This window comes from Acaricomes phytoseiuli DSM 14247, from assembly GCF_000376245.1.
GTDB lineage: Bacteria > Actinomycetota > Actinomycetes > Actinomycetales > Micrococcaceae > Renibacterium > Renibacterium phytoseiuli.
In genome coordinates this window covers 1-49492 of the sequence record NZ_AQXM01000048.1, presented here as the reverse complement: position 1 = coordinate 49492, position 49492 = coordinate 1, and the positions used below count along the sequence as shown (strand labels likewise).

The 49492-nt window shown below is 63.2% G+C and carries 50 protein-coding genes, 1 tRNA gene and 1 pseudogene; 15 read left to right on the top strand and 37 right to left on the bottom strand.

All coding sequences use genetic code 11. From position 1 onward, the window contains the following. The 3 genes and pseudogenes from C501_RS0103845 to istB form a co-directional block, all read left to right on the top strand. The coding region (locus tag C501_RS0103845; protein ID WP_018134313.1) for an integrase core domain-containing protein at positions 1-247 on the top strand (247 nt) is incomplete at its 5' end. A gap of 42 nt (positions 248-289) precedes the next feature. Continuing rightward, positions 290-658 (top strand): annotated as a pseudogene (locus tag C501_RS0103840) (hypothetical protein); the annotation flags it as partial. Further along, a complete protein-coding gene (gene istB, locus C501_RS0103835) occupies positions 655-1476 on the top strand; it encodes an IS21-like element helper ATPase IstB (protein ID WP_026174582.1) in 822 nt (273 codons plus the stop codon). The pseudogene C501_RS0103840 and the gene istB, both read left to right, overlap by 4 nt. A gap of 47 nt (positions 1477-1523) precedes the next feature. Here istB and C501_RS13910 read toward each other — a convergent pair whose 3' ends face one another. Together C501_RS13910 and C501_RS12420 are read right to left on the bottom strand one after the other, a co-directional pair. Continuing rightward, entirely contained in the window at positions 1524-2390 is an 867-nt protein-coding gene (locus tag C501_RS13910; RefSeq protein WP_245532395.1) for a S1 family peptidase, read from the bottom strand. A gap of 299 nt (positions 2391-2689) precedes the next feature. Further along, complete coding sequence (locus tag C501_RS12420) at positions 2690-3214, bottom strand: SDR family NAD(P)-dependent oxidoreductase (protein ID WP_281098852.1); 525 nt, start codon at positions 3212-3214, stop codon at positions 2690-2692. A gap of 155 nt (positions 3215-3369) precedes the next feature. Between C501_RS12420 and C501_RS0103820 the strand changes: the two genes are divergently transcribed. Then, positions 3370-3861 (top strand): HAD family hydrolase, encoded by a 492-nt coding sequence (locus tag C501_RS0103820; RefSeq protein ID WP_156807611.1) that lies wholly within the window; start codon positions 3370-3372, stop codon positions 3859-3861. Here the strand turns inward: C501_RS0103820 and C501_RS12415 are convergent. Next, complete coding sequence (locus C501_RS12415; protein WP_018134307.1) at positions 3854-5635, bottom strand: BCCT family transporter; 1782 nt, start codon at positions 5633-5635, stop codon at positions 3854-3856. The genes C501_RS0103820 and C501_RS12415 overlap by 8 nt on opposite strands. Before the next feature lie 364 nt (positions 5636-5999). Beyond that, positions 6000-6072: transfer RNA gene (locus C501_RS0103810), tRNA-Lys, on the bottom strand. A 104-nt stretch (positions 6073-6176) separates the two neighbouring features. On the opposite strand from C501_RS0103810, the gene C501_RS0103805 reads away from it, so the two are divergent. The 3 genes from C501_RS0103805 to C501_RS0103795 all read left to right on the top strand — a co-directional run bounded on the left by C501_RS0103805 (position 6177) and on the right by C501_RS0103795 (position 8828). Further along, positions 6177-6806 (top strand): hypothetical protein, encoded by a 630-nt coding sequence (locus tag C501_RS0103805; protein WP_018134306.1) that lies wholly within the window; start codon positions 6177-6179, stop codon positions 6804-6806. A 317-nt stretch (positions 6807-7123) separates the two neighbouring features. Then, complete coding sequence (locus C501_RS0103800; protein ID WP_018134305.1) at positions 7124-7738, top strand: DUF47 domain-containing protein; 615 nt, start codon at positions 7124-7126, stop codon at positions 7736-7738. 67 nt (positions 7739-7805) lie between these two features. Further along, complete coding sequence (locus tag C501_RS0103795; protein ID WP_018134304.1) at positions 7806-8828, top strand: inorganic phosphate transporter; 1023 nt, start codon at positions 7806-7808, stop codon at positions 8826-8828. Here C501_RS0103795 and pstB read toward each other — a convergent pair whose 3' ends face one another. From pstB to pstS, 4 genes are all read right to left on the bottom strand, one after another. Beyond that, a complete protein-coding gene (pstB, locus tag C501_RS0103790) occupies positions 8829-9608 on the bottom strand; it encodes a phosphate ABC transporter ATP-binding protein PstB (RefSeq protein WP_018134303.1) in 780 nt (259 codons plus the stop codon). It lies immediately after the preceding gene. Positions 9609-9649: 41 nt separating this feature from the next. Further along, positions 9650-10771 carry a phosphate ABC transporter permease PstA gene (pstA, locus tag C501_RS0103785; protein ID WP_018134302.1) on the bottom strand — a complete coding sequence of 374 codons (1122 nt, stop codon included), beginning with the start codon at positions 10769-10771 and terminating at the stop codon, positions 9650-9652. Continuing rightward, positions 10772-11704, bottom strand: a complete 933-nt coding sequence (pstC, locus tag C501_RS0103780) for a phosphate ABC transporter permease subunit PstC (protein WP_026174581.1) — start codon at positions 11702-11704, stop codon at positions 10772-10774. A gap of 211 nt (positions 11705-11915) precedes the next feature. After that, positions 11916-13022 (bottom strand): phosphate ABC transporter substrate-binding protein PstS, encoded by a 1107-nt coding sequence (gene pstS / locus C501_RS0103775; RefSeq protein ID WP_018134300.1) that lies wholly within the window; start codon positions 13020-13022, stop codon positions 11916-11918. Between the two features lie 288 nt (positions 13023-13310). On the opposite strand from pstS, the gene C501_RS0103770 reads away from it, so the two are divergent. From C501_RS0103770 to disA, 3 genes are all read left to right on the top strand, one after another. Further along, the gene (locus C501_RS0103770; RefSeq protein ID WP_018134299.1) at positions 13311-14459 is read left to right on the top strand and encodes an FUSC family protein; all 1149 of its coding nucleotides are present in this window, start codon (positions 13311-13313) and stop codon (positions 14457-14459) included. Positions 14460-14526: 67 nt separating this feature from the next. Continuing rightward, positions 14527-16011: a DNA repair protein RadA gene (gene radA / locus C501_RS0103765; RefSeq protein WP_018134298.1), complete on the top strand. Its 1485-nt coding sequence runs from the start codon at positions 14527-14529 to the stop codon at positions 16009-16011. Between the two features lie 253 nt (positions 16012-16264). After that, the gene (gene disA / locus C501_RS0103755) at positions 16265-17341 is read left to right on the top strand and encodes a DNA integrity scanning diadenylate cyclase DisA (protein WP_018134296.1); all 1077 of its coding nucleotides are present in this window, start codon (positions 16265-16267) and stop codon (positions 17339-17341) included. 45 nt (positions 17342-17386) lie between these two features. Here the strand turns inward: disA and C501_RS12410 are convergent, their stop codons facing one another. Beyond that, entirely contained in the window at positions 17387-18040 is a 654-nt protein-coding gene (locus tag C501_RS12410) for a DUF4232 domain-containing protein (RefSeq protein ID WP_018134295.1), read from the bottom strand. Between the two features lie 106 nt (positions 18041-18146). On the opposite strand from C501_RS12410, the gene C501_RS0103745 reads away from it, so the two are divergent. Together C501_RS0103745 and C501_RS0103740 are read left to right on the top strand one after the other, a co-directional pair. Continuing rightward, positions 18147-19124: an HhH-GPD family protein gene (locus C501_RS0103745; RefSeq protein WP_018134294.1), complete on the top strand. Its 978-nt coding sequence runs from the start codon at positions 18147-18149 to the stop codon at positions 19122-19124. An 18-nt stretch (positions 19125-19142) separates the two neighbouring features. Then, positions 19143-19532, top strand: coding sequence for a VOC family protein (locus C501_RS0103740; protein WP_026174578.1), 390 nt, complete (start codon positions 19143-19145; stop codon positions 19530-19532). Positions 19533-19559: 27 nt separating this feature from the next. Here C501_RS0103740 and C501_RS0103735 read toward each other — a convergent pair whose 3' ends face one another. From C501_RS0103735 to lysS, 8 genes are all read right to left on the bottom strand, one after another. Beyond that, a complete protein-coding gene (locus C501_RS0103735) occupies positions 19560-20255 on the bottom strand; it encodes an HPr family phosphocarrier protein (RefSeq protein WP_018134292.1) in 696 nt (231 codons plus the stop codon). A gap of 8 nt (positions 20256-20263) precedes the next feature. Then, positions 20264-20857, bottom strand: coding sequence for an amino-acid N-acetyltransferase (locus C501_RS0103730; protein WP_018134291.1), 594 nt, complete (start codon positions 20855-20857; stop codon positions 20264-20266). Continuing rightward, positions 20854-22923 (bottom strand): S9 family peptidase, encoded by a 2070-nt coding sequence (locus C501_RS0103725; RefSeq protein ID WP_018134290.1) that lies wholly within the window; start codon positions 22921-22923, stop codon positions 20854-20856. Before C501_RS0103725 ends, C501_RS0103730 begins: the two co-directional genes overlap by 4 nt. Before the next feature lie 76 nt (positions 22924-22999). Continuing rightward, positions 23000-24298, bottom strand: coding sequence for an alpha/beta hydrolase (locus C501_RS0103720; protein WP_018134289.1), 1299 nt, complete (start codon positions 24296-24298; stop codon positions 23000-23002). A 163-nt stretch (positions 24299-24461) separates the two neighbouring features. Beyond that, positions 24462-26954: an ATP-dependent Clp protease ATP-binding subunit gene (locus tag C501_RS0103715; RefSeq protein ID WP_026174576.1), complete on the bottom strand. Its 2493-nt coding sequence runs from the start codon at positions 26952-26954 to the stop codon at positions 24462-24464. 153 nt (positions 26955-27107) lie between these two features. Further along, a complete protein-coding gene (locus C501_RS0103710) occupies positions 27108-27446 on the bottom strand; it encodes a histone-like nucleoid-structuring protein Lsr2 (protein ID WP_018134287.1) in 339 nt (112 codons plus the stop codon). Between the two features lie 160 nt (positions 27447-27606). Further along, entirely contained in the window at positions 27607-27756 is a 150-nt protein-coding gene (locus C501_RS14400; protein ID WP_018134286.1) for a hypothetical protein, read from the bottom strand. 8 nt (positions 27757-27764) lie between these two features. Further along, positions 27765-29240 (bottom strand): lysine--tRNA ligase, encoded by a 1476-nt coding sequence (gene lysS, locus C501_RS0103700; protein ID WP_406566335.1) that lies wholly within the window; start codon positions 29238-29240, stop codon positions 27765-27767. 182 nt (positions 29241-29422) lie between these two features. On the opposite strand from lysS, the gene C501_RS0103695 reads away from it, so the two are divergent. Next, positions 29423-30382 (top strand): ribokinase, encoded by a 960-nt coding sequence (locus C501_RS0103695; RefSeq protein WP_018134284.1) that lies wholly within the window; start codon positions 29423-29425, stop codon positions 30380-30382. Here the strand turns inward: C501_RS0103695 and C501_RS0103690 are convergent. The 19 genes from C501_RS0103690 to dacB form a co-directional block, all read right to left on the bottom strand. After that, complete coding sequence (locus tag C501_RS0103690) at positions 30371-30829, bottom strand: hypothetical protein (protein ID WP_026174575.1); 459 nt, start codon at positions 30827-30829, stop codon at positions 30371-30373. The two genes, C501_RS0103695 and C501_RS0103690, sit on opposite strands and share 12 nt — an antisense overlap. 81 nt (positions 30830-30910) lie before the next feature. Then, positions 30911-31480, bottom strand: a complete 570-nt coding sequence (locus C501_RS0103685) for a hypothetical protein (protein WP_018134282.1) — start codon at positions 31478-31480, stop codon at positions 30911-30913. After that, positions 31477-33483 (bottom strand): alpha/beta hydrolase, encoded by a 2007-nt coding sequence (locus C501_RS0103680; RefSeq protein ID WP_169332111.1) that lies wholly within the window; start codon positions 33481-33483, stop codon positions 31477-31479. Before C501_RS0103680 ends, C501_RS0103685 begins: the two co-directional genes overlap by 4 nt. A gap of 9 nt (positions 33484-33492) precedes the next feature. Further along, positions 33493-33750 carry a hypothetical protein gene (locus C501_RS0103675; protein ID WP_018134280.1) on the bottom strand — a complete coding sequence of 86 codons (258 nt, stop codon included), beginning with the start codon at positions 33748-33750 and terminating at the stop codon, positions 33493-33495. 118 nt (positions 33751-33868) lie between these two features. Next, complete coding sequence (locus C501_RS0103670) at positions 33869-34165, bottom strand: WXG100 family type VII secretion target (protein WP_018134279.1); 297 nt, start codon at positions 34163-34165, stop codon at positions 33869-33871. 157 nt (positions 34166-34322) lie between these two features. After that, positions 34323-35234: a pantoate--beta-alanine ligase gene (gene panC, locus C501_RS0103665; protein WP_018134278.1), complete on the bottom strand. Its 912-nt coding sequence runs from the start codon at positions 35232-35234 to the stop codon at positions 34323-34325. Between the two features lie 7 nt (positions 35235-35241). Next, the gene (locus tag C501_RS12405) at positions 35242-36273 is read right to left on the bottom strand and encodes a Rossmann-like and DUF2520 domain-containing protein (protein ID WP_018134277.1); all 1032 of its coding nucleotides are present in this window, start codon (positions 36271-36273) and stop codon (positions 35242-35244) included. Beyond that, positions 36257-37810 carry a PH domain-containing protein gene (locus tag C501_RS0103655; protein ID WP_018134276.1) on the bottom strand — a complete coding sequence of 518 codons (1554 nt, stop codon included), beginning with the start codon at positions 37808-37810 and terminating at the stop codon, positions 36257-36259. The genes C501_RS12405 and C501_RS0103655 overlap by 17 nt, the downstream gene beginning before the upstream one ends. Next, the gene (locus C501_RS0103650) at positions 37807-38316 is read right to left on the bottom strand and encodes a PH domain-containing protein (RefSeq protein WP_018134275.1); all 510 of its coding nucleotides are present in this window, start codon (positions 38314-38316) and stop codon (positions 37807-37809) included. Before C501_RS0103650 ends, C501_RS0103655 begins: the two co-directional genes overlap by 4 nt. Before the next feature lie 124 nt (positions 38317-38440). Next, positions 38441-38950: a DUF3180 domain-containing protein gene (locus C501_RS12400; RefSeq protein ID WP_018134274.1), complete on the bottom strand. Its 510-nt coding sequence runs from the start codon at positions 38948-38950 to the stop codon at positions 38441-38443. An 80-nt stretch (positions 38951-39030) separates the two neighbouring features. Next, positions 39031-39543 (bottom strand): 2-amino-4-hydroxy-6-hydroxymethyldihydropteridine diphosphokinase, encoded by a 513-nt coding sequence (folK, locus tag C501_RS0103640; protein WP_018134273.1) that lies wholly within the window; start codon positions 39541-39543, stop codon positions 39031-39033. Beyond that, positions 39540-39911 carry a dihydroneopterin aldolase gene (gene folB / locus C501_RS0103635; protein WP_043568136.1) on the bottom strand — a complete coding sequence of 124 codons (372 nt, stop codon included), beginning with the start codon at positions 39909-39911 and terminating at the stop codon, positions 39540-39542. The genes folK and folB overlap by 4 nt, the downstream gene beginning before the upstream one ends. An 11-nt stretch (positions 39912-39922) precedes the next feature. After that, positions 39923-40855, bottom strand: coding sequence for a dihydropteroate synthase (gene folP / locus C501_RS0103630; protein WP_018134271.1), 933 nt, complete (start codon positions 40853-40855; stop codon positions 39923-39925). Between the two features lie 46 nt (positions 40856-40901). Then, positions 40902-41456, bottom strand: a complete 555-nt coding sequence (gene folE, locus C501_RS0103625) for a GTP cyclohydrolase I FolE (RefSeq protein WP_211206340.1) — start codon at positions 41454-41456, stop codon at positions 40902-40904. 69 nt (positions 41457-41525) lie between these two features. Then, positions 41526-43640 (bottom strand): ATP-dependent zinc metalloprotease FtsH, encoded by a 2115-nt coding sequence (gene ftsH, locus C501_RS0103620; RefSeq protein WP_018134269.1) that lies wholly within the window; start codon positions 43638-43640, stop codon positions 41526-41528. A 215-nt stretch (positions 43641-43855) separates the two neighbouring features. Next, complete coding sequence (gene hpt / locus C501_RS0103615; protein WP_026174573.1) at positions 43856-44407, bottom strand: hypoxanthine phosphoribosyltransferase; 552 nt, start codon at positions 44405-44407, stop codon at positions 43856-43858. A gap of 18 nt (positions 44408-44425) precedes the next feature. Continuing rightward, positions 44426-45520, bottom strand: a complete 1095-nt coding sequence (gene tilS / locus C501_RS0103610) for a tRNA lysidine(34) synthetase TilS (RefSeq protein ID WP_018134267.1) — start codon at positions 45518-45520, stop codon at positions 44426-44428. Then, positions 45517-46683, bottom strand: a complete 1167-nt coding sequence (locus C501_RS0103605) for a zinc-dependent metalloprotease (protein ID WP_156807608.1) — start codon at positions 46681-46683, stop codon at positions 45517-45519. Before C501_RS0103605 ends, tilS begins: the two co-directional genes overlap by 4 nt. A 90-nt stretch (positions 46684-46773) precedes the next feature. After that, positions 46774-48186 (bottom strand): D-alanyl-D-alanine carboxypeptidase/D-alanyl-D-alanine endopeptidase, encoded by a 1413-nt coding sequence (dacB, locus tag C501_RS0103600; protein ID WP_018134265.1) that lies wholly within the window; start codon positions 48184-48186, stop codon positions 46774-46776. Positions 48187-48408: 222 nt separating this feature from the next. Here dacB and C501_RS0103595 point away from each other — a divergent pair, with 222 nt between their 5' ends. Continuing rightward, entirely contained in the window at positions 48409-48894 is a 486-nt protein-coding gene (locus C501_RS0103595) for an inorganic diphosphatase (RefSeq protein WP_018134264.1), read from the top strand. Between the two features lie 94 nt (positions 48895-48988). Here C501_RS0103595 and C501_RS0103590 read toward each other — a convergent pair whose 3' ends face one another. Then, on the bottom strand, positions 48989-49183 hold the full coding sequence (locus C501_RS0103590; protein WP_018134263.1) for a hypothetical protein: 195 nt from the start codon (positions 49181-49183) through the stop codon (positions 48989-48991). Positions 49184-49274: 91 nt separating this feature from the next. Here C501_RS0103590 and C501_RS14555 point away from each other — a divergent pair. After that, positions 49275-49492 (top strand): transposase (locus tag C501_RS14555; RefSeq protein ID WP_026174449.1); only part of this gene is annotated, 218 nt, incomplete at its 3' end.

Below are 49492 nucleotides of genomic sequence, written 5' to 3'. Positions count from 1 at the left end.
CAACGGCCTTATCGGCTCCATGGGCCGGTCCTACGGAGCTGGCGATAACGCGAGCATGGAGAGTTTCTTCAGCCTGCTTCAGAAGAACGTGCTCAACACGAGATGCTGGAACACTCGCGCTGACCTCCGCCTCGCGATCGTTTCCTGGATCGAAACGAAGTACAACCGAAGACGCCGGCAACGCGGCCTCGGCAAACTCACTCCCGTAGAGTTTGAGACGATCTACACGGACGCGAAAGCGGCCTGATCACCCCAAACCCCAACTGTCAACCAAACCCGGGGCAGACCCCTCTTGCTCCACCGCTCCATGACGGCAGCCGATGTTGAAGCCGGAATCCGTGCAGCATTAATCGTCAGCGCTATCAACGCTGACGTAGTCGCGGTAGAAGCACGAAGACACGCCGCAGCCCACCCCATAGCCGTGGCTGAGAGTGGGGCCGATGTGGATTGCCATCTGGTTACTCACGAAAAAGTAAACGTGCAGCGGGTTATCAGTCTCACTCAACGCCGTCTCACTGACCCGGCAGCAGTCATCGCCGGGTTACCGGCTGATAAGCGGCCGCTTCCTTCGGTTAACGCTTACGACGAGCTGCTCACCAAACGCCGACAAATCACCCAATCCACGCTAGAGATTCTTCGGAAGGACGACGCTTCATGACCGCAGCACCGACTACCACAGTCACCCCGCCGCTACGCAGACGTAGAGGACTCACAGACCAGGCAGCTATCGCCGCAGTTGACCAAGCCTGCCGACGCCTCCGGTTACCCACAATCAGGGCCGTGTTCGATGAAGCCATCGCTACCGCTAGCAAAGAACAGCTCTCCTACCAAGGTTTCCTAGCCGAACTGTTGTTGACAGAGTGCGATGACCGGGACCGGCGCTCCAGCATCCGTAGGGTCAAAGCAGCCGGCTTCCCTCGCGATAAATGGTTAGGCGATTTCGATTTCGAAGCGAACCCGAACATTCCCGAAGCCACGATCAACACTTTGGCGGCCGGTGACTGGATCCGTAAAGGCCAGCCCCTGTGCTTGATCGGGGATTCCGGAACCGGCAAATCCCATCTGCTCATCGGACTCGGCACAGCCGCAGCGGAAAAAGGATTCAGGGTCAAATACGTTCACGCCACCCGGCTAGTGAACGAACTCGTTGAAGCCGCCGACGAGCTTATCCTCGCAAAAACTATCGCCCGTTACGGGCGAGTAGACCTTCTATGCATTGACGAACTTGGTTACATGGAACTTGACCGCCGCGGAGCCGAGCTCCTCTTCCAAGTCCTCTCCGAACGCGAAGAGAAAGCCTCCGTCGCTATCGCTTCCAACGAAGCCTTCAGCGGGTGGACGAAAACCTTCACCGACCCCCGCCTATGCGCGGCGATCATCGACCGGCTCACCTTCAACGCCACCATCATCGAAACCGGAACCAACTCCTACCGCCTCGCTACTAGTAGAGGTAGGAAAGCCCCAACATCTTCGTAATGGTTGGGGCTTTCCTGCCTCTATGGCATCTACTGATGCATAGTTTTCTAGCGGTTCAATGAATTCTTGATTCGCTGACCATCACGGCTTTCGGCCAGGGTATCCCAAAGCTTGGCAGAACTCAGCGAGACATAGACACCGGGGGCACCCTGATCGCCGCAGCCAGCACCATATGAAACAACACCGGTCTGGTAGGCAGTATCACGACCGGGAATCTGTCGGAAGATCGGCCCCCCGCTATCACCTTGACAGGAGTCTTTCCCTTGAACCCCAGCACAGAAATTAACATCCGGATTGAAGGAATCGTAACTGATCTTGCACTCATCCTGGGAAAGAATCGGGACCTGAACCTGACGGAGCCGATCCGGGAAGTTCGATAATTCAGTATCGGTATTACCCCAACCAATCACTGTGGCTTTCTGGCCAGGCCGAAGCAACGCATCAGTTCCCTTGGTCGGCAACTTCACCGGAACAATCCCGGACACCGACCGATCAAGATACACGAAAGCAACATCGTAGGCAGCATCACCTTGTAGATACCTCGGATGAACAACTACCAGATCTTTCCCCAGCAGGCTAAGAACCCCCCGTTCAACGCCTTGATTCATATTGGAAAGCGCTGTGCGACCGACGACCACCGAAACACCAGCAGTATTCGGCACAGGCAGACCCGTCAACTCGTCCTGTGATGTCACGCAATGCGCAGCGGTCATCACCACACGCGGGGCTACCAGACTAGCCCCACAGAACGAACGACCCGAGAACTGTAAAGAAGCCATAAAAGGGTAAGCATCATTCGCCACAGCCTTACCACCAATAATCTTCGTCTGACTCAAAGCCTCAACATCATCCGGGGCAGCAGAAGCACCAGGAGCCCCGACCACACCTCCTAGAACAAGCAAAACACCCAGCATTAAAGCCACCTGGATCCTCACCCAACGAGACATCCTCACCGTCCTCTTCACGGGACTACAAGCAACCATGACGACCTCCTTCTATCACGAGACAATCCACAAGCCCCCGACACAACAGTCGGAAGTAAAACCCACTAAACCGGCTACCAGCCACAAATATCAACTCTTTCCGCAAAATGACCACACCAGAAGCCAAAAATAGCTACCCAACACGGCAGCACTACCGGGACTATCTGACTCACACCGAAAAGTGGGGCCAGAAAAAGTTGCCCTCCCGGGGCCAAAAACAGTTGACATATTCACCCCGGGCACAGCGCCAGCACCTTCACTCCTCTAGCCCCGTAGTGCAGATTCGCCCAGCGACTGAAGCTGACCGTCCAGGCCTTCGCCGCACCATAACTGGCACGAGGAAGAAAAGCGGCCACGCTCGCTACGTTGATGATACGGCCCGCACCTCTTTCCAGCATTCCCGGCAGCACCGCATGCATCAGGAGCATAGGTGTTCTGACATGCAGCTGCAGGTGGTCGGATTCAGACTGGACCGGATTGCGCTCAAAGGACTTGATCAGCCCGAAGCCGGCATTATTGACGAGCAGGGAGATTGGATCAGCCGTACGGCTGATCCGGTCCGTCACTACGGCGATTCCCTCTTCCGCGACCAGGTCGGCGGCAATCGCCTCCACCCGTACGCCGTATTCATCTTGTAGACGCTCCGCCAAGGCCCACAGGCGTTCTGCATCCCGGGCGACGAGCGCCGGGTCATATTTCGCGGCGGCAAGCTGACGGGCGAACTCGGCCCCCAGCCCCTCAGTAGCATCCGTGATCAGTGCGCGTTCATTCGTGACCCCATGCTAGGTACCGTGACCCGGTAAGACCAGGGCCAACCGGGCAGCCATCAGACCTGGGTCGGAGAAGAAAACGGAAATTCCCCTCCCCGGGCCTGATCCCGGTGCCGCGGCCAGTGCCTAGGCTGACAAGCATGAAGAAAATGATCCTCACCGCGCCAGTAATAGCCCTCTCCCTCACCGTCACCGGCTGTGGGGCTTTTGAGAACAACGCCGATAAAACGGAGACCAAAACCTACGATCGCGGGAGCGATGCCAATAACGGCCAGGAGCTGGCGAGCTGGATTCCCGATGACGCCAGAGATATCCGCTTACTCCTGCGCACCACCGGAAACGAACGCATTCTCGCCATGCGCAACACGGAGATCCCCAATAGCTGCACGCCCGTCGCCGCCGGACAGCAGCCGCGATCGGGAGACGACACGGATAGCCAGTGGAAAGCCGACGAATTCGTCACTACCCCGCCTACCCTGAGCGCGGATTGGTGGCCTCAGGGCATCGAGCAGAAAGCCAGCGCGATCTGCGGCAAGTGGTGGGTCACCGTGCAGGACGGGGCCACCTATGCCTATTCGCCCGAACGGACCCGGGTGGTGGAAAATCTGAACATCAAACAGCCGACTAAGTAGTTCCCGAACCGCTTGGCCCACCCCCTGGCTTCCGCTCCGTTGGAGCCGAACCCTCGGCTTCCGTAAGAGATGGGACCAGGGGAAGCTCAGACGTGGCGAAGCGCTCCGTGAACTGAGCCTCTACAGCCTCCGCCACCTGCTCGTTGATCCGATCTTCCAGGTGCTCCTCGTAATGCTCTTGCACTGAGTCCTGGAGCTGATCGTTCACGTGTTCGGTGACCTGCTCGGTGACATGGGCCGCGATCTCCTTGCGGACCAGCCGGCGCTGCACCCAGAGCAGATGCTGATGCTCATGGTGGAACGCCCGAACCGTGGCCACGCACATCAGGATGATCACGACGCTGAAGGGCAACGCCGTAAGAATCGCGGCTGTCTGAATCGCTTGCAGCCCATTGGCTACCAGTAAGGCGATCGCCACAGCTGCTGCCGCGAGCGCCCAGAAGATCCGCAGCCAGCGGCGAGGCTCGGTGTCACCACCGGTGGAGATCATACCCATCACGAGGGCACCAGAATCAGCGGAGGTGATGAAGAAGATGCCGATCAGCAACACCGCGCCGATCGTGAGGAAAGCTCCGCCGGGCAGGTCGGCCAGGAGCGCGAAGAGCGCTCCTTCGGTATCCACCGAGCCATCCGGGCCGACCAGACCGCCCCGTCCGAAGAGTTCTCGGAACAGCGCTGCACCGCCCAGTACGGCGAACCAGAGGAAGCCAAGAGCCGTGGGAACCAGCAGGACGCCTGCCACGAATTCGCGAACGCTACGGCCCTTGGAGATCCGCGCGATGAAGATACCGACGAAGGGCGCCCAGGAGATCCACCAGCCCCAGTAGAACGTGGTCCATGCCGCTTGCCAGGCCTCGCCTTCCGCACCCGAAAAAGCAAGAGTGTTGAAGGTCAGGCCGATGACGTTCTGCAAGTAGTTGCCGATGGACTGCACGAATTCGCGGAGCAGGAACAGGGTCGGCCCGGTGAAGAGCACGAAGAGCATAAAGAGGCCGGCCAGGATCAGGTTCGTGTTCGAAAGCCATTTCATGCCCTTGCCCACTCCAGAGACCACCGAGAGGATCGTCAAGGTGATGATGCCAAGGATCAGCCCGATCTGAGTCTGCTGGGTGGCCGCGAGGATATTGGCTTCATCAAGGCCCGCTGAGATCTGCAGGACGCCCAGGCCCAGGGAGGTGGCAACGCCGAAGAGCGTGCCGACCAGAGCCACGGTATCGATGAGATTGCCCCAGCCGCCGGAAACCCGTTTGGCACCTAGAAGCGGCTCCAGCGTCCAGCGGATAGAAATCGGCCGGCGCTTGCGGTGCACGGCATAGGCGATAGAAACGCCGACCACCACATAGATCGCCCAGGCATGCACGCCCCAGTGCAGATAGGTCTGAGTCATCGCCTGCTGAGCGAGCTCCACCGGGCTACCAGTAGACCCGGGCCGGGGCGAGGCGAAGTGGTTGAGTGGTTCGGCCACACCGAAAAAGACCAAGCCGATGCCCATACCCGCAGCGAAAAGCAGGGCGAACCAGGACATGAGGGAGAATTCCGGCTTATCCTCATCCTGACCGAGCTTGATATCGCCATAACGGCTCAGGCCGATCCATAGCGCGAAGGCGATGAATACCGCAACGGCGGCAACGTAATACCAACCGAACCATTTGATGACGTTGGCCTGCATCACGCTGAACAGCTCAGTGGCGTTATCCGGGAAAAGCGTGGCGTATAAAACGAAAAGAACGATGATGACTGCGGCAGGGCCGAAGACCCATCGGGCCAGGGGCATCCTGCCCTCCTTCGCAGTACTGGCCCCCCGCTGTAAGTGCCTCTCAGCCTTGGGTTTACCTTGCGCGGTAGACATGGCGTTAAGTTGCTCCTCTTGCGCGTTCCTTCGCGCTCAGACTACGTAGGTCACTCGGCCCATCCTACCCAAATAAGGAAAAATCATTGGTTTTTGCCATGAAATCACTGTTAGATGACCTAAATCACTGTCATCGCTTCAGCATAATTACGCGGTCTGCATTTCAGAACTGGCCAGTAAAAATAAGATAAAAAGCTTATTTTTACTGGGACCAGAGCGTATTGTGCTTAATTTTCATCGAGAATTCGCGAGGACGTGCGCCGGGAATGATCACCGGCACTGCGTTGAGTGCGCCCTGAGGGGCTCGAACCCTCGACCCACGGATTAAAAGTCCGATGCTCTACCAACTGAGCTAAAGGCGCAGACTCACTCATATGAATAAGCCATATCCACTTTAGCGCACGCTCCCGCACGGCAGTGAATCAGCTCCCTCGACGGCCCCGCACGGCAGGAGTATCGTCGGGGCATGAGCGAAGATGTGCCCAGACCGCATAAGCCGATTCCGCTAGGAGATTTCGCTGCCTTCGATGGCGGCGCGGACCCGGCGCGGGTCTCCGAAGCAGCCCATCTGGCAGCGCGCGCCCTGGTGAGCAAAGGGCGCAGCAGTGATGATCCAGAGGTCACCGAAAGACTCGTGCGCTTGGCCGATCAGCAGGGCCTCGAAGCGATCGCTGAGATGTGGGCCGAGTCACCTGCGCGCTCACTGCCCGGAGTGCTCTGGCGACTCTACGCGCTGCGCGCCGCGACGCAGCATGAAACCGAACGGGTCGCAGTCTATTTCGCACAGGGAAAAGACACCGCGCAGGTCTCCCATGTAATAGCCGGTGTGGCTGAGCCTCCAGGAGCCGAAGAACTCAAGGCCATGGCCGATGCCGTTCTCTCTGGAGCCTTCGACGGTGACTTCGATGTTGCGCTGGAACGCACCGCAGCATTCTGCAGAGTGGTCTCCCTCGGCCAGACCAGGGTCGCCGATGCGCGGGAGATCAGCAACGCGGAGCATGCGAGCAAACTCACGCATAGCGCCCAGCGACTCCTGCGCACCGCTGAAGACCTCGAGTTCGCAGCTAAAGCCTGGCGACACGGCGAACTCGACTGAGTCGGCGCTGAACGATGCTAATCTTCACCTTTACTGATCTTCGTTTGTTCGCGTGTTTATCTGGGTTTCGTTGACATCGGACCGGCACCCGCGGGAAAATAGAGGTAGTGCCGGACCGTGGAACCCCCGGGCTCCAACATTTAGCCGCTTCGAGCGGCCACACGCCGAGAGGCGCTCCCGGTCCGGCACCACAATCTTTCTGAATCCGATCAATTCCTCCTCGGACCCCGGCTGATGGCATTGCTGAGCCAATTCACAGCGACTCTGTAAGATGTCCTTGAGATGACACATTCTGAGGAGCCGGATTCGGGGCAGCCATGAAATTCCGCCTTTTCCCTAAGGAACGCAACGGGCTGAAAATACTCTCCGAGATGGCCGGGCAACTCGTCTCCGGGGTGCAGCTGCTTTCGGAAATGTTCGGGACTTCGCGCTCCGGTTATGTTCCGCTGGCAGAGCAGATCCACGGCCACGAGACTCACTCGACGAACCTGCTGTACAGCCTGCTGACACATATCCGCAGCAGTTTCATCAGCCCGCTGCCGCGAGAGGACATCTATGCCCTCTCCAGGGTGCTGCACGAAGCGATGGGAAAGCTCGACGCGGCCGCAGAGCTGCTGGTGATCTACCGAATCGACCGGATACCCCGCCGTGCCACCGAGCAGCTCGAAGTCATCGGACGGCAAGCCGAACTGACCGTTACCGCGATGCGGGCGCTCGATGACCTCGACGGCCTGGAAGACTACTGGCTGGAAATGATCCGCCTCTCTCAGCGCGCTGAACACACGCACCGCAAATATCTGGCAGAGCTCCTAGATCCCAAGCCCAACAGCTACTTGAAGCACCGGGAGCTCGCCCTGCAGCTGGTCGAGACCACCCGGGACTTCAGACGCCTGGCCACTCAAGTCGGCGGCATCATCGTCAAGGAATCATGAGCGCACCGGACAAGGGGCTGAGCCGAGCAAGAGCAGCAGATACCACGACGACAGCGAAGTCGCTGCCGTGACCATTGTCTTCCTATCGCTGGTGCTGCTTCTGGCCGCAGGCTTCACCGTGCTCAACGGGCTGCGGGATGCCGCCTCCACGGTCGCCGTGGCAGTGCGCACTCGCGCGCTGACCCCTACTATCGCGATCCTGCTCGCGGCGATCTTCAACTTCATCGGTGCCGCCCTGAGCACCGGTTTCGCGGCCAGTTTGAGGGATCAACTCTTCATCATGCGGCCCGGTGTAGAAGGCCTGGCGATCCTGCTCGGGGCGTTTTGCGCGGCCCTGGCTTGGGGCCTATGGCAGTGGCGGATAGGGTACCCCTCATCCTCTACGCATGCCCTGATCGGCGGTATCGCCGGCGCTTCCGGAGCGGCCGTCCTCAAAGGGCACCCCCCCTTGGAGGGGCTGATGCCGATGGTGCTGACCCTCGTCGTGCTCCCGCTGCTGCTCTCCCCCGTGATCGCCTTCGTGGTGGCCTATCTCTTGGTCTTCCCTGTGGCGTGGCTGACCCGCTATGCGCAGCACGGCACGGTGCAGCGCAAATTCCGGCAAGCCCAGGCCGTGACCACGAGCGCACTCGCCCTGGGCCACGGCCTGCAGGACAGCGCCCGGATCGTCGCGGTTCTAGCCTTCGCACTGGCTGCCGCCGGGCTACCCTCCGGCACGGAAGACGGCAGTCAGCTGATGGCCTGGCTGGCTATCGGCGTGGGTCTGCTGCTCACCGCGGGGACGCTCCTGGGCGGCTGGCGCATCGCCTATACCCTGAGCAGCAAACTGATCCGCGTGGACCCGATGCGAGGCATGGTCTCCCAAGCGGTGAGCTCGGTGATACTTCTGGTTGGCGCGATTGGGATGCACCTGCCTCTGGCCACCACCCAGCTGAGTACCGCGGGAATCACCGGAGCCGGGGCCCATCAGGGCTTCGCGAGGATCAACCTGTGGCTGGGCGGCAAGATCTTCGGGGCCTGGCTGCTGACGCCTGTGGCCTGCGGGCTCGGCGCAGCGGTCGTCTACCTCGCGGTCTCCCCGCTACTGTGATCAGCCGAAGCGACCGGAGACGTAATCCTCCGTCGCCTTCACCGAAGGGTTGTTGAAGATCGTCGCGGTCTCGTCGTACTCGATGAGCTTGCCGGGCTTGCCGGTGCCCGCGATATTGAAGAACGCGGTTTTATCCGAAACGCGTGCCGCCTGCTGCATATTGTGGGTCACGATCACCACGGTGTAGGACTCTTTGAGCTCGTTGATGAGATCCTCAACCGCCAGAGTGGAGATCGGATCCAGGGCCGAGCAGGGCTCGTCCATCAAGATCACCTGCGGCTGAACCGCAATGGCCCTAGCGATGCAGAGCCGCTGCTGCTGGCCGCCGGAGAGCCCGGAGCCCGGCTTCGCTAAACGATCCTTGACCTCGTTCCAGAGGTTGGCCCCGCGCAGCGAGCGCTCCACGAGCTCATCGGCCTCGCCCTTGGAGATGCGCTTATTGTTCAGCCGCACTCCGGCCAGGACGTTGTCCCTGATGGACATCGTCGGGAAGGGGTTGGGACGCTGGAAGACCATGCCCACCTGAGTTCGCACGACCACCGGGTCCACCCCGGGAGCGTAGAGATTTTCCCCGTCCAGGAGCACTTCGCCTTTCACGGTGGCCCCCGAGATCACCTCGTGCATCCGGTTCAGGGTGCGCAGGAACGTCGATTTACCGCAGCCGGAGGGCCCGATGAAGGCAGTGACGGCTTTCGGCTCGATGCTGATGTTCACATCCTCGACGGCCAGGAAATTGCCATAGTAGACGTTGAGGTCCGTCACGTCGATACGCTTTGACATGGTCTGTCCTTGAATCCTTTGACAGCTAGATGGCTACTGGTTCAGCGCCCGGTTTTAGGGGCGAAGATACGGGCGATGACTCGGGCGATGAGATTGAGCAGCATCACCATGATGATCAGCACCAGGGCGGCAGCCCAGGCGCGCTGTTCAGAGGGCTCGATGGTCGTCGGGGACGTCGGGTTGAGGATCTGAGTGTAGATGAAGGTCGGCAGAGACGCCATCCATCCGGCGAAGACGTTGAAGTTGATCGCCGTGGCAAACCCCGCCGTTACCAGGATCGGCGCGGTCTCCCCGATGACCCGGGCGATAGCCAGCGTCACTCCGGAGGCGATACCGGAGATCGCAGTGGGAATAACCACCTTCGTGATGGTGCGCCATTTGCGCACCCCCAACGCGTAACTGGCTTCGCGCAGCTCATTGGGCACGATCTTGAGCATCTCCTCCGAAGAGCGCACGACCACGGGGATCATGAGCACCGAAAGCGCCACTGCGGCGACGAAACCGGTTTTGGTCCCCGGGCCGAAGAGCAGCCCGAAGAGCGCCACAGCGAAAAGACCCGCGACGATCGAGGGGATGCCGGTCATCACGTCGATGAAGAAGGTGATGGCACGCGAAAGCGGGCCGTTCTTGGCGTACTCCACCAGGTAGATCGAGGTCAGCAGACCCACCGGCACCGAGATCAGTGTGGCCCAGACAGTGATCTGCAAGGTACCGACGATCGCGTGATAGGCGCCACCGAGAACGGGGCCGCCCGTCGCGGTGGCGTTGTCTTCGACACCGGTGACCCCGTACATCGACGTAGTCAGGAAGCCAGGGGTGAGCAAGCCGGGCACGCCGCGCTGCAGCACTGTCCAGATCACGGAGATCAGAGGTAGCAATGCGATCAGGAAAGCGCCGTAGACCAGGAAGGTCACGAACTTATTCGAAGCCTGGCGACGGCCTTCTACACGCCAGGTCAGCAACGTGGCAGAGATGACGAAAATCAGCGCCGTGAAGATCGCGAAGAACACGATATCGAAACCGACCAAAGCGGAGCAGGCCGCACCGAGAATCGCGGAGACCCCTGCGACCACCCAGAGCGCATAGGACGGCAGCTGCCCCCGGGTGAGCGAAGAGCGCCGGACTGCCAGGGCCGGCGGCTGCGGGTTCTGGGTCTGGACCATCTAGTTAGCTCCCGAGAATTCTTTGTGCCGGCTGATGATCCAGCGCGCGATCATGTTCACGATGAGGGTGATCACGAAGAGCACCAGGCCGGCGGCAATCAGTTCGTTGAGGCGAAGCCCGAAAGCCTCCGGGAAGTTCAGGGCAATTTCCGCCGCGATGGTCTGATTGCCGGTGCGGATCAGGCTCGCGATGAGCGGGCCCGCGGAGAGCACCAGGGCCACCGCCATAGTCTCGCCCAGAGCCCGACCCAGGCCCAGCATGATCGCGCTGATGATTCCGGGGCGGCCGAAAGGCAGCACGGCGGTCTTGATCATCTCCCAGCGGGTGGCCCCCAACGCCAGGGCCGCTTCTTCGTGCAGGGTGGGGGTCTGCAGGAAGATCTCACGGCAGAGCGAGGTGATGATGGGCGTGATCATCACCGCCAGCACAATACCCGCAGTCAGCATGGTGCGCCCGGTATTGGACGCCGGGCCGGCAAAGATGGGGATCCAGCCCGCATTCTCGGCCAGCCATTCATACGGCCCGGTCAGCTGCGGAGCCAAGAATGCCACGCCCCAGGCACCGTAGACGACGGAAGGAATCGCGGCGAGCAGGTCCACGAGATAGCCCAGGCCCTGAGCCAGCTTGCGGGGCGCGAAATGCGAGATGAAGAGCGCCACTCCGATGGACACCGGAGTGGCCAGCAGCAAGGCGATCGCGGCGGCGATCAGGGTGCCGATGATCAGCGGGAAGACGTAGAGGAGGAATCCTTCATTGCCCGACGCTTCTTCCGGACTGGCCAGGAATGCCGGCATGGCCTGCCAGAGCAGGAAGACCGCGACCATGAACAGCACAGCCAGAATAAGGCATCCCGCGAAAAGGGCTGCGCCGGAGAAGATCTTATCCCCCACCCGGTCAGCGCGGGAACTGGTTGTCAGTGCTGGTGATGCCACTGAAAGTGCCCCCCGGAAAGGAGTCGTCGGTGCGATGGACTGTAAGCGTGCAAACCGCGTCAGGCTGCTGGGTTCACTGGCAGGGCCCCGGCTTGGGATCCGGGATGGTCGCTCTGCTCATCTCATACAGTATGAGCAGATCAGCCACGCTGTCCAAGCTCAGCGGGTGGCGAGCTCGGGCAGCGTGGCCAGCCTGGCTACTGGGTGTGCTCTAGGAAGCGACCTTGATGGAGTCGATCGCCTGCTGGGCCTGGCGGGTGAGGCTTTCCGAAAGCGGTGCGTTCTGTGCCGCCGCTGCGGCATCGGCCTGGCCCTGTTCGCTGACCACATAGTTGGCGAATGCCTTCACGAGGTCAACGGTGTTCTGATCCTGGTAGCTGCTGCAGTAGATCTGGTAGCTGACCAGAACCAGGGGGTACACCCCGGACTCAGTCGTCGTGCGGTCCAGATCGATCGCGATATCGTTCGCGGGGCGGTTGTCGACCACGCTCGAAACCTCTACGGCCTTAGCCGCGGCTTCGGGAGAGATGCTGACGAACTCGTCGCCGACCTTGATTCTCGCTGTACCCAGGCTGCCTACCGCAGAATCGTCGGCATAGGTGATGGCGCCTTCGGTCTGGGAGACCTGCCGGACCACACCGCTGGTGCCCTTGGCGTTCTCTCCGCCGATCGCGGAGGGCCAGTCCCCGCTGGGCTGATCCTTCCAGACATCGGGAGCGGCCTGGGAGAGGTAGTCGGTGAGGTTCTCCGTAGTTCCCGAATTATCGGAGCGGTGCACCGCGGTGATCTTGGTGGCCGGCAGATTTGCATCGGAGTTGAGTGCGGCGATTGCCGGATCGTCCCAACTCGTGATCTCACCGCGGAAAATCCGGGCCGTCGTCGCAGCGTCGAGCTTCAGATCGGTGACCCCGGGGAGGTTGTATGCAATAGCGATGGGCGAGATGTAGACCGGTACGTCGATGGCACCGCCCGGGCCGCAGACATTCTGGGACTCACTGAGCTCGGCGTCTTTGAGGTAGGCGTCGGAGCCCGCGAACTGGGCTGCTCCTCCAATGAGGGCTTTGCGCCCGGAGCCGGAACCATCGGGAGAGTACTGCACCTGAGCGCCCGAGTTGGCCTGGGAGAACTTGGTCTTCCAGGCGTCCATCGCGGAGTTCTGCGAAGACGCCCCCACGCCAGTGAGCATTCCGGTCACGCCGGATCCGCCAGGGCTGGAAGCGCCAGCACCGGGATTAGCGTTGTCAGTACCACAAGCAGTCAGTGCCAGAGTGCCGGCAGCGATGATCGCCGCAAGACGGCCATAGCGAAGAACCTTCACGTGTATGTGTCCCTTCCAGGGTCCTCAGAGCGGCTTCCGCATCATCCTGGAAGCCTTTGTTATCTGTTGTGCTTGAACTTCTTGAACTTCTTCATCCGTGCAGCGATTGGAACATCAGCGTTGCACCTCATCGAAAATACGGAGCGGAAGTAACGGGAGGCATCGGCCTTGGTGAACAGATGGTTAACAGAACCGGGCCACTAACCAAACTTAACCAGACCCGGATGCCGGAACAGCCGCAGGAAAGGGCGCCGGAAGATCCGCACCGGCCCTGACTAGACTTGAGCCATGCCCACCGTCAACGGGTCAACAGCTTCGGCCTTCCGGTTCCTGCGCGGGCACACCAGCATGGGGTTGCGCCGCAGCGGTCAGTCCGTGGTGCCCGCACTGCAGATGACCATCTGCGGGGTGGGGGCGTATGCTTTCGCCGCACTCGTGCTCGGCCACAGCCTGCCGATCTTCGCGGCGACCTCCGCACTGATTTCGCTGGGTTTCTCCCGCGACCCCAGGGTGCGCCGGGTGCTCGAAGTCGCCATCGGGGGCACCCTGGGCATCACGATGGGCGAGATGGTTCTGCTCAGCTTCGGCAACGGACTCTGGCAGGCCGCGATAGTCCTTTTCGCCTCGATCATGCTGGCCAGGTTCTTGGACGGCGGGGCGATCTTCGCCACTCAACTGGGGTTGCAGTCGATGCTCGTGATTCTCCTTCCCGAGCCGACCGGCGGGCCGTATACGCGCAGTGTGGATGCGGTGATTGGTGGCTGCTTCGCACTTCTGATCACTCTGCTGACGCCACGGGATCCACGGAAGGAGCCGCAGCAGGATGTGCGCAACCTGGTCAATGAACTGGCGGATGTGCTCCGGGAATGCTCCGCCGCATTGACCCGCAATGATGCCACCAAGGCCTGGCACGCTTTGATCCGCGCCCGGAACTGCCAGCCGTTGATCGATGCGATGCGCAATAGCCTGCAAGCTTCGGACGAAGTCGCCCGGATATCCCCCGCGTACCGGCGATTCCGCACTGAGTTGAGTTCTCTGGAGAGATCCCTGGAGCATCTCGACTTCGCCTTGCGCATCTGCCGCATCCTGGCTCGCAGGCTGAGCCCTGCGATCAATAACGCCTCGCTCAGCGATGCCGATTCGCAGCGACTGGCGGAGAGCCTCAACGATACAGCCAATGCGGTGGACCTCTTGGGGGTCGCCCTCTCGGAGCGACTGCATCGCAGCGATCAGGAGTCCAACCCCGATACGCCGGCGCGTCATGGCGTACGGGAAGAGCTGAGCCTGATCGCTATGACGCTCGACCCCCGTGACATCGGCCCGGGTCAGCCCGAGGCCGTCACGGTGCTGATGCTGCAGCGCTCGCTGACCATTGACCTGCTCATGGCCACAGGGCTCAGCGAAACCGAGGCGGGTGCCCTGCTGCCCCGGCTCTAGCGGCTTCAGGAAGCTCCGAGCAGAGCAGAAATCTCAAACTGTCGGCTGGAGTAGCTAGGCTCGATGCATGACATCCTCCATCGGCACCGGTTCCCGGGGCGCCAAGTCCGGCAGCCGGAAAGCCGGCGCCCAGCGCTCGGCCTATCGTTGCGCCGAATGCGGCTGGACCACCGCGAAATGGGTCGGCCGGTGCGGGGAATGCCAAGCCTGGGGCACAGTGACCGAAACCGGCGGCGCTCCGGCGCGCACCACTGCTGCCAGTCAGGTGGCGGTTCCGGCAGCGCGGATCACGGACGTCGATGCCACCACGGCCTCGGCTCTTCCTACCGGCGTGGATGAACTGGATCGGGTTCTCGGCGGGGGCGTGGTGCCCGGCGCGGTGATCCTACTGGCCGGGGAACCCGGGGTAGGTAAATCCACCCTGCTGATCGACGTCGCCTCCCGCTTCGCCAAACATCAGAACCGGCATCAGAACGCTCCGAGCCAGGCCGGAGAGCCCGCTACCGGCCAGACTCCAGGCCCGGTGCTCTATGTCACGGGAGAGGAATCAGCCGCTCAAGTGAAATTGCGGGCAGAGCGGATCGGAGCCCTCGCGGACACCCTGTACCTCTGCGCGGAGAATGACCTCGGCACGGTCCTAGGTCAGATCGAACAGCTCCAGCCGTCCTTGCTGATCGTCGACTCCGTGCAGACGCTGAGCAGCGCTGAGGTCGAGGGTTCAGCCGGCGGAGTGACTCAGGTGCGTGAAGTTGCAGCCTCCCTGATAGCCGTTGCGAAGCAAAGAGAAATGGCCACCCTTCTGGTGGGGCACGTCACCAAGGACGGCTCCATCGCCGGCCCCCGGCTACTGGAGCACCTGGTCGATGTGGTCTGCCAGTTCGAAGGCGAGCGGCACTCCCGGCTGCGTCTGCTGCGTGCGGTGAAGAACCGCTACGGGCCCACGGATGAAGTAGGCTGCTTCGACCTTCACGAGGATGGCATCGAAGGGCTCGCCGATCCGAGTGGTCTCTTCGTCTCCCGGACCAAAGAACCGGTTTCCGGAACCTGCATCACCGTGACGTTGGAAGGGCGTAGGCCCCTGGTGGCCGAAGTGCAGTCCCTGCTGGCGGCGAGCAGTGCAGCGCAGCCGCGGCGGGCGACGAGCGGCCTGGATTCAGCCCGGGTCGCCATGCTGCTGGCCGTCCTCCAACAACGGGCCGGTGCCGGGCTAAACGGCGAGGACTGCTATGTCGCGACGGTCGGCGGGGTCCGGTTGAGCGAACCGGCCACCGATCTTGCCATCGCGCTCTCCCTGGCGTCGGCGAAATCCGGGCGCGCGCTACCGCCCAAGCTCGTGGCCTTCGGTGAGGTGGGCCTGGCCGGTGAAGTGCGTCCGGTGCCCGGAATCAACCAGCGCATCCAAGAAGCGCACCGGCTCGGATTCAGCCACGCGATCGTACCCGCGAGCCCGCAAGGCCCAGGCCAGATCCCGGAAGGGTTCGCCGTCCGGCAAGTGCATCAGCTCGGCGAGGCCCTGGCTCTGCTCTTCCCGGCAACGGGCGAGAACGGGTGAGCTCGCGCCACCCATTCTCAGCAGCCCTGCGGATCGATCGTTCGGGTCGCTCTGCTACCGCTTAGACTATGAGTAGATCTGATGCGGCTATGAAGTCAGAGACGGCGCCCCGGTGCCAGAGCAGATCAGACCATCAGGACTCGGCGGCACGGCTTAAGCACTCCGACGATAGTTCTCAACGATGCCTTCCGTCCTGAGCAGCAGCATCCGGCTCATCAGGATGAGAAGGTGATTCGCAGCGGAAGGATGGACCATGGTTCGCAGCCCGGAGGAAGCCCTGCGCATCACGCTGGCCAGAGTGGCCCCTGGAACCCCTCTGCGCGACGGGCTGGAACGGATTCTGCGCGGGCGCACCGGTGCCCTCATCGTCCTGGGCTATGACCGTAGCGTCGAATCGCTCTGCTCCGGCGGTTTCGAGATCGATACCGAATTCGCGCCTACCCGGCTGCGCGAATTAGCGAAGATGGACGGGGCCATCGTCTGTGACCGGGACGCTGCCCGGATCCTGCGAGCCGGTGTGCAGTTGGTACCGGATCCGGCGATCGAGACCCAGGAATCCGGCACCCGGCACCGCACCGCGGAAAGAGTGGCCATCCAGACCGGACTGCCGGTGATCTCGGTGAGCCAGTCCATGCAGACCATCGCGCTCTACGTCCAGGGGCTGCGCTACGTCCTGGAAGGCTCAGAGAAAGTACTCGCCAGGGCGAATCAGGCGCTGGCCACCTTGGAACGCTACCGGGCGCGGCTGGACCAGGTGACCGCCTCGCTCTCCGCCCTAGAAATCGAAGCACTAGTCACGGTACGAGACGTCGTCGTCGTCCTGCAACGGCAGGAGATGGTGCGGAGGATCTCAGAGGAGATCAATCAGTATTTGCTGGAACTCGGTGATGACGGCCGCCTGCTGTCTCTGCAGATGGACGAGCTCACCGCCAGCCGGGACCGTGGGAGTGAACTGGTGATCCAGGACTACTCGCCGCAAGAACTCGATGCGGAGGAAATCGAAGCCGCAGTAGCCAGCCTGCAAGCCTTGAGCCCGACGGAACTCATCGACCTCAACCGGATTGCAACGACCACGGGGCTCGCCAACGCCTCCGGCTCCCTCGAAGCCCTCCTGCATCCGCGCGGTTACCGTTTGCTCGCAGGGTTCACCTCGCTTCCGCGGCTAGTCGCCGAACGGCTAGTCGAGCGCTTCGACGGCTTGCAGAATCTGATGGCGGCCAGTATCGAAGAACTCAGGGTCGTGGAAGGCATCGGCGAGCAGCGCGCCCGAGCCGTCCGGGAGGGGCTGTCCAGGATTGCCGAAGCGAGCCTGCTCGATCGCTTCCTCTAGTTTCATCTCGAATTGAGTCTCCAGACCGAGAGAAGTCAGGAGGCGTCAGGAAGCAAGGACGAACGCTTCCGGCGGTGACATCATCGCCCCGAGCTTCACAGTCAGCGTGTACGTGCTGCCGGGCCCGGCTGGCGGAATTTCGGGGACCGGAGTGCAGCCCGGGACGCTCCGAGTGCGGTTCCAGGAGAAATTGGCTTTCTCCGTGGCCCCTGAGGCCAGTGTGCGCTGTAGATCCTGTGGATCCTGCCGGCAGTCTGTTGAGGAGAACACCCGATCCTCCCCTCTGTTCACCAGGAATTCCATCTGCGAGGTACCCAGGTTGAGCTCACAGGCGGCGCTGCCGGTATTCGTCACGGTCAGAGTCAGCACCGGATTCTGCCCCGCGTTGTAACTGGGGGCGTCCGTGCTGGCGGCAAGAGAGATCTGGGCCGGATCGCAGGGCGGCGCCGAGCTGGCCGGAGCGGTACTGGGCGATGCTGAGCCCGACTCTGTTTCTGTTGTGGCGGCGGGTGCACTGGTGACAGAAGCAGTCGGCGTTGAATCCGTGCCGGCAGCCTGGCTACCAGAGCCTCCGCTGAGGCCACTGATGAGCGACACCACTGCCCAACCCACGAGGAACACGATCACGAGCGCCGCCATGCCCGCGACGAGCCTGCGCCGCCGGTACACCGCCGGGGAAACTCTGCCATGCTCGCTCATTGCTCAAGCCTACTGCTTCCAACCCGGGCACGCGGCCAGTGACCGCCTTGAGCCCGCGGTGCGGTCAGGGCGGTCAGAATGCCCGAAGAGGGATACCGTGGGATAGATGACTGACCTCCCGGACGGCACTGCTCATACAATCTCTGCTGCTGCCTCCACTTCGATCACGCAGATCCGGCAGCGGGTGACCGACTGGTTCGCCCGGGAGCAGCGGGATCTGCCCTGGCGGCATCCTGAGCGGACTGCCTGGGGCGTCCTCGTCAGCGAAGTGATGCTGCAGCAGACCCCGGTGGTGCGGGTGCTCCCAGTCTGGCAACAGTGGCTGGACCGCTGGCCCGAGCCCGCCGCACTCGCCGCCGATTCCAGCGGCGAAGCCGTACGGGCCTGGGGGCGGCTGGGATACCCGCGGCGGGCACTGCGCTTGCACGCGGCGGCCACCAAGATCGCCTCCGATCACGGCGGCATCGTACCGCAGAGCATCCCGGAGCTGCGCGCCCTTCCGGGAATCGGGGACTACACCGCAGCAGCGGTGGCAACCTTTGCCTTCGGCCTTCGCAGCACGGTCGTGGACACCAATATCCGGCGAGTCGAAGCGCGGCTTTTCCAGGGAGACGCCCTGCCCGCACCGATTCTGACCGCTGCGGAGATGCGACTGGCCGAAGAGTTGCTTCCCGAAGATCCCGGCGAAGCAGTCAGTTGGAATGCGGCCGTCATGGAGCTGGGCGCCCTGGTGTGCACCGCCCGCAGCCCGCAGTGCAGCATCTGCCCGGTCAGCACGGAATGCGCCTGGATCGCCGCAGGGAAACCCGCACCCAGCTATCAGCCCAAAGGCCAACCATGGGCCGGAACCGACCGGCAACTGCGCGGCGCGGTGATGGCAGTACTGCGCGCCGCAGAGCATCCGGTGCCAGGAGAACTCTTGCATGCACCGGCCGTCCGACTGGATCAGCGAGCCCAGCCACCGGAACTCACTCGGCTCTATGCCCTGGACAGCGAACCCAGCCGGCTGGAGCGCATTCTGGAAGGTCTCGTAGCGGATGGTCTGGCGGTCCGCACCGAGGCGGGGCTGGCGCTTCCTTCCTGACATGCAACAATGAACACCATGCTGATCAATCTGAGCAGTGTCTACGTTGATGACCAAGAGCGCGCTCTGAACTTCTACACCGACACCCTTGGCTTCCTGAAGAAAACGGATGTCTCAGCCGGTGAACACCGCTGGCTCACGGTAGTCTCCCCAGAGGCTCCTGACGGCACAGAACTGGTGCTGGAGCCCGATGCGCATCCGGCGGCCAAAACCTTCAAAGCAACGCTTTTCGCCGATGGTATCCCGCTGACCGCCTTCGCGGTCGAGGACGTCAGAGCCGAATACGAACGGCTCCGCGAGCTCGGTGTGCGGTTCGCGCAAGAGCCGAAAGATCTGGGTCCGGTGACCACGGCCATCCTCGATGACACCTGCGGCAACCTCATCCAGCTCTCCCAGTACCGCAGCTGATACAGGTACTCGGCGACTCCTCGGCGGTCAGATCTCGCCGAACCCCTCGGTGACCTTCGCGTGCACCAACTCGACTGCGCGCTGAGCATCGGGGCCGCGCGCGGTCACCTTGAGCGTACTACCCTGCTGAGCGCCCAGAGACATCAGCATCATGACTGACTGACCATCGACCCCGTTGATCTCGATATCGGTGTCGAGGGCGCTCAACGCGGCCGCGAGCGTCGCGGCCGGGCGGGCATGCAGACCCAGCGGATTGACCAGCACCACCTCGATGCTCACCTTGCGCGGCCGAGGCTGATCCTGCGGGGCACTATGCTCAACGGTTCGCTGACTCGCAACTATCGGCCAAGCTTCCGGCCAGAGCGCGCTTTCCGCGGCCTGACGCACCTCGGCCAGGCTGCCACCGGATTGTGCCTGCAGTGCCGCGGCCACAGCGCCTTCCACGAGCGGTGCCTGAGCCAGCTGCGCGAGCTCCGGATGCGCCACCTCCGCCAGCACGGCTTCCGCTACTTCTGCCGCAGGGCCGACATCGGTGAGCAGGAGCACGGGGCCGCCGGCCTGTTCTACTGCGGCAGCGACTTTGGTCCGGGAAATCCCGGCAGAGCCGTCCTGGTCTCCGCCAGCGGGCAGGATCTGCGCCTGCGGAGCCATCTCGCTCACGAGTTCAGCGACGCCTTCGGCGAGCCGGGTGCTGTGCGCAACGATAATCAAAGTCACTGTCATAGGAACTCTCACAACCTGCGGATCATCCGGGTATTACCCAGAGTATTCGGCTTGACTCTGGCCAAGTCCAGGAACTCGGCGACGCCTTCATCCGGGGAGCGCAGGAGTTCCGCGTACACCTCGGGGGTGACTGCATCGTGACCGGTGTTTTCACCGGCCTGGCCCAGCTTACTGGGTTCGCTCTCCGCTTCGGTCATGGGCGCGAAATCGTGGCGGCGGAAGAAGTCCACCTCGAAGGTCAGGCAGAAGAGTCTGCTGACTCCCAGCTCACGCGCCCGAGCGATGAGCTCCTCGACAAGCCGGTGGCCGACGCCGAGGCCGAGCCAACCCGGTGCCACGGCGAGCGTGCGGACTTCAGCCAGGTCTTGCCACATCACATGGAGCGCCCCGCAGCCCACCAGCCGCCCGTTATGCTCGGCGACCATGATCCCTTGGAGTCCCTCGTAATACGCCACGGTCTCCTTGGCGACGAGAACCCGGCGCTCAACCAGCGGGTCCACCAGAGCCTTGACCCCCGGCACATCGGTCGTCCGGGCGGGCCGCACGGTGATCTCGCTATTGGCGGCCTCCCCGTCGACCTGGTGCAGTTGCGGATCGCTCATAGGCCCAATTCCTCAGGCAGCGGAACATCGGTTCCCAGTACATGCTCCGCGAGGAAGGACTCGACCACGGCGTACCAGATCCGGGCGTGCTGCGGGCTGAGGATCCAGTGATTCTCGTCCGGGAAGTACAGGAATCGATGCGGGGTGCGCCCTTCGGCATCGGTGGCTAAAGCGGATTCCGCCAGAAGCTGGTACCACAGGCTCAGCCCTTCGCCGATCGGCACCCGGTAGTCCTTATCCCCGTGGATCACCAGCATCGGGGTCTTGATGCTGGTGACCGCAATGTCCGGAGAGTTCTGTACGGCCATCTCCGGGCTAATTTCCTGACGCCAGTAGTTAGCCGCGTCTGTGCTCGTGCCGAAACCCGGTAGTTCCCAGAGACTCGCATGGCTGACGATGGCCCGGAATCGATCGGTGTGGCCGGCGACCCAGTTGGCCATATAACCGCCGAAGGAACCGCCCATCGCCGCGGTGCGCCCAGCATCGATATCCGGCCGGGCCACGGCGGCATCGGTAGTCGCCATCAGATCGGTGAACGGCTCGGCACCCCAGCGACCCCAGCCGCGCTGAATGAAATCCTGCCCGTATCCCGTGGAGAGCGCCGGATCCGGCAGCAGCACGGCGTAGCCACGCGCGGCGAGAATCCAGGGGTTCCAGCGCCAGGTCCAGGCGTTCCAGGAATTCAGCGGACCGCCATGAATCCACAGCAGCAGTGGATGCGGGCCGCTGCCCTCGGGCAGAACCAGCCAGGAGCGCACCGGCGTGCCATCACTGGCCGTTGCCGTGAGCTCTTCCAAGCGGCCCGGTAGCTCCGGCCGCTGCACGGGCCCGCGCAGTAGCCGCACCTCGCCGCTCACCGGGTCGATGCTCACCGGTTCCGGCGGGAAAGCGTAGGAGTTGCGCAAAGCATAGAGTGCGGAGCCGTCCGGGGCGGCCAGAACATCGGTGTAGACAGCGTCATCACGGGTCAGCTGCCGGATCTCCTGCGCCTCGGTGTCCAGGAGGAAGATCGGCCCGCGGCCGTGGTGATCTGCCGTGACGACGAGCGTACGGCCATCGGGCAGCCAGGCCTGCGGGTTTCCCCAGCGATCCCAGCCCGGAACCAGTTCCACGAGCTCAGCGGAGCCCGCGGCAGCCGTCAGATCCAGCAGGCACAAGGTGCTCTGCGGCGCATCTGTGGGAGTGGTGTGCTGATCCCTGACGATCACCGCCCGGGAGCCATCCGGGCTGATCGGGCCAGGGTGTAGGGCCGCCCCAGAATCTTCCGCGAGGATTTCGCGGCGCCCGGTAACGGTGTCGATCCGCTCGATACGCCGGGTGCTCTCCGCAGCCTCACCCGGAACGAAGACTCCGGCCAGGAGCATCCGGCCATCCGGGCTGAGCTGGACATCGGCTTCAAAGAGGCCCCTGCCGATGTCACTGCTCAGCGACCGCAGTCGAGTTACCTCGTTTTCTTCTTCTTTCTCGAGGGCGAAAAGCCGCCGTTCAGCGGGTCCAAGATCATGATCCCAATACCGTACGGGGTAACCGCTGTGCAGTATGGCGGAGATCTTCTTCTCTTTCCGGACCTTGCGCAGGCGGGCCTCTTCCTCGTCATCGGCCGCACCGGCGAGCATCGTGGCGTCGACAATCACTGTCTGCGTTGCCGGCTGCGTCCAGAAACCGCTGATACCGCCCGGGCGAGTACACCGCAGCCGCGCTTCTCCGCCGCCGGCCGGCAGCTCCCAGAGCGAGACCTCCGGATTCTCCGCCGCAGTTTCCTTGTTCCCCGAGGGCCGCTTGGACAGGAAGAGCAGAGTTCCATCAGCTGTGAAGCCGGGGGCGGACTCACCTTCAACGCTCTGGGTCAACCGGGCGGCCTCCTGCTGCCCCGATGGATCAACCTGCCACAAGGCGCTGCGGAATCCGGTGCGCTCCGGGGTCAGTGTGCTCACGGTAGTAACCAAGCGCCCATCATCCGGGCTGAGCGCCAAGCCGCTGAGCCTCGGAATCTTCAGGTACTGCTCGAGGTCGCCAAACGGTGCCGGAGCCGAGCCTGCAGCGGGAGCGGCATCATCGCCGGTCATAGCGTTCATGCAACCGGTCTATCACATCGGGGCACGGTTTCGACATTTCGCCGCCGGTACCGGCAGTCGGGAAAACTCACTTGACGCCAAAACGCTGCATGAGCCAATCCAGGTTCTTCGTGAGCCCGGGTCTCCAGACATCCCAGCTGTGGCCGCCTGGAAGAGTCTGCAACTGCACATCAGCACCCGCCGCCTTGAGCGCCTGGTAGGCCTGCTGACCCTGCTCCTTGAAGCCGGCATCGTTTCCTCCGACCACGACTATCCCGGCACTACCGTTCAGTTTAGTCGTCCTCAGCTGCTGCAAGGGGCGGGACTGCTCATAGGCTGCCTGATTGCCGCCGAAGTACGTATCGATGATCTTCTGTGGGCCGCCCGGAAGGGTCTGCTCTTTCTCTCCGGAGATCATGAGGAACGTGGGATAGGTCTGCGGGTAGCCGACGCCGAGCTGCAGCGCGCAAGTGCCTCCGTAGGAGAAGCCGCCAATGGCGAACTGCCGGGCAGAGCCCAACCCCAGGCTGAAGTTCTCCTTGACGTAATTGGGCACATCAACAGACAGATAGGTCGCCCCCTGACCCACATTGGAGTTCATGCACAGCGGCCAGTTGGGCGCGAAGTTGCCGCTGGCGTCAGCCATCACAACGAGCGGGGCGAGCCCTTTGTTCTTCGCCGCATAGGCGTCGAGCTCCTGGGCGATGCGCCCCCCGGTCAACCAATCGGCTGAACCGCCGGGATTACCGTGGATGAGCACCAGCACCGGAACATTGGCGGGCGTGGCCACCTGCGCCGCGGGCGGAATGTAGATGAAGCTATCGCCGGCAGTCAGTCCGGAAGCCGTCCCGGGGATCTGCACCTTGACGACTTTGCCTTCTGTGGGCATATCCGCAGGCGGGTTCCAATCAGCCTGGCGTACCGTCGGCGTCTGCGCGGTCAGTGCTGCATCGTTCAGATCCGGCAAGGAGTTCTCGATGCTGACGCCGTTATCGCCCCAGAGACTGCCCAGCGTGGGGTAATAGCCGAAGACCTGGTTGATCTGACCCGCCGCGGCCAGGATCACCAGAAGCGCGGCCAGCGGGGAGAGCAGGCGGGTGTACCAACGGCGCGAACTCAGCAGCCGCGGTATCAGCAATACCAGTGCGATAACGACCACCCCGGCGAAGAAATAGATGCGCCAGTCCAGAGGAGCGCCCCAGGGGTTGAAGACATCATCGATCAGAATCTTAGCCCCGAAGCCCACCAGCACTCCGGCAGCCAGCGCGATCGGCACTGCCCGGCGAAGGTGCCGGGGCGGCCCGATGATCAGCCAGAGCAGGGCTGCCAAGCCGAGTAGTGGCAGTACTATCGTCAACCATCCGGCGGTCAGACCGACATCGGCCATAGCTGTCCTCGCACTTCCTGATCTGCACTCATCTGATGCGCCCCGGGCGGATTATCAACCGCAGCTGAAGACACAAACACGTCCTCAGCGGATGGGCGCCCCTTAGGTTTACCCCATTGCGCTGAGGACGTGTTGTGAAATCTGCTTGCTTCCGAGCCCGGGCTCAGGAGACCGGTGCGATCTCCGGGACCCTGGGCTTGGCGTTGCCCGCGAAAGTGAACTTCGCATCATCGCCTTCGCCTTCGACATCGATCACGACGATCTCGCCGGGCTTGAGCTCACCGAACAGGATCCGCTCGGAAAGCTGATCCTCGATCTCGCGCTGGATGGTCCGGCGCAGCGGCCGGGCACCCATCGCAGGATCATAGCCCCGGTTGGCCAGCAGCTCCTTAGCCTTATCGGTGAGTTCGATGCCCATATCCCGGTCCTTGAGCCTGGCTTCGAGCCGATCGAGGAAGAGATCGACGATCTGGATGATCTCGTCCTGAGTCAGCTGCGGGAAGACCACCACGTCATCAACGCGGTTGAGGAACTCCGGGCGGAAGTGCTGCTTGAGCTCTTCGGTCACCCTGGCCCGCATCCGGTTGTAACTGGTCTGAGTATCTGCTCCGGACTGGAAGCCGGTGGCCACCGCCTTGGAGATATCCCGGGTGCCCAGGTTGGTGGTCATGATGATCACGGTGTTCTTGAAGTCCACCACCCGGCCCTGGGAGTCCGTCAGACGCCCGTCTTCGAGGATCTGCAGCAAGGAGTTGAACAGATCCGCGTGCGCCTTCTCGACCTCGTCGAAGAGCACTACGGAGAACGGACGGCGGCGGACCTTCTCGGTCAGCTGCCCGCCTTCTTCGTAGCCGACGTATCCTGGCGGGGCGCCGAAGAGCCGGGAGACGGTGTGCTTCTCCGAGTACTCCGACATATCCAGGGTGATGAGTGCTTCCTCGTCGCCGAAGAGGAACTCGGCGAGCGCCTTAGCCAGTTCCGTCTTGCCGACACCGGTGGGGCCGGCGAAGATGAAGGAACCGCCGGGGCGCTTCGGATCTTTCAGCCCGGCACGAGTACGGCGGATCGCCTGTGAAAGCGACTTGATCGCCTCGTCCTGGCCGATGACCCGCTTATGCAGCTCTTCCTCCATCTTCAGCAGACGGCTGGACTCCTCCTCCGTGAGCTTGAAGACCGGGATGCCCGTGGAGTTCGCGAGCACTTCCGCGATCAGTTCTTCGTCCACCTCGGCAACCGTATCCAGGCCGCCGCTGCGCCAGGAGCGATCCTTCTCCGCCAGCTCGGAGGTCAGCTTCTGCTCGGTATCCCGCAGTGCCGCAGCGCCTTCGAAATCCTGAGCATCGATAGCCGCTTCCTTCTGCGCCTTCACCGCGGCGATCTCCTCCGCCATGGCCTTCAGCTCGGGCGGAGCAGTCATCCGACGGATGCGCAGCCTGGCACCCGCCTCGTCGATCAGGTCGATCGCCTTATCCGGCAGGAACCGGTCCGAGATATAGCGCTCGGCGAGGTTCGCCGCTGAGGCCAGGGCGGCATCGGTGATGGAGACCCGGTGGTGGGCCTCATACCGATCGCGCAGCCCCTTGAGGATCTCGATGGCGTGCGCAACGGAAGGCTCGTTGACCTGGATCGGCTGGAAGCGGCGCTCGAGCGCTGCGTCCTTCTCGATGTGCTTGCGGTACTCATCCAGCGTGGTGGCACCGATGGTCTGCAGCTCGCCCCGGGCCAGCATCGGCTTGAGGATGCTGGCGGCGTCGATAGCGCCTTCTGCGGCGCCGGCACCCACCAGGGTGTGGATCTCGTCGATGAACAAGATGATGTCTCCGCGCGTGCGGATATCCTTGAGCACCTTCTTGAGCCGCTCTTCGAAGTCGCCGCGGTAGCGCGATCCGGCGACGAGCGAGCCGAGGTCCAGGGTGTAGAGCTGCTTGTCCTTGAGCGTCTCCGGAACATCGCCGCGCACGATCGCCTGGGCCAGGCTTTCGACCACGGCGGTCTTGCCAACCCCGGGCTCGCCGATCAGCACCGGGTTGTTCTTGGTGCGGCGGGAGAGCACCTGCATCACGCGTTCCATCTCGTGCTCGCGTCCGATGACCGGATCGAGTTTGTTCTCCCGGGCCGCCTGGGTCAGGTTCCGTCCGAACTGGTCCAGGACCACGGACCCCGCCGGGGTGCCTTCCTGCTGCCCCTGGCCTACACCGGCGCCGGCAGTTTCTTTACCCTGGTAGCCGGAGAGCAGCTGGATGACCTGCTGCCGCACGCGGCCGAGATCAGCGCCGAGCTTGACCAGCACCTGGGCCGCGACGCCCTCGCCCTCACGGATGAGCCCGAGCAGAATGTGCTCGGTACCGATGTAGTTGTGGCCGAGCTGAAGGGCCTCGCGCAAGGAGAGCTCCAGCACTTTTTTGGCTCGGGGGGTGAAGGGGATGTGGCCACTGGGCGCTTGCTGGCCCTGACCGATGATCTCCTGGACCTGCTCGCGCACCGCATCAAGGGAGATATTGAGGGACTCGAGCGCTTTGGCTGCGATGCCCTCCCCTTCATGGATGAGCCCGAGCAGGATGTGCTCGGTGCCAATGTAGTTGTGGTTGAGCATACGAGCCTCTTCTTGGGCTAATACGACAACGCGTCGGGCTCTATCGGTGAATCTTTCGAACATTGCGCCACACTCCTAGCTGCTGCGTGCTTTTGATGCTACGCAGATTTATCGCGGAGCGGCAGTGTGTTCGCCATAGGGAAAACCCGCCGGAACAGAAGTTCTGGCGGGTTTTCCCTATGGCGAACTGAGCTTTTCGTCGCTGGCCCTACGAGGTCAGCCGTTGGCTTTGTGATAAGCCTCGACGATATCGGCCTGGATGCGGCCCCGGTCACTCACGGTGTAACCGTTGTCGCGAGCCCACTGGCGGATCCGGGAGATGTCATTGCTGTTGGCAGCACCGGCACGCGAACCCCGGCCCCGGCCACGTCCACCACGGGCCGTGTTCTTGCGAGCGGCCTCTACGTATGGCTTGAGCGCGTTCCGGAGCTTTTCTGCATGCGCAACAGAAAGGTCAATTTCATAACCGGTGCCATCAAGGCCGAAAGCAATCGTCTCTTCTGCGGTGCCCCCATCGAGGTCGTCGACCAGGATGATATTAACTTTCTGTGCCATGAAAGCCCCTTATATGAATTGAAATTTGAAGTGAAAGTGCACTGAATCCTTGTTAGTGCATCACTAACAATGTCTATTGTTACAACGTAACCGAGGAAGGGTCAAATTCCTTGTGGCTTGTAAAGCCTCCACTGAGAATCGAATACACTACACAATTTTATTACATTCGACTTTCTTGATCTTTCACTTCGTCTTCACTGCGCGCCAAGGCCTGACGCTCGGAACGATCTGCATTGAATATCGCTCGAATCGCGAAGAAGAATATGACGCCAACACCGATGGACGGAAGAATTGCGGCAAGATATTCCATCTTGTTCCTTAGGAATCATGAGCCGCGGGCGCAATCGCCTGCGGTTTAAGTAGCGGAAAGAGAATAGTCTCACGGATGCCGGCACCCGTGAACAACATGACCAACCGGTCAATGCCCAGGCCTATACCACCCATGGGTGGTGCTCCATACTCTAGAGCGCGTAGGAAATCTTCGTCTAATTGCATAGCCTCCGGATCCCCGCCCGCAGCACGCAGCGACTGTTCGGTGAGGCGCTCGCGCTGGATGACCGGATCGATCAGCTCAGAGAACGCCGTGCCCCGTTCCATCCCGCCGATGATCAGATCCCAAGCCTCGATGAGGCCGGGCTCGGTGCGGTGCGGCCGAGCCAACGGCTGTGCTGACGGCGGATAGTCGTAGACGAAGGTGGGCTGTAGAAGATCTGGCTCGACGAGTTCGCCGAAGAGCTCCACTACCAGCTTCTCGGCATCCCAGTCCGGATTCACCGAGACATCATGAGCGGCTGCGATCTGCTGCAGCGTTTCCGCTGTCGTCTCCGGAGTGATTTCCTGACCGACTTTCTCAGAAAGTCCTGGGTAAACACCCAGCCAGCGCCATTCTGCCTCAAGATCGATAATCCCGGCGTCGGTACTGATTTGCCGACTTCCCAGCGCATCAGCACAGGCAAGGATGATCTGCCGCATGCGCTCCGCCATGACGAATTGGTCCGCATAAGCTTCATAAGATTCGAGCATCGTGAATTCTGGGCTGTGCGTGGAATCCACACCTTCATTACGGAAAATTCTACCCAGTTCATAGACTCGGTCGATTCCTCCGACAACCGCACGCTTGAGGTAAAGCTCCAAGGCAATTCTCAGGGTCATTTTCTGGTCAAAAGCGTTAACGTGCGTCTCAAAAGGGCGGGCCGCCGCGCCGCCGTGAACCAGCTGTAATATCGGTCCCTCAACCTCTATATACCCCAGATCATCGAGGGTTTTCCGTACGGTCCTGGTGACTTCCGCCCTGGTGCGCACCATTTTCCGGGCATCGTCCCGGACCATGAGATCCACATAGCGCTGGCGCACCCGGTTCTCCTCGTTGAGATCCGCGTGCAGAACCGGCAACGGGCGGATCGCCTTGGAGACCATCTGCCAGGAATCCGCCAGCACGGAGAGCTCCCCACGCTTCGAGGAGATGATCTCCCCGTGCAGGAAGACGTGGTCGCCGAGATCCACCAGGGCTTTCCAGTCGGCGAGCGCCTGCTCACCCACCTTGTCCAGGCTGAGCATGCCCTGCAACCGGGTGCCGTCTCCCTCTTGCAGGGTCACGAAGCACAATTTGCCGGTATTGCGGACGAAGACCACACGGCCCGCAACACCCGCGAATTCGCCGGTGACCTCATCCGCGGCTAAGCCATCGTGCCTCTGCCTGATCTCGGCCAGGGTATGCGTGCGCGGAACGCCGACCGGGTAGGCCTCCTGGCCGCCTTCCAATAACGCCTTGCGCTTATTCAAGCGCAATTGCATCTGCTCTGAGACCTCAGAGGCCTCGGAGACGTGGGAAGGGGCCGGCTGCGAAGAGTTCGGAGTGGTCACAGCTCAGTATTTTACCGGCCTGGCGGCCCGGATGTGCCATGCTGGCCTGGAGCTGTTACTTAGCAGCGATGAAGGCCAGTCGATAAGACCAGGAAAAGCAGGGAAGAGTCTTGATGCGCAGTGGAAATCTGATCATCGCCCTCGGCTCCCTCAATGCGGACCTCACCGTTCACTGCGAGCGGCTGCCTGAGCCAGGGGAAACCGTTCCCGGCCATGATTTCGCCGTGCTCCCGGGCGGTAAAAGCGCCAATCAAGCGGTTGCCGCGGCCCGGCTCGGGGCAGCGGTCTCCCTGATCGGCGCGGTGGGCGAAGACGCTTACGGGCAGATGATGCTGGATGCGGTGGCGGCCGCGGGCGTGGATGTCACCCACGTGCGGCGGGTTCCTGGTGGCACCGGCGTGGCTTTGATCTCGGTAGATGCCCGGGGCGAGAACAGCATCATCATCAGCGCCGGGGCGAATGCCGCGATGGTCCCCGGAATGATCCGGCCGGAGCTCTTCGAGGGCACCGGGGTGCTCTGCCTCTGTCTCGAGATACCCGTGGGTACCGTGCTGGCCGCGGCTCAGACTGCCCGGGCGGCCGGTGTGCTGGTTCTGCTCAACTTCTCGCCCAGTCCGGGTAATGCCGACGCTGCGGCCGCGCAAGCGGTACTCGGGGTGACGGATGTGCTGCTGGTGAACGAGCATGAGGCCATGGATCTACTGGGCTATGACCCTGCAAAGGACTGGTCGGAGGCGCATCTGGGTTTCCGCCGGCTCGGGGTGGACCGGGTAGTAGTCACCCTGGGTCCGGGGGGCTCCGTAGTGCTGGATTCTGGTTTAGGAGCCCCGGAGCGGGTGCCGGCGCATTCGGTGAGCTCCGCGGGTGCTGTGGATACTACCGGGGCCGGTGACGCCTTCACCGGCACGGTGGCTTCGGTGTTGGCCGATGGCGGGGATCTGCTGGCCGCGGCGCAGCGGGCCGCTGTGGTTTCTGCATTGTCCGTGACGAAACCCGGAGCGCAGAGTTCCTACCCGGATGCCCAAGAGGTTGCCGCAGCGGTTGAAAAGCTTGCTGAAGAATCAGGGGCTTGAAGGCGTCGGCCGGACCGACGCAGCAGGATCAGCCGTACAATCACTCTCTATTGAAATACGAGTGCTTACAGAGGAAGGCCGAACCACCACGTCCATCCCGGTCGGACTCACCCCGGAAATCTGAACACCCGGAATCGCCCCCTGGGCATCCTCAAACCTCGGGCCCAGCTGCCATCCCCGACTCTTCCACTCCTCCTGCACCGCATCAGCCACCCCCACCGGATCCGACACCGCACCACCACGAAGCGTAATACTGAAGAACTGCCCGCTCACATCGGGCGACACCGAACACGTGACCTGACGCACCCCGTCCTCGGTCTGCCGATTCCACGTTGGGAATGAGGTCGTTGAAAGCCGCATCGTATCCTCAACCGTGTCGTAAAAATCATCCAGCACCACCTGCGCAGGCCGAGTACCGTCAAACGGGTAATCACTGGAATTCTTCACAGAAACTCCTGGGATACCAGGTAAGCAACCCGTCATAGTGAGCGCACCTAGAACCACTAAACCCACCCGGAGCCTCATGACTCACCCCGAAGGCGTCGGCCGGACCGACGCGGCAGGATCAGCAGTACAGTCACTGCGAACCTCTATCGCGGAGACCGCGACACTGGCGACGAAAACAACATCGATTCCAGTAGCGCTGGTGACTGATACTTGAACAGCAGGATTCGGCACGTCCAAATCATCAAACCTCGGCCCCAACTGCCAACCCCGACTCTTCCACTCCTCCTGCACCGCATCAGCCACCCCCACCGGATCCGACACCACACCACCATCCAAAGAAATACTGAATAGTTGACCTTGCACATCAGGGGACGCCGAACGCGTGGTCCGACCAACTTTCCGGGGATCGGCACGATCCCACTCCGAAAACGAAGCACCCGAAAGGTCCACCGTGTCCTGAATAGTGTCGTAGAAATCCGTCCGCACCACCTGCGCAGACCGAGTACCGTCAAACGGATAATCACTGGAATTCGTCACGTTGCCTCCAGGCGGTGTAGCCATGCACGCGGTCAGGGTCAGCAGGGCTGCGCTAAGGATTCCGGCGCTGAGGGGCCGCAACCCTCGGCGCGCTCGAAGCGTTTTCATCGTCATGGGGTGATCTCATTTCCGCGCCCCACTGAAATGAGCGCGATATTCCTGAGGGATTCGGTTTTCTGATCAAAATATCCGCCACCGGTCGGGGCGTTCCAGGGTGCCCAGAAGCCGCTGCCGTTCGCCTGATGACCGTAAACCGGGGCCAGCTCTTCCCCGGTCTGCGGGTCAGTGCCGCCCCTGGAAGAGAATTCGGTAGCCCCGGGCCAGGAGATCCAGTCCGTCGGGTAGACCCGCATATCTGCGGGACGCTGATTGATTACGGTATCAACGAACCGGGCCCCGGCACCGGCTGGATCGGTCAGAAGATCTCCGAGACTGCCGGCCACAGCATTGCCCTGCGCTCCGAGAACACCACCGACCGCCACCCAGTCCATATCCGAACTCGTGGCATAGACCTGCACAGCGCCGGAGTCGCTCTTGAGAACATTGAGCTCACCGGCTGAGCGGGCCACATTGGGGTCGATACCCGCCGAGCCGACGAATGTCGCCGAAGCCACCGGCTGAGAGGTCTGGGCCAAGGCGTAGACCGCCGTGGTGCTGCCGTAGGAGTGCGCGACCACATTGAGTGCCGGCGCCCCGGCCGCGCTGCCTTGCCGGGCAATCTGCAGCCCATCCAAGGCCGCAGCCAACCGGGTGCCACCGGCCACTGCCTGATCGTTAGCGAACACCTCAGAACTCCCCGGGAACGACGCCGGAGCCTCGTAACCGATCCAGGAAACTACCGCTAATGAGGGATCTTCCCCCAATCTCCTGAGCGCCAATTCTTGTTGACGATAGAGCACTTGCGAAGTATCCGTCCAGCTGTTGATTCCACCCGGAGCAACCGTAGTGCCCATGCCCGGGATCGCATAGCTGATATTGCCTGCGGTATCGAGATCACCGATGGACACCGCGGCGAGGGGCTTGCCGCCATTGAGGTCGAAAGAAATCAGGAAGCGATTATCCCGTGGCGAACCGTCATCGTAGGTAAGCGACTGGTCTATCCCGGCAATCGCGTCCCGAACCGCCTGAGACTGCCCCGGCTGAGCCCGCAGGTAACCCAGCAGCCGGCGGTTGGCGTGATCGCGCACCTGATACGGCACGCCGTTGAGATTGCCGATGAGCCCCGGTGCCACCACGGCAAGGGCTTGCTGACGGCCCGCCGAACCCTTCCACCAGGACTTCACCCAGCCCGCGTTGACCAGCGACAGGGCAGCGGTGCGGGCTGAAGGAAAAGCTACCGCCAGCAGGCTCAGCTGCGCCTGCGAGAAACCTGCCAGAAGCGTCAGGTAATCCTGCTGAGCCTGCTGATCACCGGCTTCGGCGCGGCGCAGAAGATCCCGGCTCCGGGCCAGGGCCGGATCTGCCTTGAGTGCGGGGGCCAGGAATCCGGCGAGACTGGAATCCACGCTGGCCCTACCCAGTTGCGGCGCATCCCGCAGCATCGCGGAAAGCTCTGCCTGGCCGAGCCGGTTGCCGATAGCCAGGCGATCGCTCTGCACCTGTTCCCGGAGCTGCTGCGCCTGGGCCCGGATCAGCTGGAGTTCATCATCGGCGAAGCTCAGCATCCCCTGCCCGCGGCCGATCTGAAGCTGCCAGTCAGCCATGACCCGCTGGCCCGGGCGACTCAGCGCGAATTCCTGATCAGCCAGAGCTGCGGGGCGCGGCAGGCCGACGAGTGCTTCCGCTGCGGTCCGCTGGGAAAGAGCCTCCTCCGCCCTGCCCAGCAACCGATCCGTGGCGCGCTGTGCTTCCGCCAGCAGCTCATACCACTGCCGGTAGATTCCAGCGTTGCAGCCGCAGAGCTCGCTGACACTGCCCAAGATTCTGGCATTGGCAGCCACCAAGTCCGCCACCGCGGTGACCACGACACCGCTGCGCCGCACACTGATAACGGAGACCTCGCTTTGACCGGCACCCATGCGCTCGGCTTCGCTCTGCCAAAACGTGGCCCAACTGAGCACATCGTCGAGCTCCCCCGGCGCTGGGTCTCCACCCAGTAATGACCAATCTCTGCCCACGCGAAGCATTCAGGAACTCCTTGCACTCTGAGCAAGGGCTTGATCCACCTCAGTGAAAACCTCCCCCGCCTCCCGGACGGCAGCTCCGTCCGTGGCGAATATCCGGGTCAAAGACTCCAACGCTCCCTGCCAGGCCGAAAGAACCTGGGCTTCATTGCCCAGGACTGCCTCCGGCAGTGCCGGGCAGTACATACTCGTAGTACCGAGATCACCCAGCCGCTGGGCGGCTTCAGCGAAGGAAGCACCTTCGATGTCGAGCTGAGCCACCCGAGCCTCCCCTCACCGGACTTTGATCACATCTTGTACTGCTGACTGCTAAGAAATTCACTGCACAGGGGCGGGAGCGCTGATGCACGAACATCAGGGTTCCCACCCCTGGAGAGAATCAGCGACCTAGCTGACTGGCGAGCTGCTGGTCAGTCGATCGCAGCACATCAGCCGCCTGACGCAGGTAGGCCGCGAGGCCTTCCAGGCCGCTCACGGCCTGCTGGGCGCCCTGGGTGAACTGCTGGTACTCGGCTTCGAAAGCCTTGGATGAGCTATCCGTGACGTAGCCGCTGGATACGAGCGCCTGGATCTGGCGCTGGAGCTCATTCAGCTTGGCTTCCAGGTCAGCGCGGCCATTATTGAGCTGTGCGCCGGCTGCTTCTAGCTCGTCATAGGTGACATTCAGATTGGCCATGATGTTCTCCTCATCTTCTGTGACTTTTTAACCACTAGGTGGATTATTGTGATTCGAGGCTACACCGTCTACTTTTATAATTTCAAGCTTTCGATAGAATATTTCTGACAATCTTTTCAGGAACCAAGAAAGCGGCCCCGTACTCAAGGTCCGGAATCTACTCCAGGAACATATTGTCGATGAGCCGAACCCGCCCTACCTGAGCCGCGATGAGCGCCAGGCTGCCAGGACGAGCCCCCTGCCGAGCCTCCGGGACTAGCGGGACTAGCGTTCGAGGATCAACCACTTCCAGATAGTCCAGCGTCACGAGCGGTTCGCTGCGCACCAGGGCCGCCGCAGAATCCAGATCCAAGGCATCACCAGCACGGGAACGCTCGGCCAACAGTCCCAGAGCCCGTGGCAGCACCAGAGCGGCCCGCCGCTCCTCCTCGGAGAGGAACCTGTTCCGGCTGGACAATGCCAGACCATCCTGAGCCCTTACCGTGGGCACCCCGATGATCTGCACCGGAAAGTTCAAGTCCTGCACCATGCGCTGCACCAGCAGAAGCTGCTGGGCGTCTTTCTGCCCGAAGTATGCGCGGTACTCGACACCGCGCCCGTTGGCATAGCGCGCTGACGGCATGGCGTAATGCAGCAGTTTGGCGACCACGGTGAGCGCGCCGCTGAAATGCCCGGGCCGGGATGCGCCTTCGAGCACTCCCCCCAGCTCTCCGGCCTCGATCCGGATCAGCGGATCGCCGCCGGGGTACATCTCTGCCACCGCCGGCGCGAAGACGATATCCACCCCGGCCGCTTCCAGCAGCTCGGCGTCGGCATCCAGGGTGCGCGGGTAGCGGCCCAGGTCGGCAACATCGCCGAACTGCAACGGATTGACGAAAACCGAGGCGATGCTCACCGCGGACTCCGCCGCCGCGGCAGCCGCCAGGCTGGCGTGGCCCTCATGCAAAGCCCCCATCGTCGGCACCAGCCCCAGACTCAAAGGATCTGGGGAGCGCTCCGCCGCTCGGTGCAGCAGCCCCGCCGAGAGCTCGCGCAGCTCAGCGACGGTCCGCACGATCTCGATAGTCACCGCGCAGTCACTGTTCCTCTGATTTTTCAGTATCGTGTGGTTCTTCAGTATCGTGTGGTTCTTCAGTATCGTGTGGTTCTTCAGTATCGTGCTCGGCATTGGCCGGATACACCGAAGCACCCCGGCCAACGCCGAGCGCCTCTTGCACTGCATCGTGCTGCTGGGCGCTCAGCCGGCCGCGTGTTGCCGCACGCGCAGCAGTCGCCTCCGCCATGGCCTGATAGGCCGCGGCCGCCTCCGGAACCTCCGTTACGGCTTCTGCCAGCGCCTCGATATGCGATCGCAGTGTCCCGGTATCAGCGCGGGCGACGGGTCCGGTCAGCGCGTGCTCGCCAGAAGCCAGCGCGTTCTCCAGGGAAGCCCGTAATAACGGGCTCAGCAAGCGCTCCGGGGCTTCAACGCCGATGCTGCTGAGCAGCTGCGCCGACTGCGCGGTCAGCGTCACCAGATGATTCGCCCCGTGGGCCAAGGCGACGTGGTACAGCGGGCGATCAGCCTCTGCGATCACCACTGGCTCGGCCCCCATCTCCACCACCAGGGCCTGCGCGATGGGCAGCATGGCGGGATCCGCGGTCACCCCGAAGCTGCAGTCCACGAGTCGGGACAGATCCAAACTCAGCCCGGTGAAGGTCATCGCCGGATGCATCGCCAGGGGCACCGCGCCGGCTGCGCGCACGGGTGCCAGCACGCCGACGCCGTACCGGCCCGAAGTGTGCGCCACCAGTTGACCGGGCTGCCAGGCACCCAGTTCCGCCAAGCCCTGCACCAATTCCGGCAGGGCGTCGTCCGGAACCGCGAGCAGCACCAGCTCAGCGCGTTCGACGATCTCCGGTATCCCCAGCACGGGGACCCCCGGCAGTAGCGCCTCGGCGCGCTCCCGGGAATCTTCAGACACCGCGGAGGCCCCGATCACCGCGTGCCCCGTGGCCCGCAGCGCAGCCCCGAGGACCGCGCCGACCTTGCCTGCCCCGATCACTCCGATGCCCAGGCGCCCGGGCTTAGCCGGCGTAGCTCCTAGAGTTTCACCGGCCGGGTTCATGCGCGCTCCTGTCAGGATCTAGCTGCTCTGCCGACTGGCGCCCCGGCGCGGACAGCCGCCGCGCTTTCGCCGCCCGCTCCGCCTGCTCGGCGAAGAGCTGCCGGCCGGCCTGCACCGCGAGGTGCTTGACCCGGGGCCGCACCGGCCCCGGCGTGGAATGCAGAACAATGCTGACCAAGCCCAGCAGGCGCTGCAATGGACCCTGATTGAGCTGCAGGGACTGAGTGCGAGCATGCGGCACAACCTGCAACTGACGGAACAGCACACCGTGCCGGCACAGCAGCGCGGTCTCCGTAGCCCGGTAGGCGTTCCTGCGCCAGCTCAGCGGGTCGATCCACCGCGCAGCGGCGGGCGAATGCCGGAAGCCCTCGGCGGATCCGCTGCCGTCGAGGCCCGCGGTGAAGACTCGTTCGGGATTCTCGGTGCCCGGATCCGGGAAAACCAAGGAGAGCACCGCGAAAACCTCCTGGCGCGTCCCCACGGGCAGCACGGTGCTGCGCTCCTCGGTCTGCTCTGCTCCGTAACCGGCCACATTCACCCGGACCCGGTACCAGCCGAAGAGCCGCCACAACGGATCCTGATCAATGCCCACTGCCTGCACGCGCCCCGGCGGAATGGTCTGGGAACGGGTTTCCACTAAACCGTAATGCAACCGCACACCGGCTGCGGAAACGGCGATCCGGAAATTGAACTCTTTCGCGAACCGTTGCCAGAAGGACCCCACCAGACCGAAAGCTAGGGGAATGAGACCGATCAGGGCGCCCCAGAGCTGGAGCGAAGCCAACCAGATCAGCACCCCGGCAAGCACCAAGAAGACCAATGTGACCCAGGAGACCACGACCGAGGCGATGATCCGGCCCGGGGACAGGCGAAGGACCTCGCGTTCCGGTGCTTCCGGGACCTGCGAGGCAGCACCTGGTGTGTAGGAAGATCCCTCCGGCATCTGTAAACCGGCTGCCCTGGCCAGAATCGAGGCCCTGAGCTGCTGAGCTTCATCATGCTTCAGGAAAGCCAGGCGCATCGTCGACTTGCCCGCGTCCGCGACATCGAACTTAAGCTCGGCCAGGCCGAGGATGCGGGCGAGCAGAGGCTGGATGATATCGATGGCCTGCACCCGATCGATCCGGGCCTGCCGCTGCTGACGGAAGATCACTCCAGTATTGACCCGGACATGATCCCGGGTCACCTGGAAGCGCGTGAAGTACCAGGAAAGCATGAACCCGATGCCGATCGCGGCGATGAGCACCAGGATCAGCACGACGGCGAGCCAGGTCGGCCACCCGCCAGAGCCCCTGGACCCCCCTGAACCGACAGCACCATCGGAGAAGAAGCGCTCGATAAAATTACGGCTGAAGATCACCACGATCGCGACCAGTGCCAGCCAGCCCCGGATCGCCGGAGACGCGGGGTGCACCCGATGCCATTGCTCTACCGGATCTGCGGGAAGGACCGGAACTGTGGGAACCTCGCCGCCAGGAACTCCTGGGGCACGGTTCAGCTCAGCACCGGCCGGCTGATTCGATGGCGGCAGGCTCACAGTCCCGCCAGCTGAGATTCGCCCAGCGCGGAGAGCTGTTCGCGCAGCCGCGCAGCTTCCGCCGCGGGCAAGCCCGGGATGAGCGCGTTCGTGCCGGGGGCGGCGGTGTGCAGTTTGAGCGTCGCCAGGCCCAGCCACCGCTCCAGCGGACCGGCGGCGACATCCACGTACTGCATCCGGCCATAGGGCACCACGAGCAGGCGTCGGAAGAAGATGCCTTTGCGGATCAGCAGATCCTCGGCGCGCTCCGCGAAGCCGATAGCCCGCACCTGCCGGGGAATCAAGAGCAGCCGCCACACCACAGCCAGCAAGACGATCCCGAAAGCCGACCAGGCCAGCCACGCGGGGAGAGCCGAAAACGCCCCGTTGGCCATGAGCACTAACGGGAGCGCGAAGATCGCCAGCACCATCAGGGCGCTCAGCGCCGAATGCAAGAGGGTGAGTGTTATCAGCTTGTCCGATACCCGGATCCACTGGATCCCGTCCGGATCAATCGGCTCGGCCATCGCGCTTCCTCGGTGTTCTCGTGTATTCCCGCTCGGTTTCCCTGAGCAGTTCGGCTAGCAGCAGCTTCGTTCACGCCAGTCTATGGCACCTCTATGACACTGGCAGAGCCGGGCCCGGCACGGCTCAAGCCAAACCTTCGCCACCGCCAGCACCCGGGGTTCCGCTTACCGCATCCGGGTCTTCCGGTGGGATCCGGCAGAACCGCTCCACCACCAGACCGGCCGCGATCATCAGCGCCGCACCGCCCATCAGCACCAGCGGCCGGACCACCACGGCGGCGGGAGCGCCGAAGCCTAGCGCGTTCAGAGCGTCCACGAGCACCCCGGTGTGCCAGCCGAAGAGCACGGCACCGGCGTAACTGCTGGACTGCGCCAGGAGCAGGATCCGCGTGGCGAACAGGGGGTTCAACGGCCGTTTCCGCTGGCCGTCGCGCCAGGCCCGGACCCTTAAGCCGAGCACGACGAGCAGAGCCGCCACTACCGCCAAGGTCACCACCGTGGTGTACGGCAGGCTCGGCGTCGGCCAGCTCAGCCGGGCCGCGAAAAGCGTGCCGAGCCAGCCCAGGGCAGCGAAAACGCAGACAACCACTACCAGGCCGCCGGGGCGTACCGTGTGCAGTCTCCGGGCCATCATGTCCTTCAGTGCGAGCGGTCGGCTGTCTCTTCCAGAATACCCATCGGAGCGGAGAAAGCTGACTGGTTGTGCCGAGATCCTCAGCCGGTGAAGCTCTCCACGCCGGCGGCATCGGAGGCTTCCGCTGCGAGCTCGCGCACCAGCCGCTCGCCCAGCCGGGCATCGGGGTCCATCTGCGCCCAGGGGGCCAGCACGAAAGCCCGCTGCGCCGCTCGCGGGTGCGGCAGGGTCAGCTCCGGGTCATCCCAGACTTCGGCACCGTAGATGATGATGTCCACGTCCAGGGTGCGCGGCCCCCAGCGCACGGCGCGTTCCCGATGGTGGCGGTTCTCCACCGCCTGGGTGTGCCGCAGCAGCTCCAGCGGCGGCAGATCCGTCTCCACCTCGATGACCATATTGAGATACGGGGGCTGACCCGCCGGTCCACCGACCGCTTCGGTCTGCACCACCGGGGAGGCATCGCATAACCGCACCCGCGGATGCGCTGCCAGATCCGCCACTGCCTGGGCCAGGGTGTCGGCCCGCTCGCCCAGGTTCGCACCAAGGGCCAGGATGGCGCGCACCGGGGCGGCCGCTGCGCCGAACCCGCTCATGCCCGCTCCCGGTACACAGTGATCGCCACATCATCGAACGGCACCTGGAGAGGGGCTTCCGGCTTGTGCACGGTCACTTCCACCGCGGATACCGGGAAGCCCTCGAGGATGGCTGCGGCGATGCGCTCGGTCAGGGTTTCGATCAGATCGTAGGCCTCGCCCGTGATCATCGCGGCGATCAGCTCAGCGACAGCACCGTAATCGACGGTTGAACTCAGATCATCGGCGGCCGCAGCAGCGCGGATATCGGTGAAGAGCGTGGCATCGACGATGAAAGGCTGGCCATCACGGCGCTCCTGCTCGAACACCCCGTGCCTGCCGATAGCTCTTATACCGGTCAGGGCGATCTGGTCCGGACGAGACCTCAAGGGGTCAACACTCAATCTGCCGGCGCATCCGCATGAGCCGCAGCTGCGAGCCGGGCTGCGACCTTGGCGGCATCGAGGTTGCCCGTCACGTCATGCACCCGGACGCCCCAGGCGCCTTGAGCCGCCGCGAGCGCGGTCGTCGCCACGGTCGCGTGGTCGCGCTCCTGAGGAGAAGCAGCCTTGCCCGCGGTGGCGAGCAGTGTGCCCAGGAACCGTTTGCGGGACGTGCCCACGAGCACCCGGTTGCCCAGGACGGAAAAGCTACTGAGTGCGGCCAGCAGCTGCCAGTTTTGCTCGGTGGTCTTGGAGAAGCCGAGGCCCGGGTCCACGATGATCTGCTCGGGGCTCACCCCGGCGTCGTAGAAGGCTTGCCGGGCTGTGCTGAGCTCGGCGATGACTTCCTGAACCACATCGTCGTACTGCGTCAGCGAGTCCATGGTCTTCGCATCTCCGCGGCGGTGCATCAGCACATACGGCACCTTCCGCTCGGCGATCAGCGCGATCATCTCCGGGCTGGCGCTGGTGCCGGAGATATCGTTGATGATTCCCGCCCCGGCGTCCAGAGCCGCCGCCGCGGTGCTCGCGTGCCGGGTATCCACGCTGACCAGCGCACCGGCTTTGACCATGGCCTCGACAACCGGCATGATGCGCTGCTGTTCGGTCTCCGGGTCGACTTCCTCGGCACCCGGGCGAGTGGATTCGCCACCGATGTCGATGACGTCCGCCCCGGCGTAGAACATCCGCAGGCCGTGGGCGATGGCGCTGTCCAGGGAATCGTAGGCCCCCCCGTCGCTGAAAGAGTCCGGGGTGACGTTGAGGACGCCGAAGATCACTGCCCGGTCGGTGGGCAGCTTGTCATAGCTGGCTTTCGCCCGGACCGGCCGGATCGTCGGCAGGGGGGAGGTCGCGGGCCCGGTTCCCGGGGCTGCGGCTAGTGAGTCCATGGGGCTTCCTTAAGCGATCTGGGAGAGTCTTGGGGCGGATGGGCGATTATCGATCAAGGATGAGGCTCATCGCCTCGGCACGCGTAGCTGGTTCGTGCAGGATACCCCGGACGGCTGAGGTCACCGTCTTCGCACCGGGCTTGCGCACCCCGCGCATCGACATGCACAGGTGCTCGCATTCCACTACCACGATGGCTCCGCGCGGGGCCAGGTGTTTCACGAGCGCGTCCACGATCTGCGTGGTGAGCCGTTCCTGCACCTGGGGCCTGCGGGCGAAGACATCCACCAGCCGGGCCAGCTTGCTCAACCCGGTCACTTTACCATCCGCGGAGGGGATGTAGCCGATGTGGGCTACTCCGTGGAAGGGCACCAGATGATGCTCGCAGGTGGAGTAGAACGGGATGTCCTTGACCAGCACCAGCTCCTGATGCGAAAGATCGAAGGTGCGCGCCAGGACATCTGCGGGATCCTGCCCCAGGCCGACGAAGACTTCGGCGTAGGCGCGCGCTACCCGCTGCGGAGTCTCCGCGAGGCCACTGCGATCCGGATCCTCGCCGATGGCAAGGAGGATCTCCCGGACCGCGGCCTCGATCCGGGGCATATCCACTGCGCTTGCTTCGACGGCGTCCGCCGGCGTGCTGAGCTGATCATCCTCCGGCTCGCACACGGTTTACTCCTCGTCGCCTTTCTGAGCGGCCTCAGATTGGCTAGCCCCAGATGCGCCGCCGGCTCCTCCACTAGAAGGCGGTACTTCCCCGCCCTCCGATGAGCCGCTGCCTGGAACGTCCGCGGGCCCGGAGATATTCGCCGCGGCGATCTGCTCCTGCGGGCTGAGCGTCTGCGGGTCCGGGTCCCCGGCCTCCGCCGCATCCCGGCGCTCCCGCTCGGTGATCACCGGCGGGATATCGGAAACCGGCCGGGCCTCGGAAGAGAGCCAGACATCCCGCAGCTCGCGCTTGCGCAGATCGCGGAAGATCTCCTCGACCTCGGCCTGATTGAGCGTCTCGCGTTCCAGCAGCTCGAGCGCGAGGCGGTCGAGCACGTCCCGGTTCTCGGTCAGCGCGGCATAGGCTTCATCATGGGCCTGCTCGATGAGCCGGCGCACTTCCTCGTCGATCAGAGCCGCGACGTCCTCGGAGTAATCACGGTCCCGCCCGGCGTCCCGGCCCAGGAAAGGCTCTCCGCTGCCGCTGCCGAGCTTGACCGCACCGACTTTCTCGCTCATCCCGTACTCCATGACCATCTTCCGGGCCGTACCGGTGGCTTTTTCGATGTCATTGGAAGCTCCGGTGGAGGGGTCGTGGAACACGATCTCCTCGGCGACCCGACCGCCCATGGCATACGCCATCTGATCCAGCAGTTCGTTCCGGGTCACCGAGTACTTGTCATCGTCCGGAACCACCATGGTGTACCCCAGGGCGCGGCCGCGGGGCAGGATGGTGATCTTGGTGACCGGAGCCGAGTAGCGCAGGGCGGCGGCGACCAGCGCGTGACCGCCTTCGTGATAAGCGGTGATCTTCCGTTCCCGCTCCTTCATCATCCTGGTCCGCTTCTGCGGGCCGGCCATCACCCGGTCGATGGCCTCATCCAGGGCGCGGTCATCGATGAGCTGCGCGTTCGAGCGCGCCGTGAGCAGCGCCGCTTCGTTGAGCACATTGGCCAGATCCGCACCGGTGTATCCGGGGGTCTTCTTGGCGACCGCGTTGAGGTCCACGCCCTGAGCGATGGGCTTGCCCTTGGCGTGCACTTCGAGGATGTGCTCGCGGCCGGCGCGGTCCGGTGGCTCCACCGGGATCTGCCGGTCGAAGCGGCCGGGACGCAAAAGCGCAGGGTCCAACACATCCGGTCGGTTGGTGGCCGCGATCAGGATGACATTCGTCGTGGCGTCGAAGCCGTCCATCTCCACCAGGAGCTGGTTGAGCGTCTGCTCCCGTTCATCGTTGCCTCCGCCGATGCCGGCGCCGCGATGCCGACCCACGGCGTCGATCTCATCGACGAAGATGATCGCCGGGGAATTGGTCTTGGCCTGCTCGAAGAGATCCCGCACCCGGCTGGCACCCACGCCGACGAACATCTCCACGAAGTCAGAACCGGAGATCGAGTAGAAAGGCACCCCGGCCTCACCGGCTACGGCTTTCGCCAGCAGCGTCTTACCGGTACCGGGAGGGCCGTAGAGCAGAACGCCCTTGGGGATCTTCGCCCCCACGGCCTGGAATTTCGAGGGGTCTTCCAGGAACTCCTTGATCTCGTGCAGTTCTTCGACAGCCTCATCGGCTCCCGCAACATCTGCGAAGGTCACCTGGGGCATGTCCTTGGTGATCAGCTTCGCCCGGGACTTGCCGAACTGCATGACCTTCGAACCGCCGCCCTGCATCCTGGACATCAGGAACCAGAAGATGGCGATGAGGATGATCAGCGGGATCAGCAGCTGCAGGAAGCCTGCCCAGAAGTTGTTCTGCAGGGGCTGATCGTCGACCGTTGCGACATTGGCCGCCTCAAGCTCCTTGATCACCTCGGCAATACGGTCCTGCACCGCCGTGAACTGGATGTTCTTGCCGAGATTCTGGTTGTCCTCGGTGAGATCGCTCTTCAAGACGAGCTCTATCCGGCCTTCGTTGTAAACCTTGGCGGACTCCACCCGATCGCCGGCTATCAGCGACATTCCCTCAGAGGTATCGACACGAGCCGCCCCGCCCATCGGGAAAAGCGAAACCCCGAGCAGGATCAGGACCACGACTAACCCGATCCAGACCACAGGGCCTCGGAAGATCTTCTTGATGTCCATGTGCTTCGGGGCTCAGGCCCCGTCCTTCCTGCTGAGGTTTTCTGCCGACGCTGGGGCAGCGAACTATCCAGGCGAGTGCTCCGCGCGGAACGCACGGCGCTCCCCTGGTGTCAGGTCTAGCTTTACACTGCCCTCAGGCAATCACGCATAATCAGGCCCAGAAGTTCCCCCAGGGCGGAATCTCTTCGAAAAATCCCAGGCTCGCACCGCCGGTATTATTCGTAAACGTGCGGGGCCAGCGTGCCGACGAAATCCAGATTGCGATACTTCTCCGCGAAATCCAGGCCATAGCCAACCACGAATTCATTCGGGATGTCGAAGCCGACGTATTTGACGTCGATCTCCACTTTCGCGGCCTCCGGCTTGCGCAGCAGAGTACAGATCTCTACCGAGGCGGGGCCCCGGGAGATCAGGTTGGTGCGCAGCCAGGAAAGCGTCAGCCCGGAGTCGATAATGTCCTCGACGATGAGCACGTGCTTGCCCATCAGATCGGTCTCCAGATCCTTGAGAATGCGTACCACACCGGAGGACTGGGTTCCCGAACCGTAGGAAGAAACCGCCATCCAGTCCATCGTGACGTGACTGTGCAGAGCCCGCGCAAGATCAGCCATCACCATGACTGCGCCTTTGAGCACTCCCACGAGCAGCACATCCCTGCCCTGGAAGTCCGCATCGATGCGTTCGGCGAGCTGCGCCACACGCTCCTGAATCTGCTCTTTGCTGTAGAGAACGTGCTTGAGGTCTGCTTCCACGTCATGTGAATCCACCGATGCTCCTGATGAGTGCTACTGCTGTTGCAGCACTAGTCTCGCATAGCCGCCGGCCCTCCGGCGGCACCCGGTTACTTTGCCGGCCAGCTGCACCGGACCGGCGGAGCCTCTGCCCTCCAGAAGCGATTCGACCGCGAGCAGACGCTCGAAGCTCGGCTGCTCTCCGCCGAGGGAGGTCGTGGCGAGGGCTAGCACCCGCCGGCGCAGAGCAGTCGGCAGAGCCCTGAGCTCCAATAGGTCGAAAGCGATTCGAGCGGGCTCCTCGCGCACGGCGAGCCGGCTGAATTCAGCCGCTGCAAGGGTGTCCAGCAGGTCCGCATCATCGCTCAGAATGCTCGCAGAACGGGCTAACGCCGCAGCGATGCCGGGGCCCAGCTCGAGCTCCAGCTCGGGAAGCACCCGGTGCCGGACCCTGGAGCGGGCGAAAGCCGGATCAGCATTGCTGGGGTCTTGCCACGGGTTCAAGCCCTCCAGTTCGCACAGCTGCTCGATCTCGGCCCTGCTCAGGCTGAGAAAAGGCCGGAGGAAGACTTCGCCGTGGAACTCTCGGCGAGCCGGCATCCCGGCTAGAGAACGTGTGCCGGAACCCCGTGCCAGGCCTAGGAGCACTTGTTCGGCTTGATCGTCCCGGGTGTGGCCCAGAAGCACCGCTGCGGCACCCCATTCCCGCGATGCTTCGGCGAGCGCGGTGTACCTGGCTTCACGTGCTGCAGCCTCCAAACCACCAGCGTAACTGGGCTGCTCCCCCGGCGCTTTCGTTCCCTGGGCTACGTGCACTGATCGGACCAGCACGGCGGACAGGCCCAGAGCCTCGAGGTTCTGCCTGGTTCGCTCGGCGACCGCGGAACTCTCCGCTTGCAGACCGTGGTCGATGATCACCGCACCGACGGGCCTGCGCTTACTCCTGCTGCGGGTGAAGAACGCGGCAGCTGCTGCGAGCGCCATTGAATCCGGGCCGCCACTGCAGGCGATGAGTACCGGTGCGTTATCCGAAAGACCCTCTGCTGAGAATGTGGCCGCCAGAAGTTTCCGAGCTTTGGCGACAAGCGGTGGCAGGCTGGGTCTGATCCGCCGGGACTCGCCCGGTTGAGGCGTCCCGGGAGCGGTCACCAGCCCATCCGGTCCAGCCAGAGCTGCGGGTCGTGGATCTCCGCTTCAGTCGGCAGCCGCTCCGGGCCCGCCCAGATCTCATTGAAGCCGGCCATCCCGGCTTTGTCGACCACGGCCCGGACAAAGCGGGCGCCATCGGAGTACTGCCGCATCTTGGCGTCCAAGCCCATGAGGTTGCGCAGCAGCCGTTCTATCACGCCGCGATCTTTGCCGCGAGTGGCGAAGCGCTGCCGGATGATCCTGACCGTCGGCACGATCGACTCATCCACAGCATCCATCACCACATTGGCATGGCCTTCCAGCAGGCTCATGAGTGCGGTGAGCCGGGAGAGCGCGGCTTTCTCCTCGGGCGACTGCACGAGTTCCAGCACGCCGTCCTGGTTTCCCTCTTTCTCCCCGTCCTTGCTCCCGCTGCTCCCGTTGCGTCCGGAAACCGAGCGAATCGCCGCAGCGACCCGCTCACCCAGATTGTCCATATTGCCCAGCAGCAGCCCGGAGAGCTGATCCACTTCGGAGAGCATATGGTCCCGCAGCCAGGGTGCCGCCGCGAATTGCACGCGGTGGGTCTGCTCGTGCAAGCAGACCCAGAGCCGGAAGTCCGCCGGGTCGACGCCCAGCTCGCGCTCCACGGAGATGATGTTGGGCGCGACCAGGAGCAGCCGGCCTGCCGGGGGGATCTGGGATCCCGGCAGCATCGCGGCGAAAGGATCGTACTGGCCGAGGACCTTCGAGGAGAGGAAGGCCAGCACCGCACCGAGCTCCGCGCCGGTGACCGTGCCGCTGATCCGGCGCCCTGCCGGGGAGATGCTGCTGCGCCCGCTCTCCGTGCGGTGCGCCCGCACTTCCAGACGAGCCAGAGTGGATGCGAGCATGACCGCAAAGCTCTGCGTGTTCGCCTTGGCCCAGGAAGAGCGATCCACGATCAGCACCTGAGAATCCCGTAAGTCCTCGGCGGCTGCGAGTCCGGTGATCTCATGGACATGGGGCACGGCACGGTCTGCCAGTCGACGCAGGTCAGCGACCACCGCACTGATCTCCTCACCGGTGATCTTGGGGCCGGCCGGCGCGAGCTTCGCCGCGGTCGATGCCGCTAGGTCCCAGTTGACCAAACGGCCGTCGCCGGGGTCGCCGTCCTGATGACTCAATTCCTCTGCGCTACTCACCTGACCATCACATCACAGTCGGCGGCTCCGCGGGCATAAATCAGCGAGAACAGCTCAGGCAGAACAGCCGATTGAGCCGATCAAGCCGGTTCAGCCGGCTAAGCGCGCGGCAGCCCGGTCCAGCGCCGGGGGTGCGCTGCCGGCCCCGCCCGGGAGGTCATTGGCCATAAAGGAGAAAAGCAACAGGCGGCCTTCTGAGTTCACCACCGTACCGGAGAGCGTCATCACGGTGTTCAGGGTGCCGGTCTTCGCCCGGATCAGCCCGGCACCGGATGCAGTCGCCGCGGTCGCATAACGATTCTCCAAAGTTCCGGTGAGCCCGGCGACCGGCAGGCCTTCCAGCGCGCGCCGCAGAACTGGATCCGGGCCTTGGGCGATGAGCTGCACCGCAGCGGTCATCTGGGCGGCGCTGAGCCGATCCCGGGATGACAGGCCCGCGTTATCGGCCAGGACGACGCCGGTCATATCCAGCCCGAGACCGCTCAGGGTCTGTCGGGTCACCGCGATGGCATCATCCGAGCTGCCTGCCCGGCCGGCGGTGACCGCGCTCATCCTGGCCAGCACTTCACTGAGGTAGTTATCCGAATTGCGGAGCATGTAGGAGACCTGCTCGCCGACGCTGGCGGACTGCACCGAGGCCAGTCCGCGGCCCTGTTCCGGAGCTCCGGCGTCGCCGCTGAGCCGCGCCGGCTGACCCTGCACGGACACCCCGTACTGCGCCAAGGACGCCGCGAAACTCTGCGCTGCATTCATCGCTGCGTCTTCCGGCCGCGGCAGCCCACTGCCGGGCACCGGGAAAGCGGAGTTGATGGCTATCGGGTAAATCGGGGCGATCTCACCGGCTTGGACGTCCCCTGACTCCCAGGCCGGGTTGAGTGCCGGGCCGGTAAATAGACGATCATCCACGAGCAGCTGGTACCCAGCAGCGGCCTCTGCACCGAGCGCCTGAGCGGTCTGCTGGGCGAGGGTATTCAGCCCGGCCCGGCCAGCCACTGCCTGGGGGTCCGAGGCTCCCCCGCCCAGGAGTGCATCGCCGCCAGCCTGGAGCACGAGCGCTGCCGGCTCACCCGTTGTTGCGGGCCGGAGCCGGGCCGTAGTGGCGAAAGTGGATTCCGGGCCTATCACCTCGAGCGCCGTGATCGCGGTGAGGAGTTTCAGATTGGACGCCGGAATCATGGCGGCCTGCGGGTCGCGTCCGTAGATCTGGGCCCCGGTCTCGGCATCCAGAACCTGCCCAGTGAAGGTTCCGGGCACTGAGCTCAGTGCGGCATCGAGGTCCTGGCTGAGCTGGCCCTGGTCAGGTGCCGAACCGCTATCCTGCAGAAGTGAGGCGATATCGATCTGATTCAGTGCGGTCGGCGGGGACTGCTCGGCAGAGCGTCCCTCCGCAGCCTGCGACGGCAGGAACACCGCGGGGGCGGCGTTGATCGCGAAGGGAATGGCCAGCAGGGCTAGGACCAGGACGAGTGACGCGATCTGAACGGCGCGGGTGACTCTGCGCATGCTTGTTGCTTTCCCCTGCCGGTTCTGCGGACTACTAGGAAACTACTAGCCCGGTGAATCTTCACCAGCGGCGGCCGCTGGTGGCGCAGCCGGTCCGCCCGGATTCTCCGGTGCGCCGCTGACGCCTATATTCTTCATAGTAAAGGGAGCCCCGGAACCGGGGAGAATCAACGCGCGCATGTCGCGATTCGGAAGTTGCTAAGAAGCTGCTAAGGAGTACAGATGAAGCACGATGTGACCATCGAGATCCCGCGTGGTTCGCGGGTCAAGTACGAGGTAGACCACGAAACGGGCCGGGTGCGGCTGGATCGGATCCTGTTCACCTCCATGGAGTACCCGACGCACTACGGCTTCTTCGATGACACTCTCGGCGAAGACGGGGATCCGCTGGACGCACTGGTGATCCTGCCCGAATACGATCTGCACCCCGGCGTGGTCCTGGAAGCGCGGCCGATCGCGGTCTTCAATATGACCGACGATGGCGGCGGGGACGCCAAGGTGCTCTGCGTGCTGGATGACCCGCGCTACGCCCATATCCAGGAGCTCTCCGATGTGGATGATTTTCTGGTCAAGGAGATCGAACACTTCTTCACGCACTACAAGGACCTCGAGCCGGGCAAATGGGTCAAGGCCGATGGCTGGGCCGACCGCGCTGCGGCAGAGACCGAGCTCCAGGCTTCGATCGAGCGATTCAAGCAAGGGCACTAGCCCTCGTTCCCAATGCGCTGAGTGGTCGGTTGGGGTGACTTAGATTCGATCTAAGTCACCCCAACCGACCACTCAGCGCATCGAGCCCTCTATTTCAGAACCAGAGCCATAAGACGAACTTGAACCGGTCGCCCAGCAGTGCATCGAGCTCGTCCCGGAGCCGGACACCTTCTAAATCGAAGTGCTTCCGCAGCTCCTCGGAGCCGAAGAGCCCGGTTTCATGATCCGCGTGCTCATTGAAGAACCTCGCCCACGCCTTGAGGTCTTTATAGAGTTTCCCCGGAAGCATCCTTTTCCAGTCCGGAACGTCTTTGGGTCTGCCCCGGGTTTGGTTGACATCTGATCTGTGAGGATTCGTCCTCGCTGGAAGGATGTATCTCTTGCCCAAGCCCTATCCGAAAGAGTTCCGTGACGATGTCGTGGCTGTGGCCCGTAAAGCCCGGGCCCCGTTATCGCAGATTGCGAGAGACTTCGGGATTTCCGAAGCCTCGTTGTTCAACTGGCTGAAAAAAGCAAACATCGAAGACGGGCGCGTGCCGGGCCTGACCGAGGACGAGCGTAAGCAGCTCCGCGAGGCGAACAAGCGGATCCGACTCCT

Bases quoted from the DNA above. Each gene is read 5' to 3' on its own strand.
- istB (WP_026174582.1), top strand. From the start codon at position 655: ATGACCGCAGCACCGACTACCACAGTCACCCCGCCGCTACGCAGACGT.
- C501_RS13910 (WP_245532395.1), bottom strand. From the start codon at position 2,390: ATGCTGGGTGTTTTGCTTGTTCTAGGAGGTGTGGTCGGGGCTCCTGGT.
- C501_RS0103820 (WP_156807611.1), top strand. From the start codon at position 3,370: ATGAAGAAAATGATCCTCACCGCGCCAGTAATAGCCCTCTCCCTCACC.
- C501_RS12415 (WP_018134307.1), bottom strand. From the start codon at position 5,635: ATGCCCCTGGCCCGATGGGTCTTCGGCCCTGCCGCAGTCATCATCGTT.
- C501_RS0103805 (WP_018134306.1), top strand. From the start codon at position 6,177: ATGAGCGAAGATGTGCCCAGACCGCATAAGCCGATTCCGCTAGGAGAT.
- C501_RS0103800 (WP_018134305.1), top strand. From the start codon at position 7,124: ATGAAATTCCGCCTTTTCCCTAAGGAACGCAACGGGCTGAAAATACTC.
- pstB (WP_018134303.1), bottom strand. From the start codon at position 9,608: ATGTCAAAGCGTATCGACGTGACGGACCTCAACGTCTACTATGGCAAT.
- pstA (WP_018134302.1), bottom strand. From the start codon at position 10,771: ATGGTCCAGACCCAGAACCCGCAGCCGCCGGCCCTGGCAGTCCGGCGC.
- C501_RS0103770 (WP_018134299.1), top strand. From the start codon at position 13,311: ATGCCCACCGTCAACGGGTCAACAGCTTCGGCCTTCCGGTTCCTGCGC.
- radA (WP_018134298.1), top strand. From the start codon at position 14,527: ATGACATCCTCCATCGGCACCGGTTCCCGGGGCGCCAAGTCCGGCAGC.
- disA (WP_018134296.1), top strand. From the start codon at position 16,265: ATGGTTCGCAGCCCGGAGGAAGCCCTGCGCATCACGCTGGCCAGAGTG.
- C501_RS12410 (WP_018134295.1), bottom strand. From the start codon at position 18,040: ATGAGCGAGCATGGCAGAGTTTCCCCGGCGGTGTACCGGCGGCGCAGG.
- C501_RS0103745 (WP_018134294.1), top strand. From the start codon at position 18,147: ATGACTGACCTCCCGGACGGCACTGCTCATACAATCTCTGCTGCTGCC.
- C501_RS0103740 (WP_026174578.1), top strand. From the start codon at position 19,143: ATGCTGATCAATCTGAGCAGTGTCTACGTTGATGACCAAGAGCGCGCT.
- C501_RS0103735 (WP_018134292.1), bottom strand. From the start codon at position 20,255: ATGACAGTGACTTTGATTATCGTTGCGCACAGCACCCGGCTCGCCGAA.
- C501_RS0103730 (WP_018134291.1), bottom strand. From the start codon at position 20,857: ATGAGCGATCCGCAACTGCACCAGGTCGACGGGGAGGCCGCCAATAGC.
- C501_RS0103725 (WP_018134290.1), bottom strand. From the start codon at position 22,923: ATGACCGGCGATGATGCCGCTCCCGCTGCAGGCTCGGCTCCGGCACCG.
- C501_RS0103720 (WP_018134289.1), bottom strand. From the start codon at position 24,298: ATGGCCGATGTCGGTCTGACCGCCGGATGGTTGACGATAGTACTGCCA.
- C501_RS0103715 (WP_026174576.1), bottom strand. From the start codon at position 26,954: ATGTTCGAAAGATTCACCGATAGAGCCCGACGCGTTGTCGTATTAGCC.
- C501_RS0103710 (WP_018134287.1), bottom strand. From the start codon at position 27,446: ATGGCACAGAAAGTTAATATCATCCTGGTCGACGACCTCGATGGGGGC.
- C501_RS14400 (WP_018134286.1), bottom strand. From the start codon at position 27,756: ATGGAATATCTTGCCGCAATTCTTCCGTCCATCGGTGTTGGCGTCATA.
- lysS (WP_406566335.1), bottom strand. From the start codon at position 29,240: ATGCAATTGCGCTTGAATAAGCGCAAGGCGTTATTGGAAGGCGGCCAG.
- C501_RS0103695 (WP_018134284.1), top strand. From the start codon at position 29,423: ATGCGCAGTGGAAATCTGATCATCGCCCTCGGCTCCCTCAATGCGGAC.
- C501_RS0103685 (WP_018134282.1), bottom strand. From the start codon at position 31,480: ATGACGATGAAAACGCTTCGAGCGCGCCGAGGGTTGCGGCCCCTCAGC.
- C501_RS0103670 (WP_018134279.1), bottom strand. From the start codon at position 34,165: ATGGCCAATCTGAATGTCACCTATGACGAGCTAGAAGCAGCCGGCGCA.
- C501_RS12405 (WP_018134277.1), bottom strand. From the start codon at position 36,273: ATGAACCCGGCCGGTGAAACTCTAGGAGCTACGCCGGCTAAGCCCGGG.
- C501_RS0103650 (WP_018134275.1), bottom strand. From the start codon at position 38,316: ATGGCCGAGCCGATTGATCCGGACGGGATCCAGTGGATCCGGGTATCG.
- C501_RS12400 (WP_018134274.1), bottom strand. From the start codon at position 38,950: ATGATGGCCCGGAGACTGCACACGGTACGCCCCGGCGGCCTGGTAGTG.
- folK (WP_018134273.1), bottom strand. From the start codon at position 39,543: ATGAGCGGGTTCGGCGCAGCGGCCGCCCCGGTGCGCGCCATCCTGGCC.
- folP (WP_018134271.1), bottom strand. From the start codon at position 40,855: ATGGACTCACTAGCCGCAGCCCCGGGAACCGGGCCCGCGACCTCCCCC.
- folE (WP_211206340.1), bottom strand. From the start codon at position 41,456: ATGCCCCGGATCGAGGCCGCGGTCCGGGAGATCCTCCTTGCCATCGGC.
- ftsH (WP_018134269.1), bottom strand. From the start codon at position 43,640: ATGGACATCAAGAAGATCTTCCGAGGCCCTGTGGTCTGGATCGGGTTA.
- dacB (WP_018134265.1), bottom strand. From the start codon at position 48,186: ATGCGCAGAGTCACCCGCGCCGTTCAGATCGCGTCACTCGTCCTGGTC.
- C501_RS0103595 (WP_018134264.1), top strand. From the start codon at position 48,409: ATGAAGCACGATGTGACCATCGAGATCCCGCGTGGTTCGCGGGTCAAG.
- C501_RS0103590 (WP_018134263.1), bottom strand. From the start codon at position 49,183: ATGCTTCCGGGGAAACTCTATAAAGACCTCAAGGCGTGGGCGAGGTTC.